The 56,132-nt window shown below is 71.7% G+C and carries 48 protein-coding genes (1 of these 48 running past the window's edge); 33 read left to right on the top strand and 15 right to left on the bottom strand.

Translation table 11 applies throughout. The features are described from left to right. Positions 1 to 605, bottom strand: partial view of a phosphotransferase family protein gene (locus ACIP4Z_RS34730; RefSeq protein WP_401314505.1) — the 5' portion only. The gene continues 448 nt to the left of window position 1, outside the view; only the first 605 of its 1,053 coding nucleotides appear in the window; it begins with the start codon at positions 603 to 605; its stop codon lies off the left edge, out of view. A gap of 220 nt (positions 606 to 825) precedes the next feature. On the opposite strand from ACIP4Z_RS34730, the gene ACIP4Z_RS34725 reads away from it, so the two are divergent. Beyond that, positions 826 to 1,746 carry a ribonuclease BN gene (locus tag ACIP4Z_RS34725; RefSeq protein WP_401314503.1) on the top strand — a complete coding sequence of 307 codons (921 nt, stop codon included), beginning with the start codon at positions 826 to 828 and terminating at the stop codon, positions 1,744 to 1,746. Positions 1,747 to 1,758: 12 nt separating this feature from the next. Here ACIP4Z_RS34725 and ACIP4Z_RS34720 read toward each other — a convergent pair whose 3' ends face one another. After that, positions 1,759 to 3,321: an alpha-L-arabinofuranosidase B gene (locus ACIP4Z_RS34720; RefSeq protein WP_401314501.1), complete on the bottom strand. Its 1,563-nt coding sequence runs from the start codon at positions 3,319 to 3,321 to the stop codon at positions 1,759 to 1,761. Positions 3,322 to 3,926: 605 nt separating this feature from the next. Here ACIP4Z_RS34720 and ACIP4Z_RS34715 point away from each other — a divergent pair. Both ACIP4Z_RS34715 and ACIP4Z_RS34710 read left to right on the top strand, forming a co-directional pair. Then, positions 3,927 to 5,084 (top strand): site-2 protease family protein, encoded by a 1,158-nt coding sequence (locus ACIP4Z_RS34715; protein WP_401314499.1) that lies wholly within the window; start codon positions 3,927 to 3,929, stop codon positions 5,082 to 5,084. 60 nt (positions 5,085 to 5,144) lie between these two features. After that, positions 5,145 to 5,693, top strand: a complete 549-nt coding sequence (locus ACIP4Z_RS34710) for a hypothetical protein (protein ID WP_401314497.1) — start codon at positions 5,145 to 5,147, stop codon at positions 5,691 to 5,693. A gap of 158 nt (positions 5,694 to 5,851) precedes the next feature. On the opposite strand, the gene ACIP4Z_RS34705 is transcribed toward ACIP4Z_RS34710, so the two are convergent. Then, positions 5,852 to 6,475 carry a hypothetical protein gene (locus ACIP4Z_RS34705; RefSeq protein ID WP_401314495.1) on the bottom strand — a complete coding sequence of 208 codons (624 nt, stop codon included), beginning with the start codon at positions 6,473 to 6,475 and terminating at the stop codon, positions 5,852 to 5,854. Between the two features lie 482 nt (positions 6,476 to 6,957). Between ACIP4Z_RS34705 and ACIP4Z_RS34700 the strand changes: the two genes are divergently transcribed. Together ACIP4Z_RS34700 and ACIP4Z_RS34695 are read left to right on the top strand one after the other, a co-directional pair. Continuing rightward, a complete protein-coding gene (locus ACIP4Z_RS34700; protein WP_355347456.1) occupies positions 6,958 to 7,512 on the top strand; it encodes a hypothetical protein in 555 nt (184 codons plus the stop codon). 81 nt (positions 7,513 to 7,593) lie between these two features. Continuing rightward, entirely contained in the window at positions 7,594 to 8,754 is a 1,161-nt protein-coding gene (locus ACIP4Z_RS34695) for a cation:proton antiporter (RefSeq protein ID WP_401314493.1), read from the top strand. A gap of 79 nt (positions 8,755 to 8,833) precedes the next feature. Here ACIP4Z_RS34695 and ACIP4Z_RS34690 read toward each other — a convergent pair whose 3' ends face one another. Together ACIP4Z_RS34690 and ACIP4Z_RS34685 are read right to left on the bottom strand one after the other, a co-directional pair. Continuing rightward, entirely contained in the window at positions 8,834 to 11,218 is a 2,385-nt protein-coding gene (locus ACIP4Z_RS34690) for a phosphoketolase (RefSeq protein WP_391164240.1), read from the bottom strand. Positions 11,219 to 11,499: 281 nt separating this feature from the next. Next, positions 11,500 to 12,627, bottom strand: coding sequence for a universal stress protein (locus tag ACIP4Z_RS34685; RefSeq protein WP_401314491.1), 1,128 nt, complete (start codon positions 12,625 to 12,627; stop codon positions 11,500 to 11,502). A 325-nt stretch (positions 12,628 to 12,952) separates the two neighbouring features. On the opposite strand from ACIP4Z_RS34685, the gene ACIP4Z_RS34680 reads away from it, so the two are divergent. The 4 genes from ACIP4Z_RS34680 (at position 12,953) to ACIP4Z_RS34665 (ending at position 16,086) form a co-directional block, all read left to right on the top strand. Beyond that, positions 12,953 to 13,645 carry a CBS domain-containing protein gene (locus tag ACIP4Z_RS34680; protein WP_401314489.1) on the top strand — a complete coding sequence of 231 codons (693 nt, stop codon included), beginning with the start codon at positions 12,953 to 12,955 and terminating at the stop codon, positions 13,643 to 13,645. Next, the gene (locus ACIP4Z_RS34675; RefSeq protein ID WP_401314487.1) at positions 13,645 to 14,076 is read left to right on the top strand and encodes a cyclic nucleotide-binding domain-containing protein; all 432 of its coding nucleotides are present in this window, start codon (positions 13,645 to 13,647) and stop codon (positions 14,074 to 14,076) included. Before ACIP4Z_RS34680 ends, ACIP4Z_RS34675 begins: the two co-directional genes overlap by 1 nt. A 209-nt stretch (positions 14,077 to 14,285) precedes the next feature. Beyond that, entirely contained in the window at positions 14,286 to 14,996 is a 711-nt protein-coding gene (locus tag ACIP4Z_RS34670) for a response regulator transcription factor (RefSeq protein ID WP_355347438.1), read from the top strand. 100 nt (positions 14,997 to 15,096) lie between these two features. Beyond that, positions 15,097 to 16,086 carry an Acg family FMN-binding oxidoreductase gene (locus ACIP4Z_RS34665; RefSeq protein WP_391052138.1) on the top strand — a complete coding sequence of 330 codons (990 nt, stop codon included), beginning with the start codon at positions 15,097 to 15,099 and terminating at the stop codon, positions 16,084 to 16,086. Between the two features lie 41 nt (positions 16,087 to 16,127). On the opposite strand, the gene ACIP4Z_RS34660 is transcribed toward ACIP4Z_RS34665, so the two are convergent. From ACIP4Z_RS34660 to ACIP4Z_RS34650, 3 genes are all read right to left on the bottom strand, one after another. Continuing rightward, complete coding sequence (locus tag ACIP4Z_RS34660; protein WP_401314484.1) at positions 16,128 to 17,897, bottom strand: GAF domain-containing protein; 1,770 nt, start codon at positions 17,895 to 17,897, stop codon at positions 16,128 to 16,130. An 89-nt stretch (positions 17,898 to 17,986) separates the two neighbouring features. Beyond that, on the bottom strand, positions 17,987 to 18,505 hold the full coding sequence (locus tag ACIP4Z_RS34655) for a flavodoxin domain-containing protein (RefSeq protein ID WP_401314482.1): 519 nt from the start codon (positions 18,503 to 18,505) through the stop codon (positions 17,987 to 17,989). A 256-nt stretch (positions 18,506 to 18,761) separates the two neighbouring features. Further along, positions 18,762 to 19,385 (bottom strand): FAD-dependent oxidoreductase, encoded by a 624-nt coding sequence (locus ACIP4Z_RS34650; RefSeq protein WP_401314480.1) that lies wholly within the window; start codon positions 19,383 to 19,385, stop codon positions 18,762 to 18,764. A 364-nt stretch (positions 19,386 to 19,749) separates the two neighbouring features. Between ACIP4Z_RS34650 and ACIP4Z_RS34645 the strand changes: the two genes are divergently transcribed. Further along, entirely contained in the window at positions 19,750 to 20,484 is a 735-nt protein-coding gene (locus tag ACIP4Z_RS34645) for a pyridoxamine 5'-phosphate oxidase family protein (RefSeq protein WP_401314478.1), read from the top strand. Between the two features lie 106 nt (positions 20,485 to 20,590). After that, positions 20,591 to 22,975: a glycoside hydrolase family 65 protein gene (locus ACIP4Z_RS34640; RefSeq protein WP_401314477.1), complete on the top strand. Its 2,385-nt coding sequence runs from the start codon at positions 20,591 to 20,593 to the stop codon at positions 22,973 to 22,975. Positions 22,976 to 22,981: 6 nt separating this feature from the next. On the opposite strand, the gene ACIP4Z_RS34635 is transcribed toward ACIP4Z_RS34640, so the two are convergent. Further along, positions 22,982 to 23,854 (bottom strand): universal stress protein, encoded by an 873-nt coding sequence (locus ACIP4Z_RS34635; protein ID WP_401314475.1) that lies wholly within the window; start codon positions 23,852 to 23,854, stop codon positions 22,982 to 22,984. A 388-nt stretch (positions 23,855 to 24,242) separates the two neighbouring features. Between ACIP4Z_RS34635 and ACIP4Z_RS34630 the strand changes: the two genes are divergently transcribed. The 3 genes from ACIP4Z_RS34630 to ACIP4Z_RS34620 all read left to right on the top strand — a co-directional run bounded on the left by ACIP4Z_RS34630 (position 24,243) and on the right by ACIP4Z_RS34620 (position 27,065). Then, positions 24,243 to 25,133 carry a D-alanyl-D-alanine carboxypeptidase family protein gene (locus ACIP4Z_RS34630; protein ID WP_401314473.1) on the top strand — a complete coding sequence of 297 codons (891 nt, stop codon included), beginning with the start codon at positions 24,243 to 24,245 and terminating at the stop codon, positions 25,131 to 25,133. A gap of 208 nt (positions 25,134 to 25,341) precedes the next feature. Next, complete coding sequence (locus ACIP4Z_RS34625; RefSeq protein WP_355349754.1) at positions 25,342 to 25,758, top strand: ATP-binding protein; 417 nt, start codon at positions 25,342 to 25,344, stop codon at positions 25,756 to 25,758. 305 nt (positions 25,759 to 26,063) lie between these two features. Further along, positions 26,064 to 27,065 carry an LAETG motif-containing sortase-dependent surface protein gene (locus ACIP4Z_RS34620; protein WP_401314471.1) on the top strand — a complete coding sequence of 334 codons (1,002 nt, stop codon included), beginning with the start codon at positions 26,064 to 26,066 and terminating at the stop codon, positions 27,063 to 27,065. A 98-nt stretch (positions 27,066 to 27,163) separates the two neighbouring features. Here the strand turns inward: ACIP4Z_RS34620 and ACIP4Z_RS34615 are convergent, their stop codons facing one another. The 3 genes from ACIP4Z_RS34615 to ACIP4Z_RS34605 are packed head-to-tail and all read right to left on the bottom strand — an operon-like array spanning position 27,164 to position 30,710. Then, on the bottom strand, positions 27,164 to 27,514 hold the full coding sequence (locus ACIP4Z_RS34615) for a UBP-type zinc finger domain-containing protein (RefSeq protein WP_355349748.1): 351 nt from the start codon (positions 27,512 to 27,514) through the stop codon (positions 27,164 to 27,166). Beyond that, complete coding sequence (locus tag ACIP4Z_RS34610; protein ID WP_401314469.1) at positions 27,511 to 29,031, bottom strand: ATP-binding protein; 1,521 nt, start codon at positions 29,029 to 29,031, stop codon at positions 27,511 to 27,513. The genes ACIP4Z_RS34615 and ACIP4Z_RS34610 overlap by 4 nt, the downstream gene beginning before the upstream one ends. Then, entirely contained in the window at positions 29,028 to 30,710 is a 1,683-nt protein-coding gene (locus tag ACIP4Z_RS34605; protein ID WP_355349742.1) for an FAD-dependent oxidoreductase, read from the bottom strand. The genes ACIP4Z_RS34610 and ACIP4Z_RS34605 overlap by 4 nt, the downstream gene beginning before the upstream one ends. Positions 30,711 to 31,055: 345 nt before the next feature. Between ACIP4Z_RS34605 and ACIP4Z_RS34600 the strand changes: the two genes are divergently transcribed. Together ACIP4Z_RS34600 and ACIP4Z_RS34595 are read left to right on the top strand one after the other, a co-directional pair. Further along, positions 31,056 to 31,862 (top strand): VOC family protein, encoded by an 807-nt coding sequence (locus ACIP4Z_RS34600; protein ID WP_355349769.1) that lies wholly within the window; start codon positions 31,056 to 31,058, stop codon positions 31,860 to 31,862. A gap of 102 nt (positions 31,863 to 31,964) precedes the next feature. Beyond that, positions 31,965 to 32,219 (top strand): hypothetical protein, encoded by a 255-nt coding sequence (locus ACIP4Z_RS34595; protein WP_355349739.1) that lies wholly within the window; start codon positions 31,965 to 31,967, stop codon positions 32,217 to 32,219. A 143-nt stretch (positions 32,220 to 32,362) separates the two neighbouring features. On the opposite strand, the gene ACIP4Z_RS34590 is transcribed toward ACIP4Z_RS34595, so the two are convergent. Beyond that, positions 32,363 to 33,226, bottom strand: a complete 864-nt coding sequence (locus tag ACIP4Z_RS34590; protein WP_401314466.1) for a GH25 family lysozyme — start codon at positions 33,224 to 33,226, stop codon at positions 32,363 to 32,365. Positions 33,227 to 33,590: 364 nt separating this feature from the next. On the opposite strand from ACIP4Z_RS34590, the gene ACIP4Z_RS34585 reads away from it, so the two are divergent. The 11 genes from ACIP4Z_RS34585 (at position 33,591) to ACIP4Z_RS34535 (ending at position 44,612) form a co-directional block, all read left to right on the top strand. Continuing rightward, on the top strand, positions 33,591 to 34,124 hold the full coding sequence (locus tag ACIP4Z_RS34585; protein ID WP_355349733.1) for a TerD family protein: 534 nt from the start codon (positions 33,591 to 33,593) through the stop codon (positions 34,122 to 34,124). A 606-nt stretch (positions 34,125 to 34,730) separates the two neighbouring features. Continuing rightward, positions 34,731 to 35,720 (top strand): urea transporter, encoded by a 990-nt coding sequence (locus ACIP4Z_RS34580; protein ID WP_401314464.1) that lies wholly within the window; start codon positions 34,731 to 34,733, stop codon positions 35,718 to 35,720. Between the two features lie 120 nt (positions 35,721 to 35,840). Then, positions 35,841 to 36,146: an urease subunit gamma gene (locus tag ACIP4Z_RS34575; protein WP_355349727.1), complete on the top strand. Its 306-nt coding sequence runs from the start codon at positions 35,841 to 35,843 to the stop codon at positions 36,144 to 36,146. Continuing rightward, positions 36,143 to 36,988 carry a sirohydrochlorin chelatase gene (locus tag ACIP4Z_RS34570; protein ID WP_401314462.1) on the top strand — a complete coding sequence of 282 codons (846 nt, stop codon included), beginning with the start codon at positions 36,143 to 36,145 and terminating at the stop codon, positions 36,986 to 36,988. The genes ACIP4Z_RS34575 and ACIP4Z_RS34570 overlap by 4 nt, the downstream gene beginning before the upstream one ends. Before the next feature lie 43 nt (positions 36,989 to 37,031). Continuing rightward, entirely contained in the window at positions 37,032 to 37,499 is a 468-nt protein-coding gene (locus ACIP4Z_RS34565; protein WP_355349721.1) for an urease subunit beta, read from the top strand. Continuing rightward, positions 37,499 to 39,223 carry an urease subunit alpha gene (gene ureC, locus ACIP4Z_RS34560; RefSeq protein WP_355349718.1) on the top strand — a complete coding sequence of 575 codons (1,725 nt, stop codon included), beginning with the start codon at positions 37,499 to 37,501 and terminating at the stop codon, positions 39,221 to 39,223. The genes ACIP4Z_RS34565 and ureC overlap by 1 nt, the downstream gene beginning before the upstream one ends. Before the next feature lie 74 nt (positions 39,224 to 39,297). Then, the gene (locus tag ACIP4Z_RS34555; RefSeq protein ID WP_401314522.1) at positions 39,298 to 39,996 is read left to right on the top strand and encodes an urease accessory protein UreF; all 699 of its coding nucleotides are present in this window, start codon (positions 39,298 to 39,300) and stop codon (positions 39,994 to 39,996) included. A gap of 80 nt (positions 39,997 to 40,076) precedes the next feature. Further along, positions 40,077 to 40,706: an urease accessory protein UreG gene (ureG, locus tag ACIP4Z_RS34550; protein WP_355349715.1), complete on the top strand. Its 630-nt coding sequence runs from the start codon at positions 40,077 to 40,079 to the stop codon at positions 40,704 to 40,706. Beyond that, positions 40,703 to 41,767: an urease accessory protein UreD gene (locus ACIP4Z_RS34545; protein WP_401314459.1), complete on the top strand. Its 1,065-nt coding sequence runs from the start codon at positions 40,703 to 40,705 to the stop codon at positions 41,765 to 41,767. Before ureG ends, ACIP4Z_RS34545 begins: the two co-directional genes overlap by 4 nt. A 78-nt stretch (positions 41,768 to 41,845) precedes the next feature. Continuing rightward, on the top strand, positions 41,846 to 43,201 hold the full coding sequence (locus ACIP4Z_RS34540) for an ammonium transporter (RefSeq protein WP_401314457.1): 1,356 nt from the start codon (positions 41,846 to 41,848) through the stop codon (positions 43,199 to 43,201). A 79-nt stretch (positions 43,202 to 43,280) separates the two neighbouring features. After that, positions 43,281 to 44,612, top strand: a complete 1,332-nt coding sequence (locus tag ACIP4Z_RS34535; protein WP_401314455.1) for an ammonium transporter — start codon at positions 43,281 to 43,283, stop codon at positions 44,610 to 44,612. A 138-nt stretch (positions 44,613 to 44,750) separates the two neighbouring features. Here ACIP4Z_RS34535 and ACIP4Z_RS34530 read toward each other — a convergent pair whose 3' ends face one another. Further along, positions 44,751 to 44,957 carry a cold-shock protein gene (locus ACIP4Z_RS34530; RefSeq protein ID WP_188280047.1) on the bottom strand — a complete coding sequence of 69 codons (207 nt, stop codon included), beginning with the start codon at positions 44,955 to 44,957 and terminating at the stop codon, positions 44,751 to 44,753. Between the two features lie 307 nt (positions 44,958 to 45,264). Between ACIP4Z_RS34530 and ACIP4Z_RS34525 the strand changes: the two genes are divergently transcribed. Further along, positions 45,265 to 47,586, top strand: coding sequence for an FUSC family protein (locus ACIP4Z_RS34525; protein ID WP_401314453.1), 2,322 nt, complete (start codon positions 45,265 to 45,267; stop codon positions 47,584 to 47,586). An 85-nt stretch (positions 47,587 to 47,671) separates the two neighbouring features. Here the strand turns inward: ACIP4Z_RS34525 and ACIP4Z_RS34520 are convergent, their stop codons facing one another. Further along, a complete protein-coding gene (locus tag ACIP4Z_RS34520) occupies positions 47,672 to 49,546 on the bottom strand; it encodes an arabinofuranosidase catalytic domain-containing protein (RefSeq protein WP_391052189.1) in 1,875 nt (624 codons plus the stop codon). Positions 49,547 to 49,839: 293 nt separating this feature from the next. On the opposite strand from ACIP4Z_RS34520, the gene ACIP4Z_RS34515 reads away from it, so the two are divergent. From ACIP4Z_RS34515 to ACIP4Z_RS34495, 5 genes are all read left to right on the top strand, one after another. After that, a complete protein-coding gene (locus ACIP4Z_RS34515) occupies positions 49,840 to 50,883 on the top strand; it encodes a LacI family DNA-binding transcriptional regulator (RefSeq protein ID WP_355349695.1) in 1,044 nt (347 codons plus the stop codon). Positions 50,884 to 51,157: 274 nt separating this feature from the next. Continuing rightward, positions 51,158 to 52,438 carry an ABC transporter substrate-binding protein gene (locus ACIP4Z_RS34510; RefSeq protein WP_401314450.1) on the top strand — a complete coding sequence of 427 codons (1,281 nt, stop codon included), beginning with the start codon at positions 51,158 to 51,160 and terminating at the stop codon, positions 52,436 to 52,438. 5 nt (positions 52,439 to 52,443) lie between these two features. Beyond that, positions 52,444 to 53,361, top strand: coding sequence for a carbohydrate ABC transporter permease (locus tag ACIP4Z_RS34505; protein WP_401314448.1), 918 nt, complete (start codon positions 52,444 to 52,446; stop codon positions 53,359 to 53,361). Then, positions 53,351 to 54,286: a carbohydrate ABC transporter permease gene (locus ACIP4Z_RS34500; protein WP_401314446.1), complete on the top strand. Its 936-nt coding sequence runs from the start codon at positions 53,351 to 53,353 to the stop codon at positions 54,284 to 54,286. Before ACIP4Z_RS34505 ends, ACIP4Z_RS34500 begins: the two co-directional genes overlap by 11 nt. A gap of 142 nt (positions 54,287 to 54,428) precedes the next feature. Then, the gene (locus tag ACIP4Z_RS34495; protein ID WP_391052198.1) at positions 54,429 to 55,937 is read left to right on the top strand and encodes an alpha-L-arabinofuranosidase C-terminal domain-containing protein; all 1,509 of its coding nucleotides are present in this window, start codon (positions 54,429 to 54,431) and stop codon (positions 55,935 to 55,937) included. The last annotated feature ends 195 nt before the right edge of the window (positions 55,938 to 56,132 follow it).

Genomic DNA, 56,132 nt, shown 5'->3' with positions numbered 1-56,132 from the left:
ACGGCGATACGGGTGTCGCGCCGGGCGGCCTCGTACAGGTCGTCGAGGGCGCGGTCCAGGACGGCCCCCTCGCACGAACCGCCTTTCGACACACCGCCGTTGTCGACCAGTGCGACCTTGCCGAAGCCCGGAGCGGTGTGGTCCGCCATCAGGCCGAGCGCTTCGGCGAGGCGGTCCATGACCGGGGCCGCGCTCCGGGGGTCGGCGCGCAGCATCTCCTCAAGGGTCGGGCCCCGCACGTCCTCGACCACCGCGATGTCGGCGGGGTAGTGCGCCTTGCTGGTATCGGTCAGACGGATCCGCGGTGAGCGGACGCCGAGGGCGTGAAGGCGCCCGTGCGCGGCCTCGAAGAGGTCGATGCCGGAGGCGTGCGAGAACGGGTCGGTGTGGTCAGCGTCCGTGCCGTCGCTCGGCCAGTAGTTCTCGGTGTCGTCCCAGATGTAGACGATGACCGTCGAGTCGTCGTCGAGCGTCAGCCGGTAGACGCCCTTCTTGCTGCCGCCGCGCAGTCGGTCGACCCATGCGATGCGGCGGCCGGGTCCGAGGGCGGCCCGTGCCACCCCTTCCAGCCGCTCGCGGTCCGGAAATCCGCGTTCCGTGTGCATGCCCCACCCCTCGCGATCGACCGTGCAGTCTCCCACGGGCGGCGGTGACGATGCGTATCCCTTGTCCCCGTACGCCCGTGCCGCGTCGCGGAGACCTGGCCCATCCCGGATAGCCGGCCGTGCGCGGGGGCATACGCCGAACACAGGAGCGACGAGGACGGCGTACGGGGAACGGTGACAACGACCGCACAGGGCTGAACTCCGGCTGAGGAGGGGGACGATGGTGGATCTGCGCCGGGTCTGGGAAGGCTCGGCGGCCGGACGCGTGTGGCGCAAGGGCGCCGAACTGGAGCTGCTGCAACGCTCGATGGGCTTCGCCGCGCTCGGCCTGGTCACGTTGATGCCGCTGCTGATCGTGGTCGCCGCGGCGGCGCCCTTCCAACGCACCGGCTTCGCCCAGTGGGTGGTCGACGGCATGGGCCTGTCCCCGCACCCCGCCGAGTCCGTGCAGCGCCTGTTCGCCACACCGCGGCGGGTGTTGAGCACCACCAGCGCGCTCAGCCTGGCCTCGCTCGCGATCTTCGGACTGTCCTTCGCGGCCAGCGTCGAGACCGGCTACCGCAAGGTCTGGGAGCTGCCCGCCAGCCCCTGGCACAGCGTGTGGCGGCGCGCGGTGTGGCTCGCGGGCCTGACGGCGTATCTCTTCGCCGAGGCCCAGAGCGGCGCCTTCCTCAGCCACGGCTGGCGGCAGGCCGTCGTGCGCATCACCCTCACCCTCGTCTTCGGCGTCCTCTTCTTCTGGTGGGGCCAGCGCTTCCTCCTCGGCGGCCTCATCACCTGGGGCGCGGCCCTGCCCGGCGCCGTCCTCACCATGGCGGGCCTCGTCGGCCTGCGGGGCTTCTCCTGGCTGGTCTTCTCGCCGCTCATCGTCACCAACGCCGTCACCTACGGCTCGGTCGGCACCGTCTTGATGGTGCAGTGCTGGCTGATCGGCGTCGGCTTCGTCTTCTTCGGCGGCCCCCTCATCGGCTGCGAGATCCAGCAGACCCGCGCCCGCCGGGCGGCCGGCCGTCAGCAGACGGGGACGGAGGCGGAGACGGGGACGGAAGCGGAGACGGAGACGGAAGCGGAGACGGAGACGGAAGGAGAGGCGGTGGCGGACGGGGAGGGCCGCGTCGCCGGGTGGCGGCGCGGCCCGTAGGCGTCGGACGGTTCAGCCCCAGGGCTGGGAGACGACCCAGCTCGTGTCGTCGCTCCAGGACGTGGCGCTGTCCCAGGCGTTGGAGCCGCCGTTGCCGCCGATGTAGACGGTGTTGTTGTAGTGGCGGATGTCCTTGTCGGTGTAGTTGACGGACTGGAAGGTGTTGCCCTGGCCGTTGTTGCCCGGCTGCGGGCAGAAGGTGGCGTCCTGGGCGTAGAGGGAACCGCCGTCATTGGCATTGAGCTTGAGCTGGAAGTTGGAGTGGCGCAGGTACTGCCCCGAGGTGTTGGCGGACTCGAAGGAGACGCAGGCGCTGTTGGCCAGACCCGCCCGTACGATCCAGGTCGCGTCGGCCTTGTCGGTCGCCGAACTGGACGCGGACACCGGGGAGATGACCACATTGGCGTCGCTGTCGTCGTGCCGGATGTAGTCGGTGGTGCAGCACGCGGTCGTGGCTCGCAGCGAGATCCGCGAGCCGGGGGTCAGCGAACCGGAACCCGACGACTGGGTCGTGTACCCGACGGACGCGATGTTGGTCTGCACCGCGTTCTCGGTGGCGTCGGAGGGGTAGCCGGACGTCATCACGCCCTCGTAGAACGTACCGGCGGAGCCCTTGCTGTTGTCGCCGCCGATGCCGAGGATGATCGCGCCCTCCTTGTGCATCGGGTTGTAGCCCGAGACGTTGGGGCGTACGCCGCTGTAGTACGTCGACAGGCCGCCCGACTGCGCGTTGCCGCCGCGGATCGCCCACTGGTTCGGGCCGCCCTTGACCATGGCGGTCAGGTAGCGGAAATTCACCGTCGGGTCGTTGGCGTTGTAGTGCTGGTTCACGCCGGAGAACAGGCCGTTCTCCAGGTCGGCCATGACCCAGGGGCCGTTGCCCGCGCCGTAGCCCCAGACCTTGATGTTCCCGAAGTAGATGGCCTCCATGTGGCCGTTGCCGGTGTCGTTGTTACTGGTCTCGGCGTTGCCGTAGTCGAAGCAGCAGCCGCCGTTGTAGTGCGTGCCGTCGAGGATCGCGTACATCCCCTCCGGCTGGTCGCCGGTCGCGATCCCGCTGGTGTGGTCGTTGCGGTAGCCGGTGCCGGGCGCCACGTAGACGCCGTACGCCTTGTGGCCGCCCACCGTGGTCGGCGCCGCGGTCGCGTTCGCCAGATTGTCGGGTCCGCCCGCGGCCCCGCCGCCGGGCGCCTGGGTGAGGTTGTTGCCGCGTCCCGACTGGTCGTAGATGACCGTGATCACGCAGGTCGTCCCGGAGCAGAACGAGTCCTGTGCGGCGGCGTTGGCGTATCCGCCCGTGCTCAGCACGCCGATGTTCTGTGTGGCGTTGTCGGAGGCGCGCCTGACCTGGTAGAGCGAGCCGCTGTACGTGGAGTACAGCGCCCGTGTGGTGCTGTGGGCGGCCACGCAGGGGGTGCCGCCCGCGCTGTACGCGTCGCAGGGGAGCGAACCCGCCGCGTGGGAGGTGCCCGTGCCGCCGATCAGGAGACCCGCGACGAGGGTCGCCGCGGCGGCGAGGCAGAGCGCCCATTTCCTGAAACGGCCCGCTAAGGGATTCGTTGCGGTCAGGGACATGAATGTCCTCCTCGATGTGAGTGGGGGGACCGCCGCCCGGCAGCGGGCGGCGGCGCATCGCACCTGGCCGCACGGCGTCTCCGTGACGGTTGCGGTGAGCTTGAATTGTGATCGCTAACAACGCGACATGGTCCAGTGCTGCGGCAACGCGAAGGCGGCACGCGGCGGGTCCGGCACGCCGAGGCGCGCCGACCGTGCGTGAACGGTCCTGGCCCGCGCCGTCCCTGGCGGCGGCGGGATACCGGAGGGCCGTTCGCCCCGCCGACGCGCTACCGACTCCCGGGCCCGTCCGTGGCGGCTCGGCCTGGACGCAGAGCGCGAGAGCGCGTCACGCGGGGGTCTGACCCTCTATCGCTTGGCCGTTATTGTTAGCGCTCACTGTGGCGGCGTCAAGGCGTTGCGCAGAAGAAATCCCGCCCTGGGCGCCCCGGCCTCCGTTCGTCGGGCGCCTCGGGGGACGGGGGCGGCGGCGCATGGGAGACGTCAAGATCCCGCACCGGAGTCGGCCGGGCCGCACGGTCCGAGGCGCGGGGGAGGACCATGGAGGGGAGGGCGGCTTTTGTCGCGATTTGCGCGGTGCGCGGTGGGCGGGGGCTGGAGGTGCGATGAACGGATCGGTGCGGTTGGGCCGGATCGCCGGTGTGCCGCTGCGGATGCACTGGAGCGCGCCCCTGCTGATCGTCTTCGTCAGCGTCGCCCTGGGCGGCGGCGTGCTGTCCGCCTGGGCACCGGGCCACTCCGCGGCCGCCTACCGCACCGGGGCGCTGATCGGCGCCCTGGCGCTCGCCGTGAGCCTGGTCGCGCACGAGGCGGCCCACGCCCTGGCGGCGCGCCGCGCGAAGATCGAGGTCAAGGACGTGACGGTCTTCGCGCTCGGCGGCGTCACGCGGATGGGGTCGGCGACCACGCCCCGCGACGAGGGCTGGGTGGCGGCGATCGGACCGCTGACCAACCTGGTGCTCGGCGGGCTGTTCCTGGCCGCCGCCGTGGCGGTCGACGACACGCTGCACTGGGCCGTGGCCGCGGCCGTACTCGCCTGGGTCGCGTGGGCCAACGGACTCCTCGGCGTCTTCAACCTGCTGCCCGCCGCCCCGCTCGACGGCGGCCGGGTCCTGCAAGCGGTGATCTGGCGGATCCGCGGCGACCGCGAGCGCGCGGCCAGGATCTCCGGGCGCTGCGGCCAGGTGTTCGGCGTCGCGCTGCTCGCCGGCGGCTGGCTCGAAGTCCTCATGGGCCAGGCCGCGGGGCTGTGGCTGGTCCTGCTCGGCGCCTTCATCTCCTTCACCGCCTACGCGGAGGTCCGCCGCTCGGTGCTGTACGAGACCCTGCGCGGCGTCCGTGTCACCCAGGCGATGCACCCGGCCGTCGCGGGCCAGGACTGGCACACCGTGGACGAATTCCTGGCCACCTCGGCCTCCGGCGTCGGCGTCCGTACGGTGATTCCGCTGACCGACCTCGACGGCAGGCCCAGCGGCGTCGTCACCGCGTCCGCGCTCCTGTCCGTCCCGGCGGTGCGCAGGCGGGACACCCGGGTACGGGACGTCGCATTGCCGTTGGACCGCTGCCTGCTGGTCGACCCCGACGACCGGGTCACCGACGTCTTCGACCGTCTCGCCACCACCTCGGGCAGCCCCGTTCTCGTCCTGCACGACAACCGCGTCGTCGGCGTGGTCACCGCCGAGGACATCGCCGGGCTGACCCGGCGCCACCCGCACCCGCCGGCCCGGCCCCCTGCCACCCACGGGGCGGGCCACACCACCTGACCGAAGGCCGCACCCACGCGGCGGCACGGGGGAGAGGCGACGGAAAGAAGGACTTCTGCCATGGATCCTGAACGCATCGAGCGCATGGTGACCGCCCTGCGCGCACGAGGCGTCATGGCCCACCGAGCCGACGCGGGCGTCTACGAATTCGGCATCGGCGTGGCGCTGGGGGACGGCAGCGAGGCCCAGTGGAACCTCGGCGGAGCCGCCGGGCTGGACGCGGTGGTGACGCGCGACGGCGTCCTCATCGGCTTCCTCCCGCACGTCCTCGGCGGCGCCGCTTTCACCGACGATCAGATCGTCGACGCCATCGCCACCGCCCGCTACCCGGAGGAGGGCCTCTACCCGGCCCAGGACGCCCGCCCGCGGCCCGACGCGCCGACGCCGCCCGACGCGCCTTCGCCGCCCGGCCCGCCCGTGCCGCCCGCGACCTCCCGGCCGTCCACCGCGGACCGCCGACCCTCCACCGCGCCCGCGAATCCCCAGCAACCCCCCGCGGACCCCCAGCCGTCCCCCGCGAAGAACGTGCCGACCGCACGGCACCGCACGCTCCTGGCCAGGCTCCGCCGCCTGCGGCGCCTACAGCGGCTCCGCCGGGCCTCGCGCTGACGACGACCGCTGACCGGTCACTGACCCGGCCACTGACCGACCGCTCACGAACGCGGTCGCCCGCTGACGGCGCCCACGACGGACATCGAGGGCGCGCACGCGTGCGACGGGGCACCGCCGTGGTGGCGGTGCCCCGTCAGGCGCGGGTGGTGCGGGGCTCACACGAGCCAGCGGTGGCGGGCGACGAGGGGGACGCGGGCCCAGGCCCGGCCGAGGCCCCAGGTGGTGCCCGCCGCGGCGAAGGCGAAGAGGATCATCGCGAGGGCGTAGATGAGGTGGTAGTCCACGAACGGGTTGGAGGACATGCTCGGCGCGCCGGTGGACAGGTGCTGCGCGGGCGGCCATTCGGCGGCCCACATCATGGCCATCAAGACGGTGCCCGCGGCGGCGGTCAGACGCAGGGCGACGCCGCTCATGAGGGCGACGCCGATGCCGAGCAGGCCGAGCATGAACAGCCAGTCGGTCCAGCCCTTGCCCGCGATGTCGTGGAAGAACGACTCCAGCGGACCGGCGGAGACACCCGACAGGAACCCCTTGGTGGGCGACCCGCCGTCGACCCAGCCCTTGCCGGAGCCGGTCGCGTAGTGCCAGCCGAAGGTCTTGTCGAGGAAGGCCCACAGGAAGACGAAACCGGTCGCGATCCGTACGGTGGCGAGCGACTTGGCGACGAGCGCGGAGTCGGTGCCGACGGCCGTCGCGTCGCCGCCGCGGTCGGCGGACGCCTTGCTCCGAGCGGGGAGGCGGAACCCTGCGTGCTGCCGGGTGTGGTCGTGGACTGCCATGACGGCTCCCAGTTCAATGGGGGTTGACGTTCGGTCAGACACCACTGTGCCGCGCGGTGTTGGCCGCACGCTGGGGGCTCACGGCCCGACCCGCAGGGCCGAACGGCTCTGCCCGGCGGCCCGGTTGGGCCGAGAGCCCCGAGGCGTCACGTGCCGAGGCGTCGAGGCTTCGAGGCGGCAGGCGTCCCACGGCGGGCCCGGAGGCCACCGTCCGCCGCTGATGCCTTCCGGCGCCCCGACGGACCTCACCCGTCCGGCCATCGCGCGACCACTCACCGTGTGCTCATAGCCCGCTCCGTTTCGGTGACGGGTGGCCGAAGCGCTCATGCGGTCCGGCCGCGGAGCCCGGCGGCGTCCCACGCGGTCCGGTCCACCCACCCGACAGGGCCGTTCGGCCCTCCGCAGACGGCGCGGGAGGCGGGAGCGTGGAGACACGGGGTCAGTCGGCCCCCGTCGTGTCGCTCGACGAGGAGGGACCGACCATGGAACGCGGAATCTGGCTGTGGCGTCTGCGGAAGAATCCGCTGCGCCGACGTTCGTACGCCGTGGAGGCGTGGGCCTTCCTCGCGGCGGCCCTGGCCGCGCTGGTGGTCGCGGTGCTGGTCGGAGTCTCGACCGCGCACGGTCTCCAGCGCGAGTACGCGCAGCAGCGTCTCGACCGGCACAGCACCAGCGCGGTCCTGACCCAGAAGGCCCCGGACGGCTACCGGCTGTCCCGGGTGGACGTACCGGCGCAGTGGAAGGCGCCCGACGGCACCGTGCTCACCGGCATCGTCACCGCCAGTCCCGGCACCTCCCGCGGCGCCGTCGTTCCGGTGTGGACCAACAGCCAGGGTGTCGAGGTCGCGCAGCCGCTGTCCCCTTCTTCCGGGGAATTCCAGGCCGATGTGATCGGTGCGGGAGCGGCCTTCGCCATCTGCGTCGGCGTCCTGATCGGCTGCGGGATCACCACCAAACTCCTCGACCACCGCCGGTGTGCCCGCTGGGACGCCGAGTGGACGGACGCCGACTCGCGCTGGGGCCACCACAGCGTGTGACCGACGGTGCTGGCCCGGCCACGGTCCCGCCAGTACGGTGAGTGACCCGCCGGTCCTTCCGTCTGCCAGGAGACCCCGCCTGTGAGCTTCGCGACGCTGGCCGTCCTGTCCCTGGCCGCCCTGCTGGGCCCGCTGCTGGCCCTGCCGAAACAGTGGCACCTGCCCGTCGTCCTGGGCGAGCTGGCCGCCGGTGTCCTGCTCGGACCCACCGTGATCGGCTACCTGCACGCCGACGATCCGACGTTCGCCTTCCTCGCGGACATCGGCTTCGCCCTGATCATGTTCGTCGCCGGCGCACGGGTACCGGTGCGTGACCCGCAGTTGCGCGCGGGACTGGGCAGCGGGGCCGGGCGCGCCCTGGCCGTCGGCGTCCTGGCGGCGGTCCCCGCATTCCTCCTGGCGCGGGGCTTCGACACCGGGCACACCGCTCTCTATACGGTGCTGATGGCGTCGTCGTCCGCCGCGCTGATCCTGCCGATCGTCGACTCGCTGTCGCTCGGCGGCCCGCAGATCCTGCGCATGCTGCCCCAGGTCGCGGTCGCCGACACGGCCTGCATCGTCGCCCTGCCCCTGGTGATCGACCCGCGCCACGCCGCCCGCGCGGCGCTCGGCGCGTGCGCGGTCATCGCCTGCGCGGCGGCGCTGTTCCTGGTCCTGCGCCGGTTCGAGCGCGACGGCCTGCGGCGCAGAATGCACCGGCTCTCCGAGGAACGGCGCTTCGCCCTGGAACTGCGGATCAGCCTGGTCATCCTGTTCGCACTGGCCGCGCTCGCCGTGCGGACCCACGTCTCGATCATGCTGGCGGGCTTCTCCTTCGGCCTGGTCGTCTCCGCGATCGGCGAACCCCGCCGCCTGGCGAAACAGCTCTTCGCCCTGACCGAGGGCTTCCTCGGCCCGCTGTTCTTCCTGTGGCTGGGGGCGTCCCTCGATCTGCGCGCCCTGGCCGGTCACCCCTCCTTCGCGGTGCTCGGCGCGGCGCTCGGGCTGGGCGCGGTCGCGGTGCACGCCGCGCTGCGGGTCACCGGCCAGCCCTTCGCCGTGGGCGTCCTCGCCTCCGCCCAGCTCGGCGTCCCGGTGGCCGCCGCGACCCTGGGCACCCAACTGCGCCTGCTCGAACCCGGTGAGGCCGCGGCCCTCATGCTCGGCGCCCTGGTGACCATCGCCGCCGCCACCCTCGCGACCTCCCTCACCGGCCCGAGCACCCCGAAGGACCACGGCCTCGCGGCACCGGCCGCCCCTTGACCGCGAGCCCCGCGCAGCGACGGCGGGCCTCCCGGAATCCGGAAGGCCCGCCGTTCCCACCTCTAATCGTTCCCGGCCCTCAGCCGGTCCAGGACCAGTCGGCGACCTCGGGGAGGTCGACGCCGTGTTCGCGGATCCAGGCGTGGTGGCGCAGCCGGGTGTCCTCCATCTTCTGACGGACGGGCGCCGCCGCCACCGCGAGGCCGGGGACGCGGTCGATGACGTCCATGACCAGCCGGTAGCGGTCGAGGTCGTTGCGGACCACCATGTCGAACGGCGTGGTGGTCGTGCCGTTCTCCTTGTAGCCGCGCACATGCATATGGGCGTGGCCGGTGCGGCGGTAGGTGAGCCGGTGGATGAGCCACGGGTAGCCGTGGTACGCGAAGATCACCGGCTTGTCGGGGGTGAACAGCGCGTCGTACTCGGCGTCGGGCATGCCGTGCGGGTGTTCGTCCTTGGGCAGCAGCCGCGCCAGATCGACCACGTTGACGACCCGTACCGACAGGTCGGGAAGGTGCTCGCGCAGCAGGGACACGGCGGCGATGGTCTCCTGCGTGGGGACGTCACCGGCGCAGGCCAGGACCACATCGGGTTCCGCGCCGTCCTCGGAGCTCGCCCATTCCCAGATGCCGGCGCCGCGTGCGCAGTGCGCGCGGGCGGCCTCCAGATCGAGCCAGTCGAAGCAGGGCTGCTTCCCGGCGACCACGACGTTCACGTAGTCCTTGGAACGCAGCACGTGATCGGCCACCGACAGCAGGGTGTTGGCGTCCGGCGGCAGATAGACCCGCACGACCTCGGGGGACTTGTTGAGGACGTGGTCCACGAAGCCGGGGTCCTGGTGCGAGAAGCCGTTGTGGTCCTGCCGCCAGACATGCGACGTCAGAAGGTAGTTGAGCGACGCGATGGGCCGCCGCCACGGCAGCGGCCGTGAGGTGCGCAGCCACTTGATGTGCTGGTTGGCCATCGAGTCGACGATGTGCACGAACGCCTCGTAGCACGAGAACAGGCCGTGACGGCCCGTCAGGAGATAGCCCTCCAGCCACCCTTGGCAGGTGTGCTCGGACAGGATCTCCATCACCCGGCCGCCGCGCTCCAGGTGCTCGTCGGTGTCGAGTACCTCGGCCTCCCACGCCTTCCCGCTCACGTCGTAGACGGCTTCGAGCCGGTTGGAGGCGGTCTCGTCCGGGCCGACCAGCCGGAAGTCCCGGTGCTCCGCGGTGTCGGCCATGATCTGCTTGAGCAGCCCGCCGAGCACCCGCGTGGGCTCGTGCAGGTTCACCCCCGGCTTGTCGACCGCCACCGCGAAGTCCTCCAGCGGCGGCACCGGCAGGTCGCGCCGGAGCAGACCGCCGTTGGCGTGCGGGTTCAGACCCAGCCGCCGCTCGCCGTCCGGCGTGCAGCTCAGCACCTGGGCGCTCGGGCGGCCGTCCCGGTCGAAGAGCTCCTCGGGGCGGTACGAGCGCAGCCACTGCTCCAACTGGCGCAGGTGCTCCGGGTTGTCACGGACCCCGGCCAGCGGCACCTGGTGCGCCCGCCAGGTGCCCTCCACCGGCAGCCCGTCGACCTCGGCGGGTCCCGTCCAGCCCTTCGGCGTACGGAGCACGATCATCGGCCACCGGGCCCGCTCGCCGTCGTCGCCCGCACGCGCCGCGTCCTGGATGGCGGCGATACGGTCCAGCGCGGTGTCCATGGCCGCGGCCATGGCCCGGTGCACGTCGTGCGGGTCGTCGCCCGTCACGTGGATCGGGTCGTGGCCGTAGCCGCGCAGCAGTTCGTCCAGCTCGTGCTCGGGGAGCCGGGCCAGCACCGCAGGGTTGGCGATCTTGTAGCCGTTGAGGTGCAGGATCGGCAGGACGGCGCCGTCGTGCACCGGGTCGAGGAATTTGTTGGAGTGCCAGGAGGTGGCCAGCGGACCGGTCTCCGCCTCGCCGTCGCCCACGACACACGCCACCAGCAGGTCCGGGTTGTCGAAGGCCGCGCCGTACGCGTGGGACAGCGAATATCCCAGCTCGCCGCCCTCGTGGATCGAGCCCGGCGTCTCGGGCGCGACGTGGCTGGGGATGCCGCCGGGGAAGGAGAACTGCCGGAACAGCCGGGCCATGCCGTCCGCGTCCCGCCCGATGTCGGGATAGGTCGCGGAGTAACTGCCGTCGAGCCAGGAGTTGGCCACCACTGCGGGGCCGCCGTGTCCGGGGCCCCACACGCAGAGCGCGTCCAGCCCGCGGGTCCTGATCACCCGGTTGAGGTGGGTGTGCACGAGGTTGAGGCCGGGGGAGGTCCCCCAGTGGCCGAGCAGCCGCGGCTTGATGTGCTCGGGGCGTAGCGGCTCCTCGAGCAGGGGATTGGCGAGCAGGTAGATCTGGCCGACGGACAGGTAGTTGGCCGCCTTCCAGTGGGCGACCAGGGCGGCCAGTTCGGTGTCGTCAAGAGCGCTGCCCGGCTGGGCCGGGGGTGCCTGAGACATGTCTTCCTCCGCGGAGTCGAAGTCGTCGTCCCAGACTCGGAGGTCTCGCCCGCGGTCCGACAGAGCCGACCGGGCAGCGATCGGGGGCCGTTCGGGCCAGCGCCCCCCGGGTCGGGACACGGCGTTCCTCGCGCGAGTCTGCCACGAGGTGCCGGTCGGCCGGGGTAACCGCCCGAGGCGTGTGGCGCGATCCGGACGGAGACGCCTTCCGCATCGCTCGCGGAGCAACCGCCCCGGCCGCGTGGTGCCGACGCCCCGTCGGGCGGAGCGCCGCGCGTGACTCAGCCGTCCTGGCTGGCCTGGTGGCCGCGGAGCAGCCGGCCGTGGGCGGCACGGGAATGGGTGACGACGCATACGTCGATGTCGTCGCCCGAGCCCTCGACGATGATCTCGCCGACACCCCGGCTGAACAGCCTCTGGAGGCGGGTGCGCCGGGTCGCGCCGATCAGGATCTGGCTGGCGCTCACCCGCCGGGCGAAGTCGAGGACGGCGCGGGCCGGGTCGCCGCTGGTGAGCGTGTGGTAGGTGCCGCCGAGCTCTTCCACCAGCGCGCGCTGTTCGGTCGGCAGGTGAGCGGAAGGGGACGTCGACGCGTCGTCGGGCTCGACGTGGACGGCGAGGAATTCGCCTCCCGCGCCGCGGGAGGCGGTGCGCTTGGCGCGCCGGATGAGGGTGTCGCCCTCCGCGCCGCCGGAGAGGGCGACCAGCACCCGCTCGCGCGCGGACCAGGGCTGCTGGATGCCGTGGCCCTCGCGGTAGCGCTGAAGAGCCTCCTCCACCCGGTCGGCTGCCCACAGCAGGGCGATCTCGCGCAGGGCGGTGAGGTTTCCGGCGCGGAAGTAGTTGACCAGTGCCAGCTCGGCCCGCTCCGGCGGATAGATGTCGCCGTCGGCCATCCGCTGCCTCAGCGCCTCGGCGGACATGTCCACGAGCTCGATCTGGTCCGCGCCGCGGACCACGTCGTCCGGAACGGTCTCGCGCTGTTTGGCCCCGGTGATGTGCTCCACCACGTCGTTGAGCGATTCGAGATGCTGGATGTTGACGGTGGAGATCACGTTGATGCCCGCGTCGAGCAATTCGTGGACGTCCTGCCAGCGCTTCTTGTTCCGTGCACCGGGGATGTTGGTGTGGGCCATCTCGTCGACCAGCGCGAGTTGCGGGCGGCGGGCGAGGACGGCGTCGAGGTCCATCTCCGTGAAGGCGCAGTCGCGGTATCCGACGGTCCGGCGCGGCACCTGCTCCAGGCCCTCCGCCATCCGGTGGGTCAGCGGCCTGCCGTAGTCCTCCACGAAGGCGATGACCACGTCGGTGCCCTGGTCGGCACGCAGGTGGCCCTCGCTGAGCATCGCGTACGTCTTGCCCACCCCTGGGGCCGCCCCGAGGTACACCCGCAGGCTTCCGCACGCCATGGCCGTTCCCTTCTCGTCGCCGAGGCCGAACCGGCCCGCACCTCGACCGGACGCCCCGAGATCTCACCGTTTTATCCTTTATCTCTCCATTCTCCTGGTTATACATATAAAAGGAGGTTTCGCCGCGGGCTCCGTGCCGGTACCTGGCCGACGTGGAGCGGAACCCGGCGGCGGCGCGAGCCGGCCCACCGGCCCCGGCGCCGGGACCTCGCGAGGGCCGGTCGGCCGGGGCGGCCACCCCTTGTGGCCCTGGAACACGGAGTGCGCGCGCCGCACCGTGAAGGGAGAGGGGCGGCAGGCGAGCGCGTCCGCGGAGGAGTGGGTCATGAAGCAGCGTGAGGTCGGGATCGTGATGACGAGTGACGTCGTCAGCGTCCGCCCCGCGACACCGTTCAAGGACATCGCCGGGCTGCTCGGGAAGCACCGGGTGAGCGGTGTGCCGGTGGTGGACGACGACGAGAAGGTGATCGGGGTGATCTCCGCGACCGACCTGTTGTTCCGCCAGGCGGAGCAGGCGTGGAACGTCCCCGCGCGGCGCATGTCCTTGAACCGTGCCGCGTACCGGAAGGCGGCCAAGGCCCGCGCCCGCACCGCGGGTGAGCTGATGTCGGCCCCGGCCGTCACCGTCCAGGCGTACGAGTCGGTCGTCGGCGCCGCGCGCACCATGCTGGAGCACGGGGTGGAGCGGCTGCCCGTCCTCGACGAGGAGAGCCGCCTGGTCGGCATCGTGACCCGGCGCGACCTGCTGCGGGTCTTCCTCCGCCCGGACGACGAGATCCGCGCCGAGGTGATCGACGAGGTCTTCGTCAAGACCTTCTGGGCGCCGTCGGACGCGGTGGGGGTCACGGTCTCCGGCGGCGTGGTCACCCTGGAGGGCCGGCTGGAGCGGGCGGACCAGGTGCCGGTGGCCGGCTGGATGACCGGGCGGATCGACGGGGTCGTCGGCGTCGTCAACAGACTCACCTCACGCTTCGACGACTCCCTCGCCGAAGCGAAGCGACCGGAAGGGGCACGGTGATGAGAACCGCTACCACTGGCCTGTTCAGCTCGCTCCCGTCCCCCGGACGGCAGCGGCTGGAGAGCCTTGCCCGAGAGGTGTCGTTCCCCGCTGGCACCCGGATCTACGAGGAGGGCGAGCGGGCCGACCGGTTCTGGGTCGTGCGCACCGGCGCCGTCACCCTCGACCTCCGGCGGCCCGGACGCCCGGCCCCCGAGGTGGAGATGCTGGGCCCCGGAGACCTGCTCGGCTGGTCCTGGCTGTTCCCGCCGTACGTCTGGCAGATGGGCGCCCAGGCCCAAAGCCCCGTGCGGACACAGGAGTTCGACGCCACCGTCGTACGGGCGCTGGCCGAAGCGGACCCGGTGTTCGGACGAGCCCTGGCGATGAAGGTCGGCGAGGTCGTCGCCCACCGGTTGCAGAGCACCCGGGCCAGACTGCTCGAGCGGTGAGCAGCCCGTGAGCCGCGGAGAACGCGGAAGCGAAGGAGGCTGAGCGGCCTCCCGGCCGTGGGCCCGCGATGGGCGACAACTGCGCTCCAGACCCTGCCCCGACGTCCGATACCGGCCAAGGGACCGTTCGGCCCTAGCAACGGGTCCGTACGACCGTTCATGATCGGAGGTCCGGGCGCGGCACACGACAGGGCGAAGGATCGGCGCACATGACCGAAGTACGGCAATTCTCACCGCAGGCGCCGATCAGGGTCTTCCTGCTGGACGACCACGAGGTCGTCCGGCGCGGCGTCCACGACCTGCTCGACTCGGAACCCGACATCGAGGTGGTCGGCGAGGCCGCGACCGCCGCGCAGGCCGAGGCCCGCGGACCGGCCCTGCGGCCGGACGTCGCCGTCCTGGACGTCAGGCTGCCCGACGGCGACGGCATCACCGTCTGCCGCGAGCTGCGGTCGCGGATGCCCGGCCTCGCCTGCCTGATGCTGACGTCCTTCGACGACGACGACGCGCTGCTCGACGCGATCATGGCGGGCGCAGCGGGCTATGTGCTCAAGCAGATCAAGGGCTCCGACCTGGTCGCCGCCGTGCGGACCGTCGCCTCGGGGCAGTCGATGCTCGACCCGGCCACCACCTCCCGGCTGATGAGCAATCTGCGCGGCGGCGGCCCGACAGCGACGGCGGAACCCGAGGTCGAGGCGCTCGCCTCGCTGTCTCCGCGCGAGCGCGAGATCCTCCAACTCGTCGGTGAGGGACTCACCAACGGCCAGATCGGCAAGCGCCTGTACCTGTCGGAGAAGACGGTCAAGAACAACGTCTCGCGGCTGCTGGCCAAGCTCGGCGTGGAGCGCCGCATCCAGGCGGCCGTCATGGCCACGCACGACACCGCCCAGCACTCCGGGCCGGAGCACGGCCGCCGCTGAACACGGGGCCGACCGGCCCTCCGGCCGGGCACCAACGGCCCCTCCCGCCGCCCGTCGTGCTCCGTCAGCCTGGAAGCAGGACGGCCGGGAGGAGAACACGATGCGGACCGCACCACTGGACGCGGAGACCCTGGAGAAGCTGATCTCCGCGGCGGGCGCGGCGCCTTCGATCCACAACACTCAGCCGTGGCGGTTCCGGCTCGACCCCGACACCAGCACGCTGGAGGTACGGGCGGCCGTCGACCGCGGGCTGCGGCACGTCGACCCGATGGGACGCGCCGTCCACCTGTCGGTCGGCGCCGCCCTGTTCAACCTCCGGGTCGCGGTCGCCCACTTCGGCTGGGACCCCGTGCCGCGGCTGCTGCCCGACCCCGCCGAGCCCGACCTGCTGGCCTCCGTACGCCTGGCCGGACCGCTGCCGACCGGTGCCCGCCGCGACCGGCAGGACCTGTACGACGCGATCTGGCGGCGGCACAGCAGCCGCCTGCCGTTCTCCGAGCAGGCGCTTCCCGCCCAGGTGCTGACCGAACTGGCCGAGGCCGCGGACGCCGAGGGCGCCCGGCTGGTACGGCCCGCCGCGGAGGAGACGGCCCGCCTGCTGGAGTTCACCACGGAGGCCGAGCGGCGCGGCATGAGCGATTCCGACCGCCGGGCCGAGAGCCGGAGCTGGATCCGTGAGGGGAGCGCGGACGGCCTGCCGGGCCGGGCGCTCGGCCCCCAGGACAGCGCGGGCCGACTGCCGCTGCGGGACTTCTCCGCGCTGCGCCCGGAGAACTACCAGCCTTCCGCGGCCTTCGAGCGGCACCCGGTGATCGCGGTCCTGTCCACCTGCCACGACCGCCCCGCCGACTGGCTGCGCGCCGGTCAGGCGCTGGAGCACGTCCTGCTCGTCGCGACCGCTCACACTGTCCGCGCGTCACTGCTCCATCAGGCGCTGGAATGGGACGACCTGCGGTGGCTGCTGCGCGACCCGCGCGGCGGCATGGAACACGTACAGATGCTGATCCGCCTCGGCTACGGACCGGAGGGCCCGGCCACACCCCGGCGCCCCGTCGCCGACGTCACCGATGCCGGAACGCACACGCTCTAGATGTACTGACCCGGAGGGTTGTTGACGCGCGCGGCGCCCGGCTACGCCTTGGGTCCCGCCGAGGGCGGGGCGGCCGGCACCCGCCAGACCAGGCGGGTGCCGCCGCGGGGGCTGGCGGAGAGGGACAGCTGGCCCCCGAGCCGCGCGGCCCGCTCCTCCAGATTGCGCAGCCCGCTGCGGTGCCCGCCGGAAGGGGCGCCCACGCCGTCGTCGTCGACCGTGACGGTCAGGGTCCCGGAGGCGACGACCAGGGAGACCTCGGCGGAGGTCGCCCGGGCGTGCCGTCCGACGTTGGAGAGGGCTTCGACCAGGACGGCGACGGTCTCCTCCGCGACCGGCGTGGGCACATCGGTGTCGATCAGCCCCTCCATCCGCAGGGCGGGGGTGAAGCCGAGCGTCGGGACCGCGTCCTCGACCGCCATCGAGGCACGTATCCGAAGGCCGCGCGCGGTCCGCTCCCGGTCGTGCGAGCGCAGCCCGAAGATCGTCGAGCGAATGATCTTGATGGTCTCGTCCAGGTCGTCCACCGCGCGCAGCAGCCGCTCGCTCGCCTCCGGATGCTGGACGAAGCGCACCGCGCTCTGCAAGGTCATCCCCGTGGCGAACAGCCGCTGGATGGCCAGGTCGTGCAGGTCACGGGCGATCCGGTCGCGGTCCTCCAGCAGCGCGAGCTGCTCGGCGCCGCGCCGCCGCTCGGCCAGCTCCAGCGCCAGCGCGGCCTGCCCGGCGAAGCTCAGCAGCGGCGAGGACTCCGCCTCGGTGAAGGGGACAGAACCCAGCTCGCGGGCGAGCAGCAGCACACCGCGCACCGCGCCGTCCGCCATCATCGGTACGGCGATCGTCGGCCCCAGGCCGTTCCAGCGCGGCGGCCCCGACGTCACCCGCGGGTCCTTGGCGATCTCCACCGTGGTGATCGGCCGCGCCGCGGCCATCGCGGCGCCCATGAACGAGCCCTCGCACGGCAGCACCAGACCGCGGTGGGTCTCGGCGTCCACCCCCACGGCGATCATCACCTGGAGGTCGGTGGTCCCCTCGACCGGCAGCGCCACCACGCCCAGGTCCGCGGCCAGGATGTGCCGGCCGTGCTCGACGATCAGCCCGAGCACATCCATCTCACCGGCGCCCGACAGCAGCTTGCTCACGATCTCCGCGTTGGCCGCCATCCACCGCTGCCCCTCGCGGGCGGTCTTGTACAGCCGCGCGTTCTCGATCGCGACACCCGCCGCGACCGCCAGGGTCGACAGCAGCGTCTCGTCGTCGCCGTCGAACTCCCGGCCACCGCGCTTCTCGGTGAGGTAGATGTTTCCGAAGACCTCGTCGCGGACCCGGATCGGCACCCCGAGGAAGGAGCGCATCGGCGGATGGTTCGCCGGGAAGCCGTACGACGCCGGGTGATCGGACAGCTCAGCGAGCCGCAGCGGCTCCGGGTGGCGGATCAGCTCGCCGAGCAGACCGTGCCCCGAGGGCAGCGGCCCGATCGCGCGGGCCTCCTCCTCGGACACCCCGACGGTCAGGAACTCCGAGAGCCGCGCGTCGTCGCCGATCACGCCCAGCGCGCCGTACTCGGCGTCCACCAGGGCGACCGCGGTCTCCACGATCCGCCGCAGCACATGTGCGAGGTCCAGCTCCCGGCCCACCGACAGCACGGCCTCCAGCAGGCTGTGCACCCGATTCTGCGTGCCGCGCACCGCCCCGATGCGGACCTGCAACTCGTCCAGCAGCTCATCGAGCTGCAAACGGGGCAAGCGCCCGCCCGAGCTGTCGCCGTCCTCTCCCACCGGTCCTCCACGCGCACCGCGAACCCCGAGCATCAGCCCCTGCGTCCTACCGTATCGGCTGGGGTGCCGGGCCGGTGGTCGAGTGCCGGTGGTCGAGCGCCGGGGCCTCCTGCACCCTGCGGTCAGATGACAACGGTGCCTGCCCCCTCCCGCAGCTCTTCCGCGACCGAGCGCGCCCACGCGCGGATCCGCTCCGGGTCGCGAAAATCGCCGCCGCGTCCCTGCTGGAGGATCTGCCGGGCGACGAAGCCGCGTGCGCCCTCGGTCAGCCGTCCGCCGAAGGTGACATGCGCGCGGGCGTCGATCCGGTCGGCGAGCCGGGTGACCGCGGGTGTCGCGGGCAGATCCCTGGCGGCCGCCGAGGAGTCCAGCGGGCCGCTGCTGAACAGCCACACGGGCCTGTGGGCGAGCCGCGCCCGCTGCCGACGTGCCAGCCGGACCGCGTCGCGCTGCCAGCGGCCCGCGTACACCCCCGCGCCGAGGATCACGGCGTCGTAGGCGCCGACGTCCCTGACCCCGGCCGCCGCACGGACGTCGGCCGTGATATCGCGCTCGCGCAGCGCCTCGCCGATCCACTCGGCGATCTCGGCGGTGGAGCCGTTCCTGGTCCCGTACGCCACGAGAACGCGGATGGTCTTCACCCTGCTCACCTCGATCGATCGGTGCGGATCAGCGCGGCCATCGCGGGCACGGGCCGGATACCTGACCGGTCCGCCCGGCGGCCCCGGTACCGGCGGCGTGCGGTATCCGAGACGGCCCGCGCTCTTCCGCTCGTGGGCTGCCCCTTCCACGGTCCGCCGGTCGCCGCGCGGCCCGCCGGTGCCGTCCGGGGCGCAGCCGAGGGCCGATCGGCCCTGCTCCGGGAGAGTCGGCCATGCCGCGTCGGCGTCCGACCGCTCAGCAGGACTGCGCGACGTCCCGCGACACCCGAAGGCGCGGGGTCATGGGCGCCTGGTCCGCGGTGCGGGTGAGGAATTCCCGCACGCCCGCCACCAGGTGTTCGACCGCGACGTGCGGGCCCGCGCCGGTGTCGGCGGGCGTTCCCGTCGCGGCGCCGACGGCGAACACCTCGGGAGCGGCGCGGGACTGGAGGGTACGCGGGTCCACCCGGACGAGACCGCACGCGTCGCCGAGTCCGGCGGAGCGTACGACGTACCTGGCGCCGCCGTACAGCACACCGTCCGGCGTCGGTACGGGCCGCGCTCCGGTGGCCACCACGAGGACGTCGTACCCGATCGAGGAGCCGTCGGTGCAGCAGACCTCCCGCCGGGCCACGTCGACACTGCCGATCTCCGTGTGACGGAAGTCGATCCCGGCGCGGAGCCGGCCGTCCTCCGGCGGCAGGAGGGTGCGCGAGCCGAGGACACCGATGGCCATGAGAAGTTCGATTTCGTGGTCACGCGTGTCGTATTTCCCGACCACGACGATCTGGAATTCGCTCTCGTCGTACCGGCGGCGCAGTCTGTTGGCCGCCAGGATTCCGGTACTGCCGTTTCCCAGGATGACGATCCGCTTCTTCATACCCGCACTGTCCGGCAGCCCCGGTCACGTCCACCACGGGCCAACCGGCCTTCCCTCCGAGGCCGTTCGGGCACCGAACGCCCGGTTTCCCGAGCCGACGGTGCGGGAGCCGTCGTGGACGACCGTCCACCGGCCCGTGGACCGGGACCGTTCGGCCCTGCCGACGCCGCTCGGCACGCGGGAGGCTGGAGTCGGACCCAAGGAGGCGTGCCCTCGTGCCGAACGCCCGGATCACGGACCTGTACGGGGTTCCCATGGCGCGCTCGTACCAGGCCGACCACACGACGACGCCTGCCGCGTTCGACCCGCACGTGCGGTGCCGTACCGGAGTGCGGGGGAGCCGAAGCGGGCGGAGGAGCAGCGCATGAACCACCACAAGAGCCATCGCATGAGCGCACCGTCGCCAGGTGACCCGGGTATCGCGGGCCGTGTGGCCGAGCGCGGGCGCGCACTCGGGCTGAGCATGGGCCAGGTGGCCAGACGAGCCGGTATGGCCCCGCGCTATCTGAACGACCTGCTGCGGCAGGACACCGACTTCGATCCCGACGGGCTGTTGCGCGTCGCGGCGGCCCTGGGCATGTCCTACCCGGAACTGCTCCACGGCCCCAGCCACCCGCCTCCCGGGCAGGCCGCGCCCGCTCCGCGTCCGTCTCTTCGGAGCCTGACCACGGCGGAGTGCTGGGATCTGGTCGGCGGGCATGGGGTGGGCAGAATCGCGCTGGCCGGAGCCGCCGCGCCCGTGGTGATCCCGGTCAACTACACGGTCGACGCGCGCACGGTCGTCTACCGGACCAGCCCCGGGAGCGCCGCCTGTCCGGAGAGCGGGCAGGCCGCCTCCTTCCAGGTGGACAGGGTGGACGACCGTCTCAGCCAGGGCTGGAGCGTCCTGATCACCGGCACCGCGGAGCGCGTGCGGGACGAGGAGACCGAACGGCGCCTCGCGGCCGCAGAGGGCGAGGGTCCCTGGGCGGGAGGCCCGCGGCCCGTGTGGACGCGTATCCGTCCCGGCGCCGTCTCGGGACGGCGCGTCGAGAGCGGCCTGGAGCCGGAGCCCGGCGGCGGGGCCGCGCGGAGTGAGGCGACGTACCGTCCACAGTGACGTCCCGCTACCGCTCCGACCGTGTGGGCACGGCCCCGCCCCGGCTCGGGCTGCGGGTGTCCGCCCGAGCCGCGACCATGGAGGGTGACACGGGAAGGGACCGCCGATGGAGCCCGAGTGGACCTGGCGCTACGCGGGCTACGACCCGTCGCGGGAGCGGTTGCGTGAGGTGCTCTGCGCTCTGGGCAACGGATACTTCGCGACGAGGGGGGCGTTCGCGGAGGCGGCAGCCGGTCCTGTGCACTACCCCGGCACGTATGCGGCGGGCTGCTACAACCGTCTGACGTCCGAGGTGGCGGGACGCGAGGTCGACAACGAGGACATGGTCAACCTTCCGAACTGGCTGCCTTTGCGGGTACGCGCGGTCGGTGGTCCATGGTTCGGCCCCGAGACCAGCACCGTGCTCGCCCACGAACAGACCCTCGACATGCGCCGGGGCGTCCTGCACCGGCGGACACGGATGCGCGACCGCGAGGGGCGCGAGCTGACGGTGGAGGAAACCCGCCTGACCCACATGGGCGACGCGCACCTGGCAGCGCAGCGGGCGCGGTTCACCGCCCACGGCTGGTCCGGCGAACTGGAGATCGAAGCCGGAATCGACGGGGACGTGCGCAACACCGGGGTGGAGCGCTACAGCGACCTGGCGGGTGCTCACCTCACCGACCACCGTACGGGGACCACCGGCACGGACACGGTCTGGCTGACCTGCCGTACCTCCTCCTCCCGCATCGCCGTCGCCATGGCCGCCCGCGTCCGTGTCAGGGAGCACCCTTGCGAGGCGACGCCGCTCGCGCCCGGCGGAAGGGCCAGCTTCCACCGGATGACACTCCCGGTCGTCCCCGAGCGGGTGATCACCGTCGAAAAGGTCCTCGCGCTGCACACCTCGCGCGACCCGGCGATCGGCGGTCCCCGGCAGGCCGCCCTGGACCGTGTGGCTCGCGCGCCCGCGTTCCCCGCCCTGCTCAGCGCGCACACGGGCGCGTGGGACCGGCTGTGGAAACGCACGGAGATCGAGGTGGCCGGTGAGGCCGGACACGTGCTGCGCCTGCACCTGTTCCACGTCCTCCAGACGCTGTCGCCCCACACGGCGGGCCTGGACGTCGGAACACCGGCGCGCGGGCTGTACGGGGAGGCGTACCGAGGGCATGTCTTCTGGGACGAGCTGTTTGTGCTGCCCTTTCTCGACGTACACCTGCCGGAGGTCTCCCGTGCGCTGCTGATGTACCGTCACCGCAGGCTCGGCGCCGCCTGCCGGGCCGCGGACGCCATCGGCAGACCCGGGGCGATGTACCCGTGGCAGAGCGGCAGTGACGGACGCGAGGAAACGCAGCGGCTGCACCTGAATCCCGTCTCCGGCCGGTGGCTGCCGGACCACACCCACTTGCAGCATCACGTCGGCTCTGCCGTGGCGTACAACATTTGGCACTACTGCCTGGCCAGCGGCGACACCGCGTTCCTGCACACCGAAGGCGCCGAGATGCTGTTGCAGATCGCCAGGTTCTGGGCGCACACCGCGGCATGGGACCCGGCGTACGAGCGCTACCGCATACGTCAGGTCGTCGGCCCCGACGAATATCACGACGCGTATCCGGACGCGGAGGTCCCCGGCATCGACGACAACGCCTACACCAACGTCACAGCGGCCTGGGTGCTGGCCCGCGCGCTTGAACTGGCCCGTTCCCTGCCGGCTCCCCGCAGGGACGAACTGTTCGAGCGCATCGGGCTCGACCCGGCGGAACTGTCCTTGTGGGAGGACGTGTCACGACGCCTGCGTGTGCCGTTCCACGAAGGCGTCATCAGTCAGTTCGACGGCTACGGCGACCTCGCCGAACTGGACTGGGCGGACTACCGGGCCAGATACGGCGACATCCGCCGTCTCGACCGCGTCCTGGAGGCCGAGGGCGACAGCGTCAACCGCTACCAGGCGTCCAAGCAGGCCGACGTGCTGATGCTCGGCTACCTCTTCCCGCCCGCCGAACTGGCCGCTGTCTTCGAACGGTTGGGGGAGCGGCTCGACGACGCGACCTGGTCGGCGACCGTCGACCACTACCTCGCCAGGACCAGCCACGGCTCCACGCTCAGCGGGCTGGTGCACGGATGGGTGCTCGCTCGCTCCCGCCGCGACGAGGCATGGACCTACGTGCACGAGGCGCTCGTCGGCGACGTGGCCGACGTGCAGGGCGGCACGACCGGTGAGGGTATCCATCTGGGGGCCATGGCCGGCACGCTCGACCTCGTCCAGCGGGGCCTGACCGGCCTGGAACCACTGGGTGACGCGCTGCGACTGGATCCGGTGCCGCTGCCGCAACTGTCCCGCTTCCGCCTGTCCTTGCGGTACCGGGGCCACTGGGGCGTGGGCCTCACCCTGCGCTCCGGCCGCCTCCACATCTCCGTCCCGCTCTCCGGCCAGGAGCCCGTCCGTTTCGTCGTCGGCGACCGGACGGTGACCGTGGCCCCGGGCGAGGAGGTCGTGACCGAACTGCCCGGGTGATTCGCCTCAGGTGCCCGCCGGGGCGTGCGGCACGATCGCCACCGGCAGCGTCACCCGGCGGAGAACGGCGTGCGCGGTCGAACCGAGATGCGCGCTGACCGGGGTGGTACGGGGGCGGCGGCCCAGGACGAGGAGCGCGGCGTGCGATGCCGCCGCCGCGAGCCGCGCGGCGGCCCCCGCGATCACGGCCTCGGTGACCACCGGGGTACGGGGGTGCTTCTCGGCCCAGGGGCCCAGGGCAGCCGCGAGCGCCTGGTCGGGATCATCGGGACCGGCGCCGTCGTGGAGCGGCTCGCTCCAGCCGTGGACGACGCGCAGCCGCGCGCCGCGCCGGGCGGCTTCGTCGAAGGCGAATTCGACCGGTCGGCCGTCCGGCGCGGCCAGGTCGAGGCCGAGGACGACGTCACCGGCGCCGTCGGCTCCCGGCGGAGCGCCCGTGCCGGAAGCGGCGCTCACCAGGACCACGGGGACCGGTGCCCGGCCCGCGACGGTGAGCGCGGTCGAGCCGAGCACAAGCTCCTGCACCGCCCCCGCGCCTCGTGTGCCCAGCACCATCAGCTCGGCGCTGTCGGCGGCGGAGAAGAGCACCGGAAGCACCTGCTCGGCGATCTGGTCGACGGTGACGGACAGGTCCGGATGCCGGCGGCCGATCTCGTCCGCGGTCGGGTGGGCGGACCACGCGGGACGCGTCACGCGCTCACGGGGACCCGCCGACGTGACCGGTCCCGTACGGCCGTGTCCGGGCGGGACCGCCTGTACGAGACGCAGCGGGAGGCCGCGGCGCACGGCGTCGTCCGCGGCCCAGTCCGCCGCCGCGAGGCTCTCGGCCGAGCCGTCCGTCCCCGCGACGACGGCGCCCGTGACGATCGCGCGTGTCATGAGTGGACCTCCTTGGCGTGTTCCGTCCCCCTGCCTCCAGCATCCCCGCTTTCGGCGCTCGGCGTGCGGGACCGACGGCCCCGTACCCGGACCGAACGGGCCGGAGCCGTGCGATTGCGGCGGGGTCGGCCGAGATTCGCCGACGAGAACGCCGGATCAGAATGTCGGATCAGTACGCCGGATCAGGACGTCGGATCACATGGTCGGATCAGAAGATCGTGCTATGCCGATCCGCCGGGACGTACGGCAGGCGGGTGAATTCGTCGTCGCGCGTACATCCATCGGGTCCGCCCGCGCATCCCCTGGTCGAGTCGCGTTCTTGAACGCCCGCGCAGGGTTGACCGTTGGAGTATTCGTCGTGAAAACCGGCAGTAATATCATTCGTCGCATGTCCGTGGCGGCCCTCACGGCAGGGGCCGTTCTGGCGTCCACCGGGCTCGCGGTCCCGGCCCGCGTCGAAGCGACCCCGGCGCCCGCGGCGACGGCGTCCCGGACCGCTGCCCCCGCGATCGTCGCCAAGGGCGGCTTCGTGATGGACGACGGCACCGGCCGGACACTGTTCACGAAGGCCGCGGACACCCGCCGTTCCACCGGATCGACCAGCAAGGTCATGACGGCCCGGGTGGTGCTGGCCGACAGACGCCTCGACCTGAACGCGCAGGTCACCGTCCAGAAGGCGTACCACGACTACGTGGTGGCCAAGCACGCGTCGTCGGGCGGTCTGGTCGTCGGCGACCGGCCCACCGTCCGGCAGTTGCTGTACGCGATGATGCTGCCGTCCGGCTGCGACGCGGCGTACGCGCTGGCCGACACCTTTGGCAGCGGCCGGACGCGGGCCGCCCGCGTGAAGTCGTTCATCGCGAGGATGAACTCCACGGCGAAGGGCATCGGTCTGAGGAACACCCACTTCGACTCGTTCGACGGCGTCGGCAACGGATCGAACTACTCGACTCCGCGCGATCTGACGAGGATCGCGAGCAGCGCGATGCGATACCCCACGTTCCGTGCCGTGGTGAAGACGAAGTCGGTCCGGCAGAGCGTCGCGATGAAGAACGGCGGCCACCGCACCATGACGTGGACCAATACCGACACGCTGCTCGGGAGTTATCGCGGCGCCGCCGGGGTCAAGACCGGATCCGGGCCCGTGTCCCTGTTCTGCCTGGTCTTCGCGGCCACCCGCGGCAAGAGGACCGTCATCGGCACGGTGCTCGCCGCCCCGACGCAGGCGGCCCGCACGGCGGACGCGCGGAAGCTGATGGACTACGCGCTGAAGGGGTAGCGGTACGGGGGCGGGAAGCCTCCCGCCACCTGCCCGGCATGGCGTTCGCGGGCGGGGGTAGGGGACGTTCATCCCCCGCAGGGGACTCGCAGGGGACCGCGCCCGGCCGCCCATCGCCCCACCGGCATGGCGGCCGGGGGCCCCGACCGTCACCGGAGCCGGGGCTCGGTCGGCGAGCACACAACGACTCGGTGCGGGAGCGTGCGAGATGTCCGTGAAAGCAGTCGGCTGGGCCAGGTCGTTCCCTGTCTCGTACGGCGTCAGGGCCGGGCGCGAGTGGGCGCGCGAGCACCTGGACGTGCTCGGCTGGAGCACGCAGGCGCCCGACACGGCGGACTCCGTCGTCCTGACCGTCTCCGAACTCGTCACCAACGCCCACGTGCACGCGCACAGCGAGGCCCAGGTCGTCATGGTCTGGGACGGCTGCTGCCTGCACCTGAGCGTCAGCGACTCCTCCGACATGCTGCCCGCCGAGAAGGCGCCCGACGAGGAGCGCACCCACGGCCGGGGCATGGCCATCGTGGACGCGCTCGCCGACGAGTGGGAGGCCCACCCGCGCCCCGACGGAAAGACCGTCACCGCCTGCTTCCACGCGCCCGGCGGCACCTGCACGCACTCCTGGTGAAGCGCCCCGCCGCGGGTGAACTCCAGTCAACTCCTGGGAACTCCCGTGAACGCCGCCCCATTTCGGTATCAGTGCGGCGACACATTCGCAGGGCGATAATCCGACCGCAAAGCCGCGAAAACGGCGTTTTCGCGCTGTACAGACCGTCCCCCGCACGGGCATACTCGGTCACCGGCCAACAGGCCGATCATCGTCGGCGGCGAGACTCCATCGCAGGCCACCGGGCACGAGTCTCGCGCACGGCGTAGGGTCCGACCCGCTCCGCCTGCCTCCGCTGCCCGTTCACAGTGCAGGGAGCAGATTCAGTGCAGCGTTCCATCACCAGACGAGCCATAGGCGTGGTCGGCCTCGGCTCGCTCACCGCCGCCGTCACGCTGGCGGGCGTCGGTACGGCGCAGGCGTCCGGCAACGACAAGAACAACTGCGGCCGGTCGCACATCGAGCACTCCGAGGACGGCGGGAAGACCTGGTCCGACAACGGCCGGATCAACGACCCGGCCCCGACGAAGATCACGGTCCGGCTGACGGACAAGGTCAACAAGGGCTGCACGTACGTCGTCTCGCTCGCCTCCTACAGCGCCGAGGGCCCCACCTGGGACACCTCGGGCACGCAGGCGTTCCTCGGCTGGGACACCACCCAGCTCGACCACAAGAACACCCGGGCCACCCTGGACGTCAGCGCCTACGCGCCGTCCTGCTTCGGCCAGATCGACCTGTACGGCAACGGCATCAAGTACGACGGCGGCGAGGGCAAGGGCCACGGCAAGCTGCCGCGCTACCCGTACTCCGCGACCCCCGAGAACCTGATCACGGCGTGGAACGGCAGCGCGCCGTGCTCCACCCCGTCCCCGTCGCCCAGCGACTCGGTGACCGACTCCCCGTCCCCGTCCCCCAGCGAGACGACGGACAGCCCCGAGCCCAGCGACTCGACCACCACCTCGCCCGAGCCCTCGGACAGCGAGACGACCAGCCCGTCCCCGACGGACTCCGTCACCGACACCCCGTCGGAATCGCCGTCGGACACCCCGTCCGACACTCCGTCCGACACTCCGTCGACGACGCCGAGCTCCAGCGCCCCGGTCGTCGACGACACCACGTCACCGACGGCGTCGCCCACGAACTCCGCGGGCCCGGTCGGCTCGCCGGTCGTGGAGCCGGCCTCCGACACCTCCAGCGGTGACCTGGCCGAGACCGGCGGCAACGGCTCGCAGACCGTGGCCTTCGCGGGCGGCGGCGCCGCCCTGCTGGTCCTCGGCGCGGGCGCGGTCTACTTCACCCGCCGCCGCAACAGCAGCGCCCACCGCTGACGGATCCGGCGTACGCGGGCCGGGAGCACGCCGTGACGGCTTGCTCCCGCCCGACGTACGCCGGTCCGCGCGGTACGCCGACTCGGCGCGTCCGCCGCTCAGTTGAGGTGGGCGCGCCAGTCCGCCGGGACCCGGCCGGCCGGGCCCGGCACCGGCTGGTCGGCCGGACGGCTCTGCGGCGGGGCCAGCGCCACGTCGGTCTCGACGTACGCGTCGGTCGTGAAGTCCCAGAACCAGTCCTCGCCCGGCTCGAAGGTCCGCATGATCGGATGGCCGGTGGCCGCCGAGTGCGCGCTCGCGTGCTGCGCGGGCGACGAGTCGCAGCAGCCGATGTGCCCGCACTGGGCGCAGCGGCGCAGATGGAACCACCAGCCGCCCGCCGCGTCGCAGTCGGCGCAACCGGCCCCGCTGGGCCGGGCGGTGGGGTCGATACCTGGGGTGGTCGTCATGACGGCTCCCGCTGATTGTCGGACGGACTGTCGGAGCTGGCCTGCGGTGCCGCCTCCGGCCGGGCGTCGGACGCGGCATCAGGTGCGGCCTCCGGCTGCTCCGCCGTGAGCGGCAGGCGGACCAGGAAACGGGTGTCGCCGGGCACCGACTCCGCCTGGAGGTCGCCGTGGTGCTTGTTCACCACGATGCGCCAGGAGATGTCGAGTCCCAGCCCCGTGCCCTCGCCCACCGGCTTGGTGGTGAAGAACGGCTCGAAGATCCTTTCCCGGATCTCCGGCGCGATACCGGCTCCGGTGTCACGGAACTCGACCAGAAGCTGCTCGCGGTCCAGCGCCGTACGCACCGTCAGCGTGCCCGTCCCCTCCATCGCGGCCACCGCGTTGTCGATGAGATTGGTCCACACCTGGTTCAGCTCACCCGGATAGCCGGGGATCTTCGGCAGCGTACGGTCGAAGTCCTTGACCACCTTGATGCCCGGACCGAATTTGCCGGTCAGCATGTGCAGCGTGCTCTCCAGCAACTCGTGCACGTCCACCACCTGGTACGGCGCCCGGTCGAGCTGCGAATACTGCCGCGCCGCGTTGACCAGGGTCGAGATCCGGGCCGTGGAGTCCTGGATCTCGTTCATCAGCAGCTCGGTCTCGACGGTGTAGTTCAGCCACCGCATCGCGCTGTCGAGGGTGTCGGGCGTGACCGTCGCGGCCACCCGCTCCAGCCAGTCCGTGTCGAGCCCGGCCTGCACAAAATTCGGCGCGAGGTCCCACCCGGCCGTCACGCCGTGGTCGTCGAGCCAGTCGGACATGGCGTCCTCGCGGTCCGAGGTCTCCATCGGGGTGAGCTGCACGGCCTTCGCGGACTGCTCGACCGCCCGCTCCTGGAGCTCGATCAGCGTCGCGAGCGTGGCCCGGTCGAGCGGCCCCCCGGCGATCATGCCGAGTTTGTGCCGCATCCCGGCCACCCGCTCGCGCAGCGTGGCCGTGGCCCGCAGCGCCGCCGCGGCCGGATTGTTCAACTCGTGGGTGAGACCGGCCGACAGCGACCCCAGAGCCAGCAGCCGCTCACGCTGGCCGATGGCCTGCTTGGTGCTGCGGTTGCCGAAGAACAGCCCCTCCAGCATGTGCACGGCCATCGGGAACCACTCGCGCATCAGCTCGGCGAAGTGGTCCGCCGACAGCACGTAGAAGCGCGACGGCTCGGTGACGCGCAGCGAGCTGTTGTAGACCTGCGGCACCCGGTCGCCCAGATACGACTGGAAGGCGCCCGCGTACACCCCGCGGTCCGAGGTGCGCGAGACCTCCACGTCGTCGGCGCCCACCCGGCGCGACATCACCACCGTGCCTTCGAGCAGCACGTAGAAGCAGGTCGCGGGCTCGCCCTCCAGATAGACGGCGCCCGGCTCCTCCATCTGCACCCGGCCCTTGCGGCACAGCCAGTCCAACTGGTCGTCGGTCAGCTTCTCGAACAAGAAGAGCGAGCGCAGCTCGGCCACGTCGCACGGCAGGTACTGGACGCTCATAGCCGCTCCAGGTATCGGTGGACGAGCATGACGGCCATGGCGCCCTCGCCGACCGCGGACGCCACCCGCTTGGCGGACTCGGCGCGCGCGTCACCGGCCACGAACACCCCCGGCACGCTGGTCTCCAGGTGGTACGGGGGCCGCTCCAGCGGCCAGTCCACCGGGCGTTCGCCCGGCGGCGCCAGATCGGGACCGGCCACGACGAACCCGCGTTCGTCGCGCAGCACCACCCCGTCCAGCCAGTCCGTCAGCGGGGCGGCGCCGATGAACACGAAGAGCCAGCCCGCGTCGACCGTCTCGGTCAGGCCGGTCGTGGTGTCGCGCAGCGTGATCCGCTCCAGATGGTCCTCGCCCTCGGCGGACACGACCTCCGTGCGCGTACGCACCTTGATCGCCGGGGTGGCCCCGATCTGCTGCACCAGATAGTGCGACATGGACGAGGTCAGCGAGTCGCCCCGGACCAGGATCGTCACGGACTTGGCGCCCCTGGCCAGATACACCGCGGCCTGCCCGGCGGAATTCGCCCCGCCGACGATGTACACGTCCTGCTCCTGGCAGCGGGCCGCCTCGGTCAGCGCGGAACCGTAGAACACACCGCGTCCCGTCAGCTCCGACACGCCGGGCGCGTCGAGCTGCCGGTAGGACACGCCGGTCGCCAGGATCACCGTGTGCGCCGAGACCGCGGAGCCGTCGGCGAAGGTCACGGTCCGCGCCGAGCCGCTGACCTCGAGCCCCGTGACCTCGCACGCGGTCAGGATCTCGGCGCCGAAGCGGGTGGCCTGCCGGTGCGCGCGGTCGGTGAGCTGCCCGCCGGAGACCCCGTCGGGGAAGCCCAGGTAGTTCTCGATCCGGGAGCTCTGCCCCGCCTGCCCGCCGGTCGCGGTGCGCTCCACCAGCACGGTCCGCAGCCCCTCGGACGCGCCGTAGACCGCGGAGCCGAGACCGGCGGGGCCGCCGCCGATGACCACCAGGTCGTAGAAGCGCGCCGAGGGCGTCGTCGCCAGACCGACACTGCTGGCCAGATCCTGGTCGGTGGGCTCCACCAGCGGCTTGCCGTCAGGGGTGATCACCACCGGCAGCCGTACCCCGTCCTCGTCCGCGGCGGCCAGCAACTTCTGGCCCTCCGGCTCGTCCGAGGCGTACCAGTGATACGGCACCTGATTGCGCGCCAGGAATTCGCGGACCCCGGACGACCGCGCCGACCAGCGGTGACCGATGACCTTCGTCTCCCGCACCGGCCGGTGGTCCGAGGCGCGCCAGGCGTCGAGCAGCGCGTCCACCACCGGGTACAGCTTCTCCTCCGGCGGGTCCCAGGGCTTGAGCAGATAGTGGTCGAGGTCCACCACATTGATGGCGTCGATGGCCGCGCCCGTGTCGGCGTACGCCGTCAGCAGCACCCGGCGGGCGCCCGGATACACATCCATCGCCCGTTCGAGGAATTCGATGCCGTTCATCGCGGGCATCCGGTAATCCGCCAGGATCACCGCGACCGCGTCGCCGCGTAGCCGCATCTCGCGCAGCGCCTCCAGCGCCGACTCCCCGGACTCCGCCCGGACGATCCGGTGCTCCTCGCCGTAACGCCGCCGCAGGTCGCGTGCGACCGCACGCGACACCGAGGGATCGTCGTCGACGGTCACGATCACGGTCCGTGTCGCGCCGCTGGGCTCTGTCCCCAGCATCCATGCCCCCATTCGTGCGGATCACCGGTGCCGGGCCACGGCATGGCGCCGGGGCCCGCCACTCCCATCCTAGGTACGCGGCCTGCCACCCGCAGTTCCACCGTGTTCGCCCTCGGAGGACGCGCCCGGCGGCGCCTCGGAGACCCCCGGCCGCCGCGCCGTACACGCTCACTGTCAGGCGCCGGACATCACGGAGCGTGACGGTCCGACCGGCTCGACAGGAGGTCCGGGCCCATCGACGGCACACTGAGGGACGGACCAGGACGATCCGCCCCGCCGACCCGGCGGCCCGCGGGAACGCGTCCGGCCCCGCGTCGAACCCGTCAGGTGGTGATTGCCGTGTCCATGCGCCAGAGCCCGCGCCCCGGGACGGGCGCGACATCCAGCGACGCCGTCTTCGGCGCGCCGTGCTGGGTCAGCCTGACCTCGCGCGACCTGGCCGCGACCCACCGCTTCTACGCGGCGGTCCTGGGCTGGACCTACCGCGGGACGAAGCTGGGCGGCCGGTTCAGCGTCGCGCTGGACGACGGCAGGCCGGTGGCGGGCATCGCCGAGCTGGCCTCCGCCTGGCAGGTGCCCGTCGCCTGGACGCCGTACTTCGCGGTCGAGGACGCCGACGAGACCGCGGCCAGGATCAGGGAACGCAGCGGCACCGTCGCCGTCGGCCCGATCGCCTTCGAATCCGGCCGCGCGGCCCTGGCCGCCGACCGCAACGGCGCCGTCTTCGGCATCTGGGAGGGCCTGCTCTCCGAATCCTGGCCGCGCTGGCGCGACGAGCAGCCGGTGTGGCTGCGGCTGCGCACCCCCGACCCGTTCGAGGCGGCCATCTTCTACGGCGAGGTGCTGCTGTGGGCCAGCGACCGGCCCGGCGCCTGCGAGGTGGCGTACGAGGGCGACGAGGTGGTGCTGCGCAGCGCGGGGCGGGTCGTGGCCCGGCTCGGCCGCGGCGCCGTTCAGGCCGCGCCCGACCCTGTCGAGCGCCCGCACTGGGAGGTCTTCTTCACCCTGCGCGACCTGCCCGCCGCGCTGCGGGCGGTCCGCGCCAACGGCGGCGGTGTCGTGGCGCACCACGCGGGCCCCGCGGGGGAGTCGGCGGTCGTCCGTGACCCGGACGGCGGACTGTTCACGCTGACCGCGCCGGAGGTCACGTAGCCCGTTCGGGGCCGTCCGTCAGCCGTGTGCGCGCGACGAGGTGCGGGCCGGGCGGTACCGGGTCACGGTGAAGGCTCACCCACCAACACACAGGAGAGTGACATGCTTCGTCGTATCGCCATCACCGTCGCCGCCGTTTCCGCCGCCGGGCTCATGTCGGCTGTTCCGGCCGCTGCCGCCGTCTCGCACGACGGCGGTCACGCCGGGATGGGCGGCTTCCACACCGCGGGCGGCTTCGCCGGCTTCGAGAAGACCAACCTCGGCGGCCCGTACGGGATCACCACCGTCAAGGGTGAGATCGGTGGCTTCGAGGCCGGTGGCGGCTACGCGTTCGAGGGCCACCACAGCTCCCACTGACGTCGCGGCCGTCCGCGGACGGCCCGCGTCCGCGCGTGCGGCGGCCCCGCGCCCACGGTTCCTCCCTGCCGTGGGCGCGGGGCCGCCGTCGTGCCCGCTCGGGTGCCGCCCGCTCGTACGTCGTGCGCTCGTGCGTCGTGTGCTCAGGTGTTGTTGGCGAGATTGCGCAGTCCGCTCAGCGCCCCGTTGAAGTAGTCCTGGTCACCGGGGAAGACGCCGGAGTCGGCGTGCTGCCAGAAGGTGTAGAACGGCCAGCCGGCCGGCAGGGTGCCGACGCTGGAGGCGTACCGCGCGATGAACAGCGGGTCGTTGGCCGAGTAGGCGGAGGTGTTGCCCGTGCAGGTCGTCCACCAGTTGGTCGTGGTGTAGATCGTCGCCCAGCGGGTGGTCTTGGCGTGCACCTCGTTGACGAACGACGTGATCCAGGTCCGCATCGCGGCCTGGCTCAGCCCCCAGCAGGTGGACGACGGCCCGTACTCGATGTCCAGCATGGGCGGCAGCGTCTTGCCGTCCTTGGACCAGCCGCCGCCGTGCGCGACGAAGTAGTCGGCCTGGGCCGCGCCCGTCGAGGCGTTGGGGTTCGCGAAGTGGTAGGCGCCCCGGATGAAGCCCGCGTTGTACGAACCCGTGTAGTTCGCCGAGAAGTTGGGGTCACGGAAGGTCGTGCCCTCGGTGGCCTTCATATAGGCGAACCGGGCGCCGTTGGCGTACGCGCCCGCCCAGTTGACGGCGCCCTGGTAGTGGCTCACGTCGAAGCCGAGGGTCTGGGCGGCGTTCGGGGTCACCGCGCCGCCGCCGCTCGACCGGCCCTCGTGGGCCGCGACGGTCGAGCCCATCCAGTCCAGTTCGGGGTGTGCGATGGGGCTGCCGCCGCCGGAAGGGGAGGCCGCGGTGGCCGCGCCGGGAGCCGCGACGAACAGGGCGAGGAGAGCGGTCAGCGTGCCGATCGCCGCGAGCGCGCGGCGTGGCACCGACCCGCGCCGGGAGTCGTGTCCGGCGTTGTCCATGTGCGCCTCCAAGGGCGAGGGGGGTGGTTCCTTGGTGGTGTGGCCATGACAATGAAGGAGGTTACGCGCGTAGAACCCTGGGGCGGAAGGGGCTCCGGTGACCGTCATTGGTCTATGCCAGTACGCGGGGCCGGGAGCTGCGGCGCGCCCCGGCGGTGAAAGTACGCAGGACGCCGCCGGAGGCGGTGTGGACAGCGCGCCCGGCGGTGTGGTTAATCGAGGCATGGACCCCGGCGGTCGGCGACGCGGCCACGGCCGGGGCGCGGACGACCGGGCGACGCGGCCCGTGCATCCGGCACGTTCGCTTCCGGCACGATCGGTACGGTCTCGCACGTCGGCGCGGTTCCAAGGAGGGGGAGACCCGGTGAGCAGCAGCCTCAACAAGGGCAGCGGGAAGATCGAGGTCCAACTGCGGTGGGATCCGAGTCCGTTGGGCTCGCCCGACACCGATCTCGACCTGATCGCCGCGACGTTCGCCACGGACGACCGGCACGGCGAGCCCGCGTACCTCGTGTACTTCGACAGCCGCTCGCCCGACGGCACCATCACCTTGAACCGCGACAGCAAGACCGGCAAGGGCTTCGGCGCCGACGAGAGCATGACCATCGAACTCGACCGGCTGTCGGCCTCGTACGGCCGCGTCGTGGTGGGCGTCGCCATCCAGCAGCGCGACGGCCGGCTCACCTTCGGCCAGGCGGCGAACCCCGACATCCGGTTACTGGAGGGATACAACGCCCTCCTGGAGTACGACTTCGCCGACGTGGCCGACGCCACCGCCGCGACCGTCGCCGAATTCACCCGCGGGGACGCGGGGGAGTGGCGGTTCCACCGGAACGTCCGCGGATACGACGCCGATCCGGCCGCCTTCGGACGGCTGATGGGCGGCGGGGCCGCCTAGGGCCTGTCCGGCGGATCACGAACGGCCCCTTCGACCCCTGGCGCGCACGCCCGCCGCGTTGCCGGAATACCCGAGTAGCTCCGCTATGAGGCCGTCCCGGCGCCTTGCGCTCGCACGCGCCAGGCGCCGCCCGGACCGCCCATGATCCGCCGGACACGCCCTAGAGAGCGGCCGTTGCTTCCTGGCGCGCGCCCGTTGGCTGGTCCGGGGCGTTGCCGGGGGCGGGCCCCGCGACCGGGGCCGGACGCCGGTGCGGAGCGCCCCGCGCCGCTCATCCGCGACGAGCCGGGGCGCGCCGTCGGCCTGCCCGCGGATCGCGGGAGGTGTCCGCACGCCCGGAGACGGCGCGAGCGGACCGGCAACTGGCGTCCTGTGGGCGGAAATTACGCGCCGCCGGTCAGCGGACACGTCATCACATAAGTCGCCGAATGGGTGAAGACGCCATCATGTCGGCGCCGGGCGCGGCTCCGGCGCTGCTAGCTTCCGTGATGTTGGTCTGATTACACCGATTCGTCCTTTTGTGGGCGGATCTGTGCTGATCGTTTGTCCGGATGCACGGCGCACGGGTCGCACCCGGCCGTTCTGACCGAAGGCGTGGAAATCTGCATGTCCGACAAGGCCGGACCGAGCGATGGCAGCGGCGGCGGCACGCTGGGGCGTCTGGAGAACCGCCCTCCGGTGTCGTTCGGGATGGAGGTGCTGCGCGGCATCGCGCAGGTGGACTTCATGCCGAGCGCGCTGTGCGGGGCGGTGTTCCTCGCGGCGCTGTTCGTCTCGGGCTGGCAGCACGGGGTGTACGGGCTGCTGGGCGCGGCGGTCGCCACCGCGACGGCCCACGCGCTGGGCATCGAGCACGCGCTGGTCGGCGCGGGGCTGCGGGGGTTCAACGGCTGCCTGGTCGGCACCGGCTTCTCGGTCTTCCTCGGCCCCGGCCACTGGTCGACGTTCCTGCTCGCCGTCTTCGCCTCCAGCCTGGTGGTCGTGGTGACGACGGCCCTGGCGATCATGCTGGGGACCTGGGACGTACCGACGTTCACCATTCCGTTCTGCCTGGTCACCACCGTCATGACCGTCGGGGCGCCGGGATTCGAGAAGGCGTGGCACCAGGGGCACAGCCTCGCCGCCCTGCCCGCGACCGCGAGCGGCCGGACCGCACTCACGTGGGATCAGACCTGGCACGCCTTCCTCTCCAGCTTCGGCCAGATCTTCTTCATGTCCCAGTGGTACGTCGGCCTGATGTTCCTCATCGGCATCGCGCTGGCCAACCGGCTGGCGGCGGCGATGGCGTGTGTGGGGAGCGCGACCGCGCTGGCCGTCGCGGTCCTGCTCGGCGCACCGGCGGCCGAGGTCGGCCAGGGGCTGCTGGGGTACAACGCGGTCCTGGTGGCGATGGCGCTGTGCGGGGTGTTCGTCGCGCCCGGTCCCTGGAGCCTGGTCTACGCCATCGGCGGCGCGGGGGTGGCGACGGTGGTGACCGCCGCCCTCGACAACATCGTCGCGCCTTTCGGCGGACACGCCCTCACCTGGCCGTTCGTGCTGACCGCCGTGGTCTTCGTCGCCGCCGTCCCCTCGATCCCGCGCCTGCGCCGCACGTGACCGCCCGCACGTGACCGCCCGCACGTGATCACCCTCGGGCGACCTCCCGCCCCCTGTCCGTACCCCTGAAGCCGAAGAGCCCAACCGAAGAGCCGAAGAGCCCAAGAAGAGAGTGAACGGATGAACCTCGCCCCTCGCGAAGTCGACAAGCTCCTCATCTACGTGGTGGCCGATCTGGCCCGCAAGCGCCGTGACCGCGGTGTGAAGCTGAACTACAGCGAGGCATGCGCGCTGATCAGCGAGGCCATCCTGGAGGCCGCGCGCGACGGGCGCTCCGTCGCGGAGTGCATGGAGCTGGGCAAGCAGGTCGTCGCCGCCGGTGACGTCATGCCGGGCGTACGCGACATGCTGCCGCTGCTCCAGGTGGAGGCCGGATTCGTCGACGGCACCAAGCTGGTGTCCTGTCACGACCCGGTCGGGGCATGACGGCGCCGAGCCCCGTCACTGTGCGCACCCCGGCCGCCGCCGCGAGCGTGGTGCTCGTCGGCGGGCACGAGAGCGCCGCCGCCCGCGACCTCGCGCCGTGGGCCGGGAGCGGCGCCGGGGACACGTACACCGTGGTCCCGGCAGGCGCGCCCCTCACCCAAGCGGTCGCCCGCCTGCTCGCCGAGCGCGACGCACCGGTCTGCGTGATCCCGATGACGCTGGGCCGCGACCGCGCGCTGGTCGCCGAGGCGGCGCGGTCGCTGCGCTGGGCGCAGGAGGGCGGCGGCAGCGGACGTACGGTGCTGAGCGCGCCCTTCGGCACCCAGGACCACCTGGTCGGCTGGCTGCGCGCCGCCGCGGGCCGGGGCGCGGGGGACGCTACCGCCGTCCTGGTCACCGCGCCCACCGCCGACCCGTTCGCCGACGCCGAACTGTTCCGGGTGGCCCGGCTGGTGCGCCAGTACGGCGGCCACCGCTGGGTCGAGGTCGCCTTCACCGACGGCGACCCCGATGTGCCGCAGGGCGTGGAGCGCTGCCGACGGCTCGGCGCCGAGGACGTGCTGCTGCTGTCGGCCGGGTTCGGGCCGCCCGCCACGTCGTCCCCGCCGGTCGCGGGCACGGTCGACGGCGGCCCGCTGCTGAGCCGGGCGGCCGTCGAGGGGGTCGTCGCGGCCCGCCGCACCGAGGCCCTGCACCGGCTGGCGCACGGCGACGACGGCGTCGCCGCGGGCCTGGACGCCGAACACGGCCACGGCTTCGCCCACACGCACGCGGACACCTCCGCACCATCCGCACCGGGCGCGCACACCCACAGCCACCCGCACGCCCATCTCCCGCACTGAACCGACCGGTTGCCGCCGTTCCCGCGAGAAAGAGAGACCAGCCATGCCGAATTACTTGTACGGCGATGATCCCGTCGAGATCAACGCCGGCCGCGCCACGGCCACGGTCACCGTGTCGAACACCGGTGACCGCGGGGTCCAGGTCGGCTCGCACTACCACTTCTTCGAGGCCAACCGGGCCCTGGAGTTCGACCGCGAGGCCGCGTACGGAATGCACCTGGACATCCCCGCGGGCACCTCGGTGCGCTTCGAGCCCGGCGACTCACGGGAGGTGACGCTGACCGAATTCGGCGGCCACCGGCGGCTGGTCGGCTTCAGCGGTCTCGTCAACGGCGGCCTGAACTCGGCCACCACCCGGATCGCCGCCGAAGCCCGCGCCGTCGCCCTGGGGTTCAAGGGCGCGACGGGGGACACCGCGGGCGGCGCGGGCAAGAGCGCCGCCGCCGACGGCGCCGCGAAGAACGACAAGGGCGCGAAGAGCGCGAAGAACAAGACGAAGGGTGACCGGTGATGGCGACGCTCCCGCGCAAGCAGTACACGGACCTGTACGGCCCGACCGTCGGCGACCGCTTCCACCTCGCCGACACCAACCTCGTCGTCGAGGTCGAGAAGGACTTCAACGAGGGCCTCTACGGCGACGAGGCCGTCTACGGCGGCGGCAAGAGCATCCGTGACGGCATGGCCCAGGACCCGCAGGCCACCGCCGCCCAGGGCGCGTTGGACCTGGTCATCACCAACGTGGTCGTGCTGGACCCGGTGCTGGGCGTGGTCAAGGGCGACATCGGCGTCAAGGACGGCTTCATCGCGGCGGTCGGCAAGTCCGGCAACCCGCACACCCAGAACGGCGTCCACCCCCTGCTGACCATCGGTCCCGGCACCGAGGTCATCTCCGGCGAGCACCTGATCGCGACGGCCGGCGGCATCGACACGCACATCCACTTCGTCTCCCCGCAGCAGGCCGAGGCGGCGCTGAGCAACGGGATCACCACGCTGGTGGGCGGCGGCACCGGACCCACCGACGGCACCAACGGCACGACCTGCACGCCGGGCCCGTGGAACATCGGCCGGATGTACCAGGCGGCCGAGGATCTGCCGGTCAACATCGGGCTGTTGGGCAAGGGCAACGGCTCGCAGCCCGACGCGCTGGTGGAGCAGGTCGAGGCCGGGGTGTGCGGTCTGAAGGTGCACGAGGACTGGGGCACCACCCCGGCCGTGATCGACACCGCGCTACGGGTCGCCGACGAGTACGACGTGCAAGTGGCCATCCACACCGACTCGTTCAACGAGTCCGGGTTCTTCGAGGACACCCTGTCCGCGATCGACGGCCGTACGATCCACACCTTCCACACCGAGGGCGCCGGCGGCGGGCACGCCCCGGACATCATGCGGATCGCCGGTGAGCCCAACGTCCTGCCGTCGTCCACCAACCCGACCCTGCCGTACACGGTGAACTCGGTGGACGAGCTGCTGGACATGGTGATGGTCTGCCATCACCTCAGCCACGACATCCCCGAGGACGTGTCCGTCGCCGACTCGCGGGTCAGGGCGGAGACGATCGCGGCCGAGACGGTGCTGCACGACGAGGGCGTCATCTCCATCTTCTCCTCCGACTCCCAGGCCATGGGCCGGGTCGGCGAGTCCTTCACCCGCGCCTTCCAGACCGCCCATCACTGCAAGGACCAGCGCGGCAAGCTCGACGGCGACAGCGAGCGCAACGACAACCTGCGCGTGCTGCGCTACCTCGCGAAGATGACGATCAACCCGGCCATCGCGGCGGGCATGGCCGAGCACATCGGGTCGCTGGAGGCGGGCAAGCTCGCGGACATCGTGCTGTGGCCGATCAACGCCTTCGCGGCCAAGCCGAAGATGGTCATCAAGGGCGGCCTGGTCAACTGGGCGCAGATGGGCGACCCCAACTCCTCGCTGCCCACCCCGCAACCGGTCTACTACCGGCCGATGTTCGGCGCGAAGGGCCGCGCCAAGCAGGCCACCCGGGTCTCGTTCATGTCCCAGGCGGGCATCGCGGGCGGTGTCCCGGAGCGGCTCGGCCTGGAGAGCAGGATTCTGCCGGTACGGCACTGCCGCTCGGTGGGCAAGCAGCACATGGTCCGCAACAACTCCCTGCCGAAGATCACCGTCGACCCCGAGACGTACAAGGTGACGCTGGACGGAGTCCCCACGACCATCGACCCCGCCCGCGAACTGCCGCTCACCCAACTGTTCTTCCTGGCATGACGTCTTCGAACGGCGCGTACGCCTCGAACGACGCGCACGCTCCGGCCGCCCCGCACGCTCCGGCCGACTCCGTCATGGGGCGGCCGGGGCGGCTGGGGGCGCTGCTGGTCAGCCTCCAGCTGACCGACTCGGCCTTCCCCAGCGGCTTCTACACCCTCTCGCACAGCCTGGAGGGCTTCGCCCAGGCCAAGGCCGTGACGGCGGCCGACGTGCCGGGGCTGCTCGCCGATCTGCTGCGCCACGGGATCGGTCCCTGCGACGCCACGGCCCTGGTGCTCACTCACCGGGCGGTGTGCGCGGGGGACTGGGACCTGGTCGCGCGGGTCGACCAGCGGTTGCACGCGGCCAAGCTCAACCGCGAGACGCGGGTGGCCTCCACCCGCGTCGGGCGCCAACTCCTCGACATCGCGGGCACCGTGATCGGCGGACCCGTCCTGGAGCGCTACGCGGCGCTCGTGGCGGGCGGCGGTGCGCCGGGGGCGCAGGCGGCGGTCGCGGGCGCTGTCTACGCCGCCGCCGGGGTGGACGCGGAACAGGCGGTGACCGGCGACCTGTTCGCGCTCGCGGTCAGCTTCGTCGGCGCGGCGCTCCGGCTGCGCCTGACCGACCACGTACGGGCCCAGGTCGTCCTGCGGGCGACGGCGCCGGTGATCGAGGAGGTCGTCGGGCGGGCCCTCACCGCGGAGTTGGCCGATCTCGGGGGCTGCGTACCGATGGCCGACGTCATGTCGGGCCGCCACGAACGCGCTCAGGCCCGGCTGTTCATGACCTGACGTTACGTCATGTCCTGACTCCGGCCGCACGGCCGGACCCCACCACGACACACACATTCAGCGACGGAAGGCAGCACCCCATGCACAACGAACGCCACGTCCTGCGCGTCGGCATCGCGGGCCCGGTGGGATCGGGCAAGACGGCGCTGATCGAGGCCCTGGTGCCGATCCTCACCAGCCGCGGGCACCGGCCCGCCGTCGTCACCAACGACATCTACACCCAGGAGGACGCCCAGCACGTCCGGCGGACCCTGGAAGGCGTGCTCGACCCCGAGCGGGTGGTGGGCGTGGAGACCGGAGCGTGCCCCCACACGGCGGTGCGCGACGACCCGACGATGAACCTGGCGGCGGGCGCGGAACTGCTGGACCGTTTCCCCGACGTGGACACGCTGCTCTTCGAGTCCGGCGGCGACAACCTCACCCTCACCTTCAGCCCGGTCCTGGTCGACCTCTTCCTGTTCGTGCTGGACACCGCCGAGGGCGAGAAGATGCCCCGCAAGCGCGGTCCCGGCATCACCGAGTCGGACCTGCTGGTCATCAACAAGATCGACATCGCCCAGTACGTGCGGTGCGACCTGTCGGTGATGGAGGCCGACGCGCACCGGGTACGCGACGGCGCGCCGGTCATCCTCACCAACTGCCTGAGCGGGCAGGGTCTTGAGGAGATCGCCACCTTCCTGGAGACGTACCGCAAGGTCGCCGCCGTATGAGCCTCACCGGCGCCGCTCGTGCCCGGGCGCCGCGGCAAGCGCCGTCGCCGGCCGTACGGGTGGCCGAACCGGACGGCCCCGAGCACCCGGTGCGTACCAAGGGCTCCGACGACCGGGCCGCCGCGCCGTCGGGCCCCGCCCGGCTGGACCCGGCGCACTACGAGCCCGCGCGCGTCCCCCGGGAGGTCCGCCGGCACGCGGCCGTGCCCGACACCCTGCCGGTCGGTCACGCGGGAAAGGTCGGGCTGCTGGAGCTGACCTTCGAGCGCCGCGCCGAACGGACGGAACTGACCGGCCACTTCCAGAAGACCCCGCTCCAGATCATGCGGCCGCTCTACTACGACCCGGCCAGGCCCGACCTGCCCATCACACAGGTGATGTCGACCGGCGGCGGCATCCTGCAAGGCGACCGGCTCCGTATCGACGTCACCTGCGGACCGGGCGCGGCCACCCACCTCACCACGCAGACGGCCACCAGGGTCCACCGCATGGAGTTCGACTACGCGACCCAGCAGGTCGCCGTCGACGCCGGAGCCGACTCCTACGTCGAGTACCTGCCGGACCCGACGATCCCCTACGCCGGGGCCCGTTACTACCAGCGCACCACCGTCACCGCCGACGCCACCGCGACCGTCCTGGCCGCGGAGACGCTCTACGCGGGCCGCCTGGCGCGCGACGAGCGCCACGCCTACGAGGTCTTCGCCTCCGACGTCGAGATCCGGCGCCCCGACGGCGCGCTCCTCGCCGTGGACGCCATGCGGCTCGAACCGGGCGCTGCCCCGGTGACCGGCCTGGCCGTCCTCGGCGGCCACGACATCGTGTCCACCTTCTACGTCGTCACCGCGCGCGCACCGGCCGCGGCCGTCGCCGACACCCTGCACGAGGCCCTCGCCGACAGCCCGGCGCTCTTCGGCGTGAGCGTGCTGCCCGGCGACAGCGGGGCCTGGCTGCGGCTGCTCACCGACGACCCGCGGACCGCCGCGAGCGCGCTGCGTCTCGCGTGGGACGCCGTACGCAGGCTGCTGATCGGCGTACCCGCGCCCGCGATGCGCAAGCCCTGACCCCCGCACGCCCGCCGACGACGACAACGGCGCCGACCTCGACCGATCGCCGTACGTTCACAGGAGTTTCCCTTGCTCATGGCCGCCACCGCCAACACGGGCGACACCGCCTGGCTCCTGGCGAGCACCGCGATGGTGCTGCTGATGACACCCGGCCTGGCCTTCTTCTACGGCGGCATGGTCCGCACCCAGCACGTGCTGGTGATGCTCAAGATGAGCTTCGTCTGCCTGGCCCTGGTGACCGTGCTGTGGCTGGCGGTCGGCTACACCCTCGCCTTCGGCCCCGACCTCGGCGCGGGCCTGCTCGGCAACCTCGACCACGCCTTCCTGCGCGGCGTCACCATGACCGACCTGCACGGCAGCGTCCCCACGCTGCTGTTCTCCTGCTTCCAGATGTCGTTCGCCATCATCACCGTCGCGCTGATCAGCGGTTCCATCGCGGGCCGCGCCACTATGCGCGGCTGGCTGGTCTTCGTGGCCGCCTGGACCCTGCTGGTCTACGTACCGCTGGCGCACTGGGTGTTCGCCCCCGACGGCTGGGTGTCCGCGCATCTGAGGGCGCTGGACTTCGCGGGCGGCCTCGTCGTCGAACTCAACTCCGGCGCGGCGGGCCTGGCCGCGGCCATCGTGCTGCGCAAGCGCAAGGACTTCGAGCGCCAGCCGGTGCGCCCGCACAATCTGCCGCTGGTCGTGATCGGCCTGGCCCTGCTGTGGTTCGGCTGGTTCGGCTTCAACGCGGGATCCGCGCTGCACGTGGCGGGCGCCGCGCCCACCGCCTTCCTCAACACCCAACTCGCCGCCTGCGCGGCCATGATCGGCTGGCCGCTGATCGAGAAGTGGCGGCTGGGCAGCGTGGACATGCTCGGCGTCACCTCCGCGGCCGTCGCGGGCATGGTCGCCATCACGCCGTCCTGCGGTGAGGTGTCGCCGCTGGGCGCGGTGTGCATCGGCTTCGCCGCGGGTGTGGTGTGCGCCTTCGCCATCAACCTCAAGTTCAAGATCGGCGTGGACGACACCCTGGACGTGGTCGGCGTGCACGGTTGGGGCGGCATCGTCGGCACGGTGTCCATCGGCCTGTTCGCCACCTCGGCGATGAGCGGGCGCGAGGGCCTGTTCTACGGCGGCGGTCTCGATCTGCTCTGGCGCCAGATCGTCGCCGTGCTGGCCTGCGGCTCGTTCTCCTTCGTCGTCACCTGGCTCATCGCCCAGGCCGTCAACCGCACGGTCGGCTTCCGTACCGAGGCGGAGTACGAGGACGTGCCGGGCCGAGACGAGGAGATCGCGTACGACAACGCGACGCTGGACGAGGTCAGGGCCCGGCTGGACGAGCCGCGCCACCCGGCGCGGGTGGGCGCCGCGGCGGCCCCGGACGACGACATGGCCCGCGTCAACAAGATCCTCGACGTCCTGGAACGACGCGAGCGCGACCGATGACCGCGCCCGCGTACCCCTCCGCAGCCGTACTCGTACCCGAATCAGCGGCCACGCCCGGCCGTCCGTGTGAGGACCTGTCATGAACCAGCACTTCGACTCCGGCAACACCGCCTGGCTGATGATGGCCACGGCCATGGTCCTGCTGATGGCCCCGGGACTCGCCTTCTTCTACGGCGGCATGGTCAGGACCAGTCAGATCATCGCCATGCTCAAGATGTGCTTCGCCTGCGTCGCCGTCGTCACGCTGATCTGGTGGGCGGTCGGCTACTCGCTCGCCTTCGGTCCCGACGCCGAGGGGCTGGGCATGATCGGCACCCTCGACCACGCCTTCCTGCGCGGCATCTCCCTCAACAGCGCGACCGGTGACGTGCCCACCGTGATCCACTCCGTCTTCCACATGAGCTTCGCCATCGTCACCGTGGCCCTGATCAGCGGATCGGTGGCCGGGCGCGCCACGATGCGCGGCTGGACGGCCTTCGTCTGCGCCTGGACGCTGCTGGTGTACGTGCCCATGGCGCACTGGGTGTTCGACAGCGACGGCTGGGTCGCCAAGGAGGTCGGCGCCGTCGACTTCTCCGGCGGCACCGTGGTCGAACTCAGCTCGGGCGCCGCGGGTCTCGCCCTGGCCATCGTCGCGGGCAAGCGCGAGGACTTCGAGCGCCAGCCGATCCGTCCGCACAATCTGCCGCTGGTCGTGATCGGCCTGGCCCTGATGTGGTTCGGCTGGTTCGGCTTCAACGCCGGTTCCTATCTGAACGGGCCCGCCAGCACCACCATGGCGTTCGTGAACACCCAGTTCGCGGCGGGCGCGGCCATGATCGGCTGGGCCGCGACCAGCTACTGGCACAACCGGCGCGTCACCCTGCTCGACATCTCCATGGGCGCGGTCACCGGCCTGGTGTCCATGACGCCGCTGGCCGCCGGGGTCAGCCCGGTATGGGCCACCGTCATCGGCTTCCTCGCCGGGCTGACCTGCGCCTTCGCGGTGAGCTGGAAGTACCGGCTCGGCGTGGACGACACCTTGGACGTCGTCGGCATCCACGGCTGGGGCGGCCTGTTCGGCATGCTGATGGCCGGCCTGGCCGCGACCGGCGCGGTCACCGGCAAGAAGGGCCTGTTCTACGGCGGCTCGTGGGGGCTGCTCGGCGACCAGCTCGTCGCCGTCCTCGTCCTGGGACTGTTCTCCTTCACCATGACCGCCGTCATCGGCAAGGTCGTCGACAAGACCGTCGGGCTGCGCCAGCCCGGCGGCATCGTGGAGCACGAGCAGGCGTACGACACGGACGTCGCCAGCCAACTCCAGGACGTCACCGACACGTTGCGCGGTCCCGCCGCCCCGACGGACGACAACGACCCCAGTCATCTCATCGCCCAACTGCGCACTCTGCTCGCCTCCCACGAGCGGAACTGACCTTCGTACGGACCGCCGCGCGGGGGGCCGGACCCATGGCATCGCATTGGATGCGTCACAAACGTGGCGGTCGCCCGCAAACGGACGGGTCCGGGCCCGCCATGACGGCGGACCCGGACCCGGAGGACCGTGTACGGCTCAGCCCGCGCGGACGATGTTCTCCGCCTGCGGACCCTTCTGGCCCTGGGTGACGTCGAAGGTGACGGGCTCGCCTTCGGTCAGCTCCCGGTATCCGTTGCCCTGGATGTTGGAGTAGTGGGCGAAGACATCGGGGCCTCCGCCTTCCTGGGCGATGAACCCGAAGCCCTTCTCGGAGTTGAACCACTTCACCGTGCCGTTGGCCATGCGTGTGAGTCCTCTGCGTCTGTGGTCTGCACCGGTCGCGGAACCTGGTGGATCCGTGGCCTGTGGACGCCCGCCTACGGGCACCCGCAGCCGTACGTACCCCATCGCGGCGCGCCGCATGCACGCCGATCGCGCGGATGACCGCGGAGGGCGAACATGCGCCGCGCCGCGGCCGGAAACCGGCCCTCGACCGACCCGTCATCCGGAGCAACACTGACCCGTCCGGGGGTGGGCGGTCGCACCGGCCGGGCACGCTCGTGGGATGCTGGGTCGGGATCCGATCTTGACGAGGGAACGCGGCGGCACGATGAGAACGGCACGGAGGATCCGCCACAGGGTCTGGGACCGCTACTCGGCCTCCGACCCCGGCCTGCTGCGGCTGATGGCGGGACTGCGGACGGTCGGCTCGATCGGTCTCGCCCTGCTGATCCTGTCCCTGCTGCACATCTCCGTGACCCATATGGTCGCGGGCGCCATGGCCGCCATGGTCTCCACCTTCGCCATCCGCGAGAAGCGGGTACGCGACCAGGCCGTCACCCTCGCCCTCGGGCTGCCCACCGCCTTCGCCTCGGTGTCGCTCGGCGCACTGCTCAACCCGCACATCGTCATCGGCGACCTCGCCTTCATCCTGCTGATCTTCGGCGCCGCCTACGCCCGCCGCTTCGGCGAACGCGGCACCGCGCTCGGCATGATCGGCTTCCAGATCTACTTCCTCTCCCTGTTCGTCCACGCCACCGGCGCCGGTCTGCCGTCGCTCTACCTCTCGTTGGCCGTCGCCTTCGCGTGCAGCGCCGTCATGCGCTTCGCGCTCGTCCCCGAGACCCCGGAACGCACCCTGGGGCGGCTGCGCCAGGCGTTCCGGGCCAGAACCGCCCAGCTCGTCGCCACCCAGATCGACCTCCTCGAAGCCGACTCCGACCGGCTGGAGAGCGTCATCGGCGACCTGCGCAAGGACGTCGCCCGGCTGCACGAGGCCGCCCTGATGATCCAGAGCGCGCTGGAGGTGGGCACCGACGACGAGGCCACCGCCGCTCTGCTGCAACGCCGGGTCGCGGACGCCGAGATCGCCGTCGAACGCCTCGGCCTGCTGCTGCTCACCGCCCGCAGCGCCGAACGCGCCGACACCCTGACGCTCCACCTGCCGAACGCGCCGCTGCCCGCACCCGCGCGCCGCACCGACGACGAGGACGACGCGCTGCGCAAGCTGCGCGCCGAGCTGCGGGCGCTGCACCTGCTGGTGACCCGGCTGGGCACCGACGACCCCGGCACCGCCGTCACCCAGGTGCGCAACCGCCTGCTGGCCTACCGCGACGACGAGAATCTGCCGCGCGCCTCGCTCGCCGTCCAGGACGCCTTCCGCGGCATCGGCGAGGCCGCGCGCGCCGTCCTCGGCCTGCGGCTGGCGCTCGACGGGCCGGGCGACGAGTCCGACGACACACCCGAGACGATCCGCTCCCGCGAGGAGTTCGAGGCCGAGGACCTGGCGCTGGCGGGGGAGGGCGAGAGCGAGCAGGACCGTACCGGCCTCAAGCGCCGCACGACCCGCGCCGCCGTCCAGGTCTCCGCGGGGTCCGCGCTGGCCATCCTCGGCGGCGAGTTCCTGTCCACGCAGCGCTGGTACTGGGCGGTCCTGACCTGCTGGGTGGTCTTCCTCAACACCTCCTCGACCGGCGAGATCCTGGTCAAGGGCTACCGGCGGCTGATCGGCACGGTGTGCGGCGTGGTGGCCGGTGTGCTGCTCGCCGGGGCCGTCGGCAACCACACCTGGACGGCGTTCACCCTCGTCCTGGTGCTGATCTTCGCGATGTTCTTCACCGCCCCGGTGTCGTACGCGCTGATGTCGTTCTTCGTCACCGCGATGCTCGGCCTGCTCTACAGCCTGCTGCACACGTACAGCGTCTCGGTGCTCGTACTGCGCATCGAGGAGACCGCGCTCGGCGCCGCCTGCGGGGTCATCGCGGCCGTGCTGATCTTCCCGGTCCGCACCGATCTGCGCACCGACGAGCAACTGGTCACCGTCCTGGCCAAGCTCCGCGACGTGGCCACCGCCGCCGTCGCCCAGCTCAGCGGCGGCCCGGCCGTCGACCTGCTGGACCTGGCCCGCGAACTGGACACCGCGCTGGACGACCTGCGCCGCTCCACCCACCCGCTGACCCACCCGATCACCCCGCTGCGGGGCCGCAGGCGCACCGCCCGCTATCTGGTCGCCCTGCTGGAGACCTGCGCCTACCACGCGCGCTCGCTCGCGGCGACCGCCGAACTGGTCCCGTACAGCAAGAGCATCGCCGCCGACCCCCGGCTGACGGCCGTCGGCGTACGCCTGGAGCACAACCTCGACGTGCTCATCGCCCATGTGGAGGAGATCAAGGACGACAAGGGCGGGAAGGGCAGGGCCAAGGACGGTACGACGGCAGCGGACGGGACGGCGCAGGGCGCGATCCGGACCGAGCCCAGCATCGCCTCCATGCTGGAGGGCACCGGCTCCGCCGTACCGCGCTCGGGCTCCGTCACCTTCCGCGTGCTGCGCCACCTCCAGCGGCTGGACGAGGGCGTGGCGGGCCTGGCCCGGCCACTCGGCGTCACGGTCGAGACGCCGGCCGGCAGGACCGGCAGCCGCCGGGCGGCCTGAATCGGTCGCGCGTGAGCCTTGGCAGCCAGGGCCCGGTGGTACGGGGCTCACGCTCCCGCACCACCGGGCCTCGGCGCCGCCGCGGTCAGTTCAGGGCGAACTTCTGCGCGGCCGTGCCGTTGCAGTCGTGGATCCGCAGGCGGGCGCCGTTGGCGGTGGCGCCGTCCGGGGAGTCCAGGCAGCGCCCGGACTGGGGATTGAGCAGCGATCCGTCGGACCGCTGGACCCACACCTGGCCGCCCACCGCGGTGTCGCAGTCGTACAGCTCCACCAACGAGTCCTGCGCGGTGGCGTTGCCCGCGATGTCCAGGCAGCGGCCGAGCGTGGTGAGCCGGTTCGTGGACGTGTGCACCCAGTGCTGGTCGCGGGCGTAGGACTGGCAGTCCCACAACTGCGCCGCGGACAGATTGCCGCCGATGTCGTCGCCCGTGATGTCCAGGCACTTCGCGCCGGGCCCGGCGATCATCGATCCGCCGTTGACGGTGAAGACCTGGGCGGCCGTGCCGTTGCAGTCGTGGATCTGGAGGCGGGTGCCGTTGGCGGTCGCGCCGTCGGTGGCGTCCAGGCAGCGGCCGGACTGCGGGTTGAACAGCGAGCCGTCGGCCCGCTGCACCCACTTCTGCCCGCCGACCCCGTTGCAGTCCCAGAGTTCGACCTGCGTGTTGTTCGCGGTGCCGTTGCCGTTGATGTCCATGCAGCGGCCCAGGGTCCGCAGCGAACTGTCGGGCTCGTGCACCCAGTGCTGATCTGCGGCGCCGCTCTGGCAGTCCCAGAGCTGGACGGCGACGCCCTTGTTCGCGACGTCGTCCCCGGTCACGTCCACGCACTTCCCGCCGGGCGCGGCGACCGTCGCCGGAGCGACCCCGGCCGTGTCGCCCGCGTAGCCGGCCGCCACCACGTTCGCCTGTACGGCGTTGTCCGCCGCGTCGGTGGGATAGCCGGAGGTCATGACGCCCTCGAAGAACGACCCGACCGCGCGGTTGCTGTTGTCGCCGCCGGTGCCGAGCACGATGGAGCCCTCCTGCCTCATCGGCGCGTAGCCCGGTGGCAGCGCGCCGTTCCACCAGGTCGTGAGCCCGCCGGACTGCGAATTCCCGCCCTTGAGAGCGAAGGACGTCTGGCCGTTGTTCTTCAGCACGGCCGTGACGAAGGGGCTCGCATTGCCGCCGTTGACGCTGTGGGCGTTGGTGTCCGCCTGGAAGATGCCGTTCTCCAGGTCGGCCTGCACCCACGGACCGTCGCCGGAACAGGGGCTGCACGCGCGGGCCAACGACATGTTGAGCGCGTCCATGTGACCGGCGCCCGTGTCGTTCGGGATCGCCTCGACATTGCCGAAGTCGAAGCAGCAGTCGCGGTTGACATGGGTGCCGCTGGTCACCATGTATATCCCCTCGGCCTGCCCGTTGACGGCGACACCCGAGCCGACGGCATGGCGGTACCCGACGCCCGGCGGCACATAGACGCCGTAGACGGAGTGCCCCGCCACCGTGACGTGCAGCGCGTTCGCCAGGGCGCCGACATCGGCGGCCCCGGCGGTGCCCGAACCCTCGATGGTCAGGTCGTTGTGGCGCGGCGACTGGTCGTAGATCTTGGTGATGACGCACACCGCGCCGTTGCAGAAGGCGTTCTGCGCACCGGCGTTCGCGTAGCCGCCGGTCCCGGTCGGCCCGATGTCGAGGGCGGCGTCGTCCCGCACGCGGGTGACCTGGTATAGGCCGCCGTTGTACGAGCCGTACAGCGCCCTGACCGTACTGAAGGCGCCCACGCAGGGGGTGCCCGCGTTGCCGTAGATGTCGCACGGCTGGTTCGCGGCGGCGTGCGCGGGACCGGTGACGCCGACCAGCAGGCCGAGGGTCAGGGTCAAGGTCGCGCCCAGGGCGAGCAGGACGCCGCGTAAGCGCCTCAACAGGTGGCGTGCGGATGGTCGGTGGTCGCGAGCGGTCGTCGTCGAAGCGGTCATCGTCGACCTTTCTCCGTGGGGGGATGGCACGGAACACGGTGAGAGATGCGAACTGCTCATACGATTCAGCGACTTCGAAGCTAGAGGCGTCTCGTAGTGCCCGTCAACCCTCGGAACCTGCGGTCATAAGCCCGGACAATCTTGTCCCGAAGGCTTGACGAGCGGTTCGGCGTGACTTAGCGTCCGAGGCGCTGAATCGTTAGAGCAACCCTTGGCGCACCACATCCGGCCGGTATCTTCCCGACGGTGGTTGCCTGCTTCAGGCGGTGGCTTCTTGCTGAGAGGGGTGCCATATGGCGTCGGCGGACAAGCGCGCCACCGTCACGCTCAAGGACGTCGCGACGGCGGTCGGGATCTCGCAGAGCGCCGCCTCGATGGCGCTGTCGAACCATCCGCGGATCAGCGAGACGACCAAGGAGGCGGTACGGGCCGCCTCGGCCAAGCTCGGCTACGTCCCGAACTCCGCGGGGCGGGCGCTGCGGGCGGGCCGTTCGACCTCCATCGCGGTCGTCGTGCCCAACACCGGTCAGCACGTCTTCGGCCACCCCTACTTCATGCACCTGCTGGTGGGGGTGACCGCGGAGGCCAACACCCGCGACGCCGCGCTCATGGTGTCGACCAACCCCGACGAGACCCACGGCGTCGCGGCGTACGAGCGGGTGCTGCGCTCGCAGGCCGCGTCAGGTGCGATCGTCGCCTCGGCCTCGATCAGCGACCCCAACGTCAACCGCATGGTGGACTCCGCGCTGCCGGTGGTCCTCATCGGGCGGTTCGTCCACCTGCCGCACGCGGTGAGCGTCGGGGTGGACGAGATCGCGGGCGCCGCGGCCATCACCCGCCACCTGGTGGAGGACCACGGGCTGACCCGTATCGCCCACATCAGCGGACCGCTCAACCACCAGACCGCGGTGGACCGTTACGAGGGCTTCCGCACCGCGCTCGCCGATTCGGGACGGCCCTGCACCCACACCCTGGCCGTCGGCGACTTCAGCGAGGAATCCGGCAGGCTCGCCGCACGGCAGGTGCTGGACAGCATGTCCGACGTCCAGGCGATCTTCGCCGCCAACGACGAGATGGCCTACGGCGCGATGCTGGAGATCCGCTCCCGCGGGCTGCGCATACCGCAGGACATCGCGCTCGCCGGATACGACGACTTCGGCGTCTCCCGGCTCACCACGCCGGGGATCACCACCGTCCACGTCCCCGCCGAATCGCTCGGCCAGAAGGCCGCGGCCATCCTCTTCGACCTGGTGGACGGGACCGCACCCGACCCGGTCCACACCGTGCTGCCGTTCGACCTCGTGATCCGGGAGTCCTGCGGAAGCCACCCCGGCTGACCGACCGCCCCGCCCAGCCACCGGCGACGGCCGAAGGCCAACGCCGTACCCAACACCCCCGCCCGGACGGGCGGTTCACGCCCAGGACCGGCGGTACGCGCCCGGTGACGGGTGGTTCACACCCGCACGCGGCTGACGCACGCCCGCGGACGGGTGATTGACGCCCGGAGACGGGCGGTGCGCGCCCCCGGACGGGCGGTGCGCAGAAGGAGACAGCCACATCGACCCTCCGACCCCGCAGCGACGGGGCACCGAACGGAATGGAACGATCGGTATGTACGTAAGATTCGGGAGAACGGCCGCGGCACTCGCCGCCGCCACCACGGTCTCACTCCTCCTCGCCGGCTGCGGCGACAACGGCGCGGGCGGCGGTACCTCCGGCGGCGTGGTCAAGCTGACCATGCTCACCGGTTTCACCGGCCCCGACGCCCCCTCGTACCAGGCGCTGATCAAGGAGTTCAACGCCGGCCACCCCAAGATCCAGGTCACGATGACGGCCGAACCCTGGGCCACCATCGGTCAGAAGCTGCCCGCCTCCTGGGCCACCGGCCAGGGCCCCGACCTGGCGACCCCCAGCTCCGACCCGGGCGCGATCTTCACCTACATCAAGACCAACTCGGTGCTGCCGCTCGACCCCGCGGTCGGCGCCGGCACCGGACAGATCGACTCCGCCGCCTTCCCCGCCGCCGTGAAGTCCGCCTTCACCGTCGACGGCAAGCTCTACGCGGTACCCGCCAACATGGCCACGCTCGTGCTCTATTACAACAAGGCGATGTTCGCCGCCGCGGGCATCAGCCGGCCGCCCGCCACCGAGGACGAGTTCATCGCCGACGCCAAGAAGCTCACCAAGGGATCGGGCGGCAAGCCCAGCCAGTACGGCCTCTCGCTCGCCGACAACAACACGATCCAGATGTGGCCGATCCTCCAGTGGATGAGCGGCGGCGACATCGTCGGCCCCGACAACTGCGCCGTCGTCAACAGCCCCGCCAGCGTCCAGGCGCTGACCCGCTGGAGCCGTCTGGTCAGCCAGGACCACATCAGCCCGGTCGGCCAGGCGGGCGCGGACGCCGACACGCTGTTCTCCGCCAAGAAGGCCGCGATGGAGATCAACGGCCCGTGGGCCGCCGCGGGCTTCACGTCCGCGGGCGTCGACCTCGGCATCGCCCAGGTCCCGGTCGGCTCCGCGGGCCCGGTGACACTGGCCTCGACGGTCCCGCTGATGATCGCCCGCACCTCCAAGCACCAGGCCGAGGCCAAGGAATTCCTCGCCTGGTACACCGGCAAGGCCGCCCAGACGCAGTTCTCGAAGGTCTCCGGCTTCCCGCCCGCCCGCACCGACCTCGGCGGCGCCGTCAAGGGCGATCCCACCGTCGCGCAGTTCGCCGCCGCGCTGCCGCACGCCAAGCTCTACCTCGCGGGCCAGCAGAACTCGACCCGCATCGACAGCGACGTCTACGTCCCGCTGATCCAGAAGATCGAACGCGGCGCCGACGTCCAGTCCGCCGCCGACTCGGCCGCCAAGGCGATCAATTCGCTCACCGGCTGCAAGAAGTAGCCCTCATGTCGAGCACACCCTTCCCCTCCGCCGGGAAGCCCGCACCCGTACGGCGGCGCAGGCCCCGTATCAACAGCGCCTATCTGTTCATCCTGCCGAGCGTCCTGCTCATCGGGGTGTTCATCGCGGAGCCGATCGTCCAGTCCGGCTGGATGAGCCTGCACGACTGGACCGTCGGCGAGGCCCGCCATAAATTCGTGGGTCGCGACAACTACACGGCGCTCTACCACGATTCGCGGTTCTGGAACGCGCTGCGCGTCACGGTGATCTACACCGCCGCCGTCTCCGTCGGACAAGTGCTGATCGCGCTGGCCATCGCCTCCCGGCTGCGCAGGACGACCTGGTATTCGGCGCTGCTGCGCACCGCGTATTTCTTCCCTTTCATCGCCTCGCTCGTGGTGAGCGGCATCGTCTGGAAATTCCTGCTCGACCCGCAGGTCGGCCTGGTCGACGCCTGGCTCTCCGGAGTCGGCGTCACGCCTCCCGAATGGCTGCAATCCACCTCGCTGGCGCTGCCCACCGTCATTGTCGTGGGCATCTGGAAGAACGTCGGATTCACCATGATCGTGCTGCTCGCCGGTATGCAGCAGATCCCGCCCGACCTGTACGAGGCGGCGGCGCTCGACGGCGCGGGCGCGTGGCAGCGATTCCGCCATGTGACCCTGCCCGCGCTGCGCCCGGCACTGCTGTTCACCACGCTGATCGCCACGGTCACCGGGCTGCAACTGTTCGACCTGGTCTTTTCCATGACCAGCGGAGGGCCGATCTTCCACACGGAATCCGTCGTGATGTACCTGTACCAGAAGGGTTTCGTGGAATTCCAGATGGGCTACGCCAGCGCCGTCGCCTGGATTCTCTTCGTGATCATCCTGGCGATCTCCGCACTCCAACTGCGTCTGTCGAGGTTCCGCGATGCCGACTGACACACTCCGGCCGCGCCCCGCCAAGGGCGGCGCGAGCCCGTACGGGAACGGCCCCCGGCCGACCGGGCCGGTACGCCTGTGGCCCGCGGCCAAGGTCGCCGTCCGGTACGGCGCCAGGTGCGGCACGGTCCTGTCCTGGGCGGCCGTCACCGTCGGCGCGGTCGCGATGATCATCCCGTTCGTCTGGATGCTCGGCGTCGCCTTCAGGACCAACGCCGACCTGTACGCCGACCCCGCCCGGCTGATCCCGCGGGACTGGACCCTGCACGGCGTCCGCGCGGTGCTCGGCCAACTCCCGTTCGGCAAGCTCGTGCTCAACACGTTCGTCTTCGCGGGCGGCACGACCGTGCTCCTCCTGCTGTTCGACTCGATGACCGCGTTCGCGCTGGCCAGGCTGCGCTTCCGGGGCAAGAACGTGGTGTTCCTGCTGATCCTGGCCACGCTGATGGTGCCTTTCCAGGTCACCCTCGTGCCGGTCTTCCTGACGCTGTTCCACCTCGGCTGGCTCAATTCGTACCAGGGCCTGATCATTCCCCGCGCGACCAGCGCGCTGGGCATCTTCCTGCTCCGCCAGTTCTTCATGCAGTTGCCGCGCGAACTGGACGACGCGGCCAGGATCGACGGGGCCAACGACTTCACGGTCTACTGGCGGATCATCCTGCCCAACGCCAAACCGGCCCTCGCCTCGCTGTTCATCATCCAGTTCGCCGCGCTGTGGAACGACTTCCTGTGGCCGCTGGTCGTGACGAACAACGTCGACATGCAGACGCTGCCCGCGGCCCTGACGCTGTTCTCCAGTCAGTCGGGTGTGGACCACGCCGCGCTCATGGCGGGCGCCGCGATCTCCCTGAGTCCCCTGGCCATCGCCTTCCTCGTCCTCCAGCGCTTCTTCGTGCAGGGCATCGCGACCACGGGAATCAAATAGCGCCGCCCGGCCGATTCCCCGCCGCCTTTCCGCGCCCGCGGCCGCCCCGCCATCCCCCCGCCACGCCGTACTGCTCCTTCCGCCCGCCCTATTTCCGCCATGCCCATTTCGCTGAGACATCACAGAGAAACCGGAGACCGGAGTGCTCACCTGCACCGCGACCATCGACCCCGCCTTCGTCATCGCCCCGGTTCCGCCGCGCCTGTTCGGCTCCTTCGTCGAACACATGGGCCGCTGCGTCTACGGAGGCATATACGAACCCGGCCACCCCGAGTCGGACGCCGACGGCCTGCGGCTCGACGTCATCAAGCTCACCCGCGAACTCGGCGTGAGCGCCGTCCGCTACCCCGGCGGCAACTTCGTGTCCGGCTACCGCTGGGAGGACGGCGTCGGCCCCCGCGACGAGCGCCAGGTCGCCCTCGACCTGGCCTGGCGCTCGCTCGAACCCAACACCTTCGGGCTCAACGAGTTCATGGCCTGGGCCAGACAGACCGACGTCGAACCGATCATGGCCGTCAACCTCGGCACCCGCGGCGTCGAGGACGCCTGCAATCTGCTCGAATACGCCAACTTCCCCGGCGGCACCCGCTACTCCGACCTGCGCATCGCCCACGGCGTCCGCGAACCGCACCGCATCAAGACCTGGTGCCTGGGCAACGAGATGGACGGCCCCTGGCAGGTCGGCCAGAAGACCGGCACCGAGTACGGCCGCCTGGCCGCCGAGACCGGGAAGGCCATGCGCCGGATCGACCCGTCCGTCGAACTCGTCGCCTGCGGCAGCTCCAACGAACGGATGCCGACCTTCGGCTCCTGGGAGGCCGATGTCCTGGACGAGGCGTACGACGTGGTCGACTACATCTCGCTGCACGCGTACTTCGAGCAGCACGGCGACGACCGCGTGGGCTTCCTCGCCTCCGCGCAGGTCATGGACACCTTCATCGAGGGGGTCGTCGCCACCTGCGACCACATCGCCGCCAAGAAGCGCTCCCGCCGCAAGCTCCAGCTCTCCTTCGACGAGTGGAATCTCTGGTACGAGAGCCGGTTCGAGGGCCAGGACAACCTCGAATGGGCCCGGGCGCCCCGGCTGATCGAGGACGAGTACACCGTCGAGGACGCCGTCGTCCTCGGCAACCTCCTGATGAGCCTGCTCCGGCACAGCGACCGGGTGACCATCGCCTGCCTCGCGCAGCTCGTCAACGTCATCGCGCCCATCCGCACCGAACCCGACACCGGGGCCTGGCGGCAGACCATCTTCTACCCCTTCGCCCTCACCGCCCGGCACGCCCGCGGCGAGGTCCTGCGCGTCGAGCCGGACTCACCCGTCCTGCACTCCACGACGCTCGGTGACGTCGCCGCCGTCGACGTCACCGCCACCCGCGACCCCGAGACCGGCGAGACGACGATCTTCGCCGTCAACCGGGACGACACCCAGGCGGCCACCTTGCGGCTGCGGATGGCCGGCGCCGAGCACGACGTGGTCGAACACGTCGTCCTCGGCGGCCAGGACCTGCTCGCCACGAATTCCAGGACGGCACCCGGCCGCGTCGAGCCGCGCTCCAGCACCCGGCACTTCGTGGACGCCAACGGTCTGTCCGCCGAGCTTCCGCCGGTCTCCTGGACGATGATCCGGACGGCGCCGATCACGAGCTGATCCACCGGACCCTCTGCCTCCTGCCCCGCGCCGCCCGTACCCCGGAGCCGTTTCGACCCGTAGGCCGGATATGCCGCGCGCGGGGGCCCCCGGGGGGGCCCCCCCCCCCCCCCCCCCCCCGGGGGGGGGGGGGGGGGGCCCCCCCCCCCCCCCCCCCCCCCCCCCGGGGGGGGGGCCCGGCCGCCCCAGGGGCCC

It is taken from the genome of Streptomyces sp. NPDC088910 (genome assembly GCF_044749865.1).
In the GTDB taxonomy this organism is placed as follows: Bacteria; Actinomycetota; Actinomycetes; order Streptomycetales; family Streptomycetaceae; genus Actinacidiphila.
Note: the sequence above shows the minus strand (reverse complement) of the source record. Positions and strands in the feature narration are given on the sequence as shown.

Bases quoted from the DNA above. Each gene is read 5' to 3' on its own strand.
- ACIP4Z_RS34725 (WP_401314503.1), top strand. From the start codon at position 826: ATGGTGGATCTGCGCCGGGTCTGGGAAGGCTCGGCGGCCGGACGCGTG.
- ACIP4Z_RS34720 (WP_401314501.1), bottom strand. From the start codon at position 3,321: ATGTCCCTGACCGCAACGAATCCCTTAGCGGGCCGTTTCAGGAAATGG.
- ACIP4Z_RS34715 (WP_401314499.1), top strand. From the start codon at position 3,927: ATGAACGGATCGGTGCGGTTGGGCCGGATCGCCGGTGTGCCGCTGCGG.
- ACIP4Z_RS34710 (WP_401314497.1), top strand. From the start codon at position 5,145: ATGGATCCTGAACGCATCGAGCGCATGGTGACCGCCCTGCGCGCACGA.
- ACIP4Z_RS34705 (WP_401314495.1), bottom strand. From the start codon at position 6,475: ATGGCAGTCCACGACCACACCCGGCAGCACGCAGGGTTCCGCCTCCCC.
- ACIP4Z_RS34700 (WP_355347456.1), top strand. From the start codon at position 6,958: ATGGAACGCGGAATCTGGCTGTGGCGTCTGCGGAAGAATCCGCTGCGC.
- ACIP4Z_RS34690 (WP_391164240.1), bottom strand. From the start codon at position 11,218: ATGTCTCAGGCACCCCCGGCCCAGCCGGGCAGCGCTCTTGACGACACC.
- ACIP4Z_RS34685 (WP_401314491.1), bottom strand. From the start codon at position 12,627: ATGGCGTGCGGAAGCCTGCGGGTGTACCTCGGGGCGGCCCCAGGGGTG.
- ACIP4Z_RS34680 (WP_401314489.1), top strand. From the start codon at position 12,953: ATGAAGCAGCGTGAGGTCGGGATCGTGATGACGAGTGACGTCGTCAGC.
- ACIP4Z_RS34675 (WP_401314487.1), top strand. From the start codon at position 13,645: ATGAGAACCGCTACCACTGGCCTGTTCAGCTCGCTCCCGTCCCCCGGA.
- ACIP4Z_RS34670 (WP_355347438.1), top strand. From the start codon at position 14,286: ATGACCGAAGTACGGCAATTCTCACCGCAGGCGCCGATCAGGGTCTTC.
- ACIP4Z_RS34665 (WP_391052138.1), top strand. From the start codon at position 15,097: ATGCGGACCGCACCACTGGACGCGGAGACCCTGGAGAAGCTGATCTCC.
- ACIP4Z_RS34660 (WP_401314484.1), bottom strand. From the start codon at position 17,897: ATGCTCGGGGTTCGCGGTGCGCGTGGAGGACCGGTGGGAGAGGACGGC.
- ACIP4Z_RS34650 (WP_401314480.1), bottom strand. From the start codon at position 19,385: ATGAAGAAGCGGATCGTCATCCTGGGAAACGGCAGTACCGGAATCCTG.
- ACIP4Z_RS34645 (WP_401314478.1), top strand. From the start codon at position 19,750: ATGAACCACCACAAGAGCCATCGCATGAGCGCACCGTCGCCAGGTGAC.
- ACIP4Z_RS34640 (WP_401314477.1), top strand. From the start codon at position 20,591: ATGGAGCCCGAGTGGACCTGGCGCTACGCGGGCTACGACCCGTCGCGG.
- ACIP4Z_RS34635 (WP_401314475.1), bottom strand. From the start codon at position 23,854: ATGACACGCGCGATCGTCACGGGCGCCGTCGTCGCGGGGACGGACGGC.
- ACIP4Z_RS34630 (WP_401314473.1), top strand. From the start codon at position 24,243: ATGTCCGTGGCGGCCCTCACGGCAGGGGCCGTTCTGGCGTCCACCGGG.
- ACIP4Z_RS34625 (WP_355349754.1), top strand. From the start codon at position 25,342: ATGTCCGTGAAAGCAGTCGGCTGGGCCAGGTCGTTCCCTGTCTCGTAC.
- ACIP4Z_RS34615 (WP_355349748.1), bottom strand. From the start codon at position 27,514: ATGACGACCACCCCAGGTATCGACCCCACCGCCCGGCCCAGCGGGGCC.
- ACIP4Z_RS34610 (WP_401314469.1), bottom strand. From the start codon at position 29,031: ATGAGCGTCCAGTACCTGCCGTGCGACGTGGCCGAGCTGCGCTCGCTC.
- ACIP4Z_RS34605 (WP_355349742.1), bottom strand. From the start codon at position 30,710: ATGCTGGGGACAGAGCCCAGCGGCGCGACACGGACCGTGATCGTGACC.
- ACIP4Z_RS34600 (WP_355349769.1), top strand. From the start codon at position 31,056: ATGCGCCAGAGCCCGCGCCCCGGGACGGGCGCGACATCCAGCGACGCC.
- ACIP4Z_RS34595 (WP_355349739.1), top strand. From the start codon at position 31,965: ATGCTTCGTCGTATCGCCATCACCGTCGCCGCCGTTTCCGCCGCCGGG.
- ACIP4Z_RS34590 (WP_401314466.1), bottom strand. From the start codon at position 33,226: ATGGACAACGCCGGACACGACTCCCGGCGCGGGTCGGTGCCACGCCGC.
- ACIP4Z_RS34580 (WP_401314464.1), top strand. From the start codon at position 34,731: ATGTCCGACAAGGCCGGACCGAGCGATGGCAGCGGCGGCGGCACGCTG.
- ACIP4Z_RS34575 (WP_355349727.1), top strand. From the start codon at position 35,841: ATGAACCTCGCCCCTCGCGAAGTCGACAAGCTCCTCATCTACGTGGTG.
- ACIP4Z_RS34570 (WP_401314462.1), top strand. From the start codon at position 36,143: ATGACGGCGCCGAGCCCCGTCACTGTGCGCACCCCGGCCGCCGCCGCG.
- ACIP4Z_RS34565 (WP_355349721.1), top strand. From the start codon at position 37,032: ATGCCGAATTACTTGTACGGCGATGATCCCGTCGAGATCAACGCCGGC.
- ureC (WP_355349718.1), top strand. From the start codon at position 37,499: ATGGCGACGCTCCCGCGCAAGCAGTACACGGACCTGTACGGCCCGACC.
- ACIP4Z_RS34555 (WP_401314522.1), top strand. From the start codon at position 39,298: ATGGGGCGGCCGGGGCGGCTGGGGGCGCTGCTGGTCAGCCTCCAGCTG.
- ureG (WP_355349715.1), top strand. From the start codon at position 40,077: ATGCACAACGAACGCCACGTCCTGCGCGTCGGCATCGCGGGCCCGGTG.
- ACIP4Z_RS34545 (WP_401314459.1), top strand. From the start codon at position 40,703: ATGAGCCTCACCGGCGCCGCTCGTGCCCGGGCGCCGCGGCAAGCGCCG.
- ACIP4Z_RS34540 (WP_401314457.1), top strand. From the start codon at position 41,846: ATGGCCGCCACCGCCAACACGGGCGACACCGCCTGGCTCCTGGCGAGC.
- ACIP4Z_RS34535 (WP_401314455.1), top strand. From the start codon at position 43,281: ATGAACCAGCACTTCGACTCCGGCAACACCGCCTGGCTGATGATGGCC.
- ACIP4Z_RS34530 (WP_188280047.1), bottom strand. From the start codon at position 44,957: ATGGCCAACGGCACGGTGAAGTGGTTCAACTCCGAGAAGGGCTTCGGG.
- ACIP4Z_RS34525 (WP_401314453.1), top strand. From the start codon at position 45,265: ATGAGAACGGCACGGAGGATCCGCCACAGGGTCTGGGACCGCTACTCG.
- ACIP4Z_RS34520 (WP_391052189.1), bottom strand. From the start codon at position 49,546: ATGACCGCTTCGACGACGACCGCTCGCGACCACCGACCATCCGCACGC.
- ACIP4Z_RS34515 (WP_355349695.1), top strand. From the start codon at position 49,840: ATGGCGTCGGCGGACAAGCGCGCCACCGTCACGCTCAAGGACGTCGCG.
- ACIP4Z_RS34510 (WP_401314450.1), top strand. From the start codon at position 51,158: ATGTACGTAAGATTCGGGAGAACGGCCGCGGCACTCGCCGCCGCCACC.
- ACIP4Z_RS34505 (WP_401314448.1), top strand. From the start codon at position 52,444: ATGTCGAGCACACCCTTCCCCTCCGCCGGGAAGCCCGCACCCGTACGG.
- ACIP4Z_RS34500 (WP_401314446.1), top strand. From the start codon at position 53,351: ATGCCGACTGACACACTCCGGCCGCGCCCCGCCAAGGGCGGCGCGAGC.